Annotated in this window: 40 protein-coding genes (1 of these 40 only partly in view); 19 read left to right on the forward strand and 21 right to left on the reverse strand. The window is 72.8% G+C overall.

The features are described from left to right. Positions 1 to 124, reverse strand: the 5' portion of a protein-coding gene (locus D9599_RS11740) for an SDR family NAD(P)-dependent oxidoreductase (RefSeq protein ID WP_198381420.1). Its footprint begins 683 nt before the window's first position; only the first 124 of its 807 coding nucleotides appear in the window; the start codon lies at positions 122 to 124; its stop codon lies beyond the left edge, outside the window. 92 nt (positions 125 to 216) lie between these two features. Here D9599_RS11740 and D9599_RS11745 point away from each other — a divergent pair, with 92 nt between their 5' ends. After that, a complete protein-coding gene (locus tag D9599_RS11745) occupies positions 217 to 1,389 on the forward strand; it encodes a thiolase domain-containing protein (RefSeq protein WP_198381421.1) in 1,173 nt (390 codons plus the stop codon). A gap of 5 nt (positions 1,390 to 1,394) precedes the next feature. Further along, positions 1,395 to 1,781 carry a Zn-ribbon domain-containing OB-fold protein gene (locus D9599_RS11750; RefSeq protein WP_198381422.1) on the forward strand — a complete coding sequence of 129 codons (387 nt, stop codon included), beginning with the start codon at positions 1,395 to 1,397 and terminating at the stop codon, positions 1,779 to 1,781. 288 nt (positions 1,782 to 2,069) lie between these two features. Here the strand turns inward: D9599_RS11750 and radC are convergent, their stop codons facing one another. After that, positions 2,070 to 3,065, reverse strand: coding sequence for a RadC family protein (gene radC, locus D9599_RS31325; protein ID WP_232480393.1), 996 nt, complete (start codon positions 3,063 to 3,065; stop codon positions 2,070 to 2,072). Positions 3,066 to 3,304: 239 nt separating this feature from the next. On the opposite strand from radC, the gene lysA reads away from it, so the two are divergent. Further along, positions 3,305 to 4,666 carry a diaminopimelate decarboxylase gene (lysA, locus tag D9599_RS11760; protein WP_198381423.1) on the forward strand — a complete coding sequence of 454 codons (1,362 nt, stop codon included), beginning with the start codon at positions 3,305 to 3,307 and terminating at the stop codon, positions 4,664 to 4,666. Next, complete coding sequence (locus tag D9599_RS11765) at positions 4,663 to 7,437, forward strand: DUF4175 domain-containing protein (RefSeq protein ID WP_198381424.1); 2,775 nt, start codon at positions 4,663 to 4,665, stop codon at positions 7,435 to 7,437. Before lysA ends, D9599_RS11765 begins: the two co-directional genes overlap by 4 nt. A gap of 262 nt (positions 7,438 to 7,699) precedes the next feature. On the opposite strand, the gene D9599_RS11770 is transcribed toward D9599_RS11765, so the two are convergent. The 3 genes from D9599_RS11770 to D9599_RS11780 all read right to left on the reverse strand — a co-directional run bounded on the left by D9599_RS11770 (position 7,700) and on the right by D9599_RS11780 (position 11,864). Then, a complete protein-coding gene (locus tag D9599_RS11770) occupies positions 7,700 to 8,596 on the reverse strand; it encodes a peptidoglycan-binding protein (RefSeq protein WP_198381425.1) in 897 nt (298 codons plus the stop codon). A gap of 77 nt (positions 8,597 to 8,673) precedes the next feature. Continuing rightward, a complete protein-coding gene (locus D9599_RS11775) occupies positions 8,674 to 10,425 on the reverse strand; it encodes a PAS-domain containing protein (RefSeq protein ID WP_198381426.1) in 1,752 nt (583 codons plus the stop codon). Positions 10,426 to 10,787: 362 nt separating this feature from the next. Next, positions 10,788 to 11,864 (reverse strand): AI-2E family transporter, encoded by a 1,077-nt coding sequence (locus tag D9599_RS11780; RefSeq protein WP_198381427.1) that lies wholly within the window; start codon positions 11,862 to 11,864, stop codon positions 10,788 to 10,790. 129 nt (positions 11,865 to 11,993) lie between these two features. On the opposite strand from D9599_RS11780, the gene D9599_RS11785 reads away from it, so the two are divergent. After that, on the forward strand, positions 11,994 to 13,562 hold the full coding sequence (locus tag D9599_RS11785; RefSeq protein WP_198381428.1) for a hypothetical protein: 1,569 nt from the start codon (positions 11,994 to 11,996) through the stop codon (positions 13,560 to 13,562). Between the two features lie 191 nt (positions 13,563 to 13,753). Here D9599_RS11785 and D9599_RS11790 read toward each other — a convergent pair whose 3' ends face one another. Both D9599_RS11790 and D9599_RS11795 read right to left on the reverse strand, forming a co-directional pair. After that, positions 13,754 to 14,419, reverse strand: coding sequence for a glutathione S-transferase family protein (locus D9599_RS11790; protein ID WP_198381429.1), 666 nt, complete (start codon positions 14,417 to 14,419; stop codon positions 13,754 to 13,756). Between the two features lie 17 nt (positions 14,420 to 14,436). Continuing rightward, a complete protein-coding gene (locus tag D9599_RS11795) occupies positions 14,437 to 15,627 on the reverse strand; it encodes an ABC transporter substrate-binding protein (RefSeq protein WP_198381430.1) in 1,191 nt (396 codons plus the stop codon). Positions 15,628 to 15,693: 66 nt separating this feature from the next. Here D9599_RS11795 and D9599_RS11800 point away from each other — a divergent pair, with 66 nt between their 5' ends. Next, the gene (locus D9599_RS11800; RefSeq protein ID WP_198381431.1) at positions 15,694 to 16,617 is read left to right on the forward strand and encodes an MBL fold metallo-hydrolase; all 924 of its coding nucleotides are present in this window, start codon (positions 15,694 to 15,696) and stop codon (positions 16,615 to 16,617) included. Between the two features lie 241 nt (positions 16,618 to 16,858). Here the strand turns inward: D9599_RS11800 and D9599_RS11805 are convergent, their stop codons facing one another. From D9599_RS11805 to D9599_RS11845, 9 genes are all read right to left on the reverse strand, one after another. After that, entirely contained in the window at positions 16,859 to 17,095 is a 237-nt protein-coding gene (locus tag D9599_RS11805) for a CsbD family protein (protein ID WP_198381432.1), read from the reverse strand. 130 nt (positions 17,096 to 17,225) lie between these two features. Further along, entirely contained in the window at positions 17,226 to 18,626 is a 1,401-nt protein-coding gene (locus tag D9599_RS11810; protein ID WP_198381433.1) for an amidase family protein, read from the reverse strand. A gap of 136 nt (positions 18,627 to 18,762) precedes the next feature. Further along, the gene (locus D9599_RS11815; RefSeq protein WP_232480414.1) at positions 18,763 to 19,557 is read right to left on the reverse strand and encodes an enoyl-CoA hydratase/isomerase family protein; all 795 of its coding nucleotides are present in this window, start codon (positions 19,555 to 19,557) and stop codon (positions 18,763 to 18,765) included. 2 nt (positions 19,558 to 19,559) lie between these two features. Beyond that, the gene (locus D9599_RS11820) at positions 19,560 to 20,213 is read right to left on the reverse strand and encodes a 3-oxoacid CoA-transferase subunit B (RefSeq protein WP_198381434.1); all 654 of its coding nucleotides are present in this window, start codon (positions 20,211 to 20,213) and stop codon (positions 19,560 to 19,562) included. A 14-nt stretch (positions 20,214 to 20,227) separates the two neighbouring features. After that, positions 20,228 to 20,908 carry a 3-oxoacid CoA-transferase subunit A gene (locus tag D9599_RS11825; RefSeq protein WP_198381435.1) on the reverse strand — a complete coding sequence of 227 codons (681 nt, stop codon included), beginning with the start codon at positions 20,906 to 20,908 and terminating at the stop codon, positions 20,228 to 20,230. Further along, positions 20,905 to 21,738, reverse strand: a complete 834-nt coding sequence (locus D9599_RS11830; protein ID WP_309228610.1) for an isocitrate lyase/phosphoenolpyruvate mutase family protein — start codon at positions 21,736 to 21,738, stop codon at positions 20,905 to 20,907. The genes D9599_RS11825 and D9599_RS11830 overlap by 4 nt, the downstream gene beginning before the upstream one ends. Beyond that, positions 21,735 to 22,325 (reverse strand): 3'-5' exonuclease, encoded by a 591-nt coding sequence (locus D9599_RS11835; RefSeq protein WP_198381436.1) that lies wholly within the window; start codon positions 22,323 to 22,325, stop codon positions 21,735 to 21,737. The genes D9599_RS11830 and D9599_RS11835 overlap by 4 nt, the downstream gene beginning before the upstream one ends. Before the next feature lie 108 nt (positions 22,326 to 22,433). Next, positions 22,434 to 24,581, reverse strand: coding sequence for an acetate--CoA ligase family protein (locus tag D9599_RS11840; protein WP_198381437.1), 2,148 nt, complete (start codon positions 24,579 to 24,581; stop codon positions 22,434 to 22,436). An 81-nt stretch (positions 24,582 to 24,662) separates the two neighbouring features. Further along, on the reverse strand, positions 24,663 to 24,887 hold the full coding sequence (locus D9599_RS11845; RefSeq protein WP_198381438.1) for a hypothetical protein: 225 nt from the start codon (positions 24,885 to 24,887) through the stop codon (positions 24,663 to 24,665). Between the two features lie 305 nt (positions 24,888 to 25,192). Here D9599_RS11845 and D9599_RS11850 point away from each other — a divergent pair, with 305 nt between their 5' ends. The 3 genes from D9599_RS11850 to D9599_RS32135 are packed head-to-tail and all read left to right on the forward strand — an operon-like array spanning position 25,193 to position 27,398. Next, entirely contained in the window at positions 25,193 to 25,921 is a 729-nt protein-coding gene (locus D9599_RS11850) for a MotA/TolQ/ExbB proton channel family protein (RefSeq protein WP_198381439.1), read from the forward strand. Between the two features lie 6 nt (positions 25,922 to 25,927). Next, positions 25,928 to 26,380, forward strand: coding sequence for a biopolymer transporter ExbD (locus D9599_RS11855; RefSeq protein WP_198381440.1), 453 nt, complete (start codon positions 25,928 to 25,930; stop codon positions 26,378 to 26,380). Positions 26,381 to 26,393: 13 nt separating this feature from the next. Then, positions 26,394 to 27,398 (forward strand): energy transducer TonB, encoded by a 1,005-nt coding sequence (locus D9599_RS32135; protein WP_198381441.1) that lies wholly within the window; start codon positions 26,394 to 26,396, stop codon positions 27,396 to 27,398. Positions 27,399 to 27,630: 232 nt separating this feature from the next. Here the strand turns inward: D9599_RS32135 and D9599_RS11865 are convergent, their stop codons facing one another. After that, positions 27,631 to 28,209 carry a TlpA disulfide reductase family protein gene (locus tag D9599_RS11865; protein ID WP_309228611.1) on the reverse strand — a complete coding sequence of 193 codons (579 nt, stop codon included), beginning with the start codon at positions 28,207 to 28,209 and terminating at the stop codon, positions 27,631 to 27,633. A 109-nt stretch (positions 28,210 to 28,318) separates the two neighbouring features. Here D9599_RS11865 and argH point away from each other — a divergent pair, with 109 nt between their 5' ends. The 3 genes from argH to D9599_RS11880 are packed head-to-tail and all read left to right on the forward strand — an operon-like array spanning position 28,319 to position 30,036. Continuing rightward, positions 28,319 to 29,647 (forward strand): argininosuccinate lyase, encoded by a 1,329-nt coding sequence (argH, locus tag D9599_RS11870; RefSeq protein WP_232480418.1) that lies wholly within the window; start codon positions 28,319 to 28,321, stop codon positions 29,645 to 29,647. Further along, a complete protein-coding gene (locus D9599_RS11875; protein ID WP_198381467.1) occupies positions 29,644 to 29,877 on the forward strand; it encodes a hypothetical protein in 234 nt (77 codons plus the stop codon). The genes argH and D9599_RS11875 overlap by 4 nt, the downstream gene beginning before the upstream one ends. 3 nt (positions 29,878 to 29,880) lie before the next feature. Beyond that, the gene (locus tag D9599_RS11880) at positions 29,881 to 30,036 is read left to right on the forward strand and encodes a hypothetical protein (RefSeq protein ID WP_198381443.1); all 156 of its coding nucleotides are present in this window, start codon (positions 29,881 to 29,883) and stop codon (positions 30,034 to 30,036) included. 271 nt (positions 30,037 to 30,307) lie between these two features. Here the strand turns inward: D9599_RS11880 and phaR are convergent, their stop codons facing one another. After that, positions 30,308 to 30,919, reverse strand: coding sequence for a polyhydroxyalkanoate synthesis repressor PhaR (gene phaR / locus D9599_RS11885; RefSeq protein WP_198381444.1), 612 nt, complete (start codon positions 30,917 to 30,919; stop codon positions 30,308 to 30,310). 474 nt (positions 30,920 to 31,393) lie between these two features. On the opposite strand from phaR, the gene D9599_RS31945 reads away from it, so the two are divergent. The 4 genes from D9599_RS31945 to hemA all read left to right on the forward strand — a co-directional run bounded on the left by D9599_RS31945 (position 31,394) and on the right by hemA (position 35,470). Then, positions 31,394 to 31,525, forward strand: coding sequence for a hypothetical protein (locus D9599_RS31945; protein ID WP_255531569.1), 132 nt, complete (start codon positions 31,394 to 31,396; stop codon positions 31,523 to 31,525). Then, complete coding sequence (locus D9599_RS11890) at positions 31,522 to 32,787, forward strand: alpha/beta fold hydrolase (RefSeq protein ID WP_198381445.1); 1,266 nt, start codon at positions 31,522 to 31,524, stop codon at positions 32,785 to 32,787. Before D9599_RS31945 ends, D9599_RS11890 begins: the two co-directional genes overlap by 4 nt. Before the next feature lie 108 nt (positions 32,788 to 32,895). Continuing rightward, positions 32,896 to 34,071 (forward strand): acetyl-CoA C-acetyltransferase, encoded by a 1,176-nt coding sequence (locus D9599_RS11895; protein ID WP_198381446.1) that lies wholly within the window; start codon positions 32,896 to 32,898, stop codon positions 34,069 to 34,071. A gap of 178 nt (positions 34,072 to 34,249) precedes the next feature. Next, entirely contained in the window at positions 34,250 to 35,470 is a 1,221-nt protein-coding gene (gene hemA, locus D9599_RS11900) for a 5-aminolevulinate synthase (RefSeq protein WP_232480394.1), read from the forward strand. A gap of 314 nt (positions 35,471 to 35,784) precedes the next feature. Here the strand turns inward: hemA and D9599_RS11905 are convergent, their stop codons facing one another. Further along, positions 35,785 to 35,973 carry a hypothetical protein gene (locus tag D9599_RS11905; protein ID WP_043832660.1) on the reverse strand — a complete coding sequence of 63 codons (189 nt, stop codon included), beginning with the start codon at positions 35,971 to 35,973 and terminating at the stop codon, positions 35,785 to 35,787. A gap of 243 nt (positions 35,974 to 36,216) precedes the next feature. Here D9599_RS11905 and phbB point away from each other — a divergent pair, with 243 nt between their 5' ends. Beyond that, on the forward strand, positions 36,217 to 36,939 hold the full coding sequence (gene phbB / locus D9599_RS11910; RefSeq protein WP_043832658.1) for an acetoacetyl-CoA reductase: 723 nt from the start codon (positions 36,217 to 36,219) through the stop codon (positions 36,937 to 36,939). Between the two features lie 69 nt (positions 36,940 to 37,008). Then, positions 37,009 to 37,248, forward strand: coding sequence for a hypothetical protein (locus D9599_RS11915; protein ID WP_198381447.1), 240 nt, complete (start codon positions 37,009 to 37,011; stop codon positions 37,246 to 37,248). A 115-nt stretch (positions 37,249 to 37,363) separates the two neighbouring features. Here the strand turns inward: D9599_RS11915 and D9599_RS11920 are convergent, their stop codons facing one another. Both D9599_RS11920 and hemW read right to left on the reverse strand, forming a co-directional pair. Further along, entirely contained in the window at positions 37,364 to 38,596 is a 1,233-nt protein-coding gene (locus tag D9599_RS11920) for an MFS transporter (protein ID WP_309228612.1), read from the reverse strand. Positions 38,597 to 38,693: 97 nt separating this feature from the next. Next, the gene (hemW, locus tag D9599_RS11925; protein WP_198381465.1) at positions 38,694 to 39,848 is read right to left on the reverse strand and encodes a radical SAM family heme chaperone HemW; all 1,155 of its coding nucleotides are present in this window, start codon (positions 39,846 to 39,848) and stop codon (positions 38,694 to 38,696) included. 159 nt (positions 39,849 to 40,007) lie between these two features. Between hemW and D9599_RS11930 the strand changes: the two genes are divergently transcribed. Beyond that, positions 40,008 to 41,417: an MFS transporter gene (locus D9599_RS11930; RefSeq protein WP_309228613.1), complete on the forward strand. Its 1,410-nt coding sequence runs from the start codon at positions 40,008 to 40,010 to the stop codon at positions 41,415 to 41,417. The last annotated feature ends 10 nt before the right edge of the window (positions 41,418 to 41,427 follow it).

Raw genomic sequence — 41,427 nt, forward strand, 5'->3', positions numbered from 1 at the left:
GCGCCCCATGCTGGGCCATGCGAAGCGCGATCGCCCGCCCGATCCCGCGCGAGCCGCCGGTCACAAGCGCCACCTGTCCCGTGAGGTCGAAGAGGCTGGCCTCTACCGGATCGCCAAAACCCATCGCTTCCCTTCCCCTGATCCGCGCCGCGGGCTTGTGCCGCCAGCCGTGCCGCGGCCAGTCTGCCTCGCGAACGCCAAGGAGGAGAAGCGCGCTTGAGCCTGAGAGGAGTGGCCTGCATCGCGGGCGCCTACGAGCACCCGACGCGAAAGGCCGAGGACAAGAGCACCGCCCAGTTGCACGCGGAGGTCGCAATCGGCGCCCTGCGTGACGCCGGCCTCACCCGCGCCGACGTGGACGGCTATTTCTGCGCCGGCGACGCCCCCGGCATGGGCCCGCTGAGCATGGCCGACTACCTCGGCCTCAACCGCCTGCGCCACCTGGACAGCACCGACATCGGCGGCAGCTCCTACCTCCTGCACGTCGCCCATGCCGCGGAAGCCATCGCGCTGGGCCGCTGCAACATCGCCCTCATCACCCTCGCGGGCCGACCGCGCTCGGAAGGCGTGGCCACCGGCACCACGCCGCGCGCCGGCAGCCCGGCGCAGCCGGACGTGCAGTTCGAGTACCCCTATGGCATCACCGTCGCGAACCTCTACGCCCTCTGCGCCCAGCGCCACATGCACGAGTACGGAACAACCTCCGAGCAGCTCGCCTGGATCAAGGTCGCCGCCTCCCACCACGCCCAGCACAACGAGCACGCCATGCTCCGCAAGGTCGTGACCGTGGAGGAGGTGGTGAACTCCCCCCTCGTGGCCGACCCGCTGCACCGGCTGGACTGCTGCGTCATCAGCGACGGCGGCGGCGCCCTCGTCGTCACGCGGCCGGAGATCGCGCGCTCCCTCGCCCGCCCCGTCGTCACCCTCCGCGGCGCGGGGGAGGCGGTGAAGCACCAGATGGGCGGCCAGCTCGACCTCACCTACACCGGCGCCCGCTTCTCCGGCCCCCGCGCCTTCGAGGAAGCCGGCGTGACACCAGCCGATATCCAGTACGCCAGCATCTACGACAGCTTCACCATCACCGTGCTCCTCCAACTGGAAGACCTCGGCTTCTGCGAGAAGGGGCAGGGCGGCCGCTTCGTCGCCGACGGCAACCTCATCTCCGGCGTCGGCAGGCTGCCCTTCAATACGGATGGCGGCGGCCTCTGCAACAACCACCCCGCCAACCGCGGCGGCATGACGAAGGTGATCGAGGCCGTCCGCCAACTTCGCGGGGAGGCGCACCCCGCCGTGCAGGTGCCCAACTGCGCCCTGGCCCTCGCCCACGGCACCGGCGGCACCATCGGCACCCGCCACGGCAGCGCCACCCTCATCCTGGAACGGGAGTGAACCCCATGAGCGAGGCCCGCATTCCGCCCAGCCCCACGCCCGACCCCTCCACTCGCGCCTTCTGGGAAGGGGCGCGGAACGGCCAGCTCCTGATCGGCCGTAACACGCAGACCGGCCGGGTCCACTACCCGCCCCGTCCTGTCTGCCCCTTCGACGACGAGGGCACGGTCGAACTCGTTCCCGCCAGCGGCCGCGCCACGCTCTACACCTTCAGCATCACGCGCGCGAAAACCCCTTACGTCGTCGCCTACGCCGAACTCGAGGAAGGACCGCGCGTCCTCACTAACATCGTGGACTGCGACTTCGCGGCGCTCCGCATTGGGCAAGCCTTGCGGCTGACCTTCATCGAAACCGAAGGCGGACAGCCGCTTCCTGTGTTCACCCCTGCCTGAAGCGGTGATTCCGGGGAGAGGAAGAAGGAATTCTTCCTCTCCCCGCCCCCCTCACCATCATCTTTTTCTTCGAGTTGGGAATGCCTTACGGCCGGTGCACCTCGGGTCGCTGACCCGAGGCGAAAGCACGCTTAGGAAGGGCACCAAGAGGGAACCGGCTCTCGATCACCGCATCCGCGAAGCCAGATGGGGATCCAAGGGTCTCAGGCCCTTGGCGAGGTCCGAGGCACTGCCTCGGACGTCTGAAGAGGGCAGAGCCCTCTCTGGCTGCCGCTGCGCGGAACCCGCCTAAAGCAGCCCTTCGCGCCGGAAGGAGAGATGGCGGCCCTTGCCGATAATGAGGTGGTCGTGGACCACGACGGAGAAGACCTCGCCGGCGGTGCGGATTTCCTTCGTCATGTCGATGTCGGCGCGGCTCGGCGTCGGGTCGCCGCTGGGATGGTTGTGCACGAGGATGAGGGCGGTCGCGTGCAGTTCGAGCGCGCGGCGGATGACCTCGCGCGGGTAGACGGGCGTGTGGTTCACCGTGCCCTTCGCCTGCGCCTCGTCCGCGATGAGGCGGTTCTTGCTGTCGAGGAAGAGGATGCGGAACTGCTCGATCTTCTCGCGCGAGAGGGCGGCGTTGAGATAGGTGATCAGCCGGTCCCAGTTGTTCAGGACAGGCATCTCCATCACCTCGGCTTTTGCGAGGCGCAGCGCGGAGGCCTGGACGAGCTTGAGGGCGGCAACGCTGTGCTCGCCGAGGCCGCGCGTGGCCATCAGCTCCGCCTGCGGGGCGGCGAGGACGGCGGCGAAGCTGCCGTAGTGATTGATGAGGGACTTCGCGAGCGGCTTCGTGTCGCCGGTCTTGAAGGCGAAGAAGAGAAGCATCTCCAGCAGTTCGTAGTCGGCCAGGGCGTCCGGCCCGCGCTCAAGGAGCTTCACGCGCATCCGGCCGCGATGGCCCTGGGGGCCGGTGCTGGGGAAAGGGGTGCCCGGGATGGGCGTGCCGGGGAAGGGTGCGGTGCCCTCGGGCACGATGGCGGGCGGGCCGGCGTCCCGCTCGCGGCGGGGCCTGCCGCGAGGCCGGGGGGCCTCGGCCGGGATGGCCGCCCCCGGGGCGGCGTCGCCGCGGAAAGGGAAGCGTGGGGCGGGGCCGAACTCGTCGACGGGATCATGGCCGAAGGCGCGGCCGGAGAGGTTTTCGGCGAAGCCCCGGCGGTGGGAGGGGACCTGCGCCTCGGCATAGGCGGCGGGAGGGGCGGCCCGCCTGGCCTTGCCACCGAAGATCCTTCCGAGCCACATGGCGCTGGTCCCGTCCTGGTCGTCCCACCACCTTCTTAGTAGCGGTTTCGTATCATTTCTCTACCGAAAGTTATGTTCAAGACCGTATCGATTGCGTTCACCGATCGTTCGGGCAGAAGGGCGCAACCGGTTGCGGGCAGCCCACAGCCACGGCTAGGCGGCGGGAGCCGGCCTGGGGCACGGAAAAGGCCCGGCAAGTAACGCTTCCCGAGTCGCCCTGCCGTCCCCAAAATAGAGGGATGGCTTCCCCACTCGCTTCCCCGCACGACACGCCCGATCCCGACTTCGCCGACCTGCTCGCCCAACGGCCGCATCTGCGCGCCCATGTGCTGGACGGGTTGGTGATGGACGACGTGCCGCTCGTGAACATCGCCCGAGAGGTCGGCACGCCGACCTGGGTCTATTCCGCCGCCACCCTCCGCCGCCGCCACGCGGCCCTGCGGGACGCGCTGCGGGACGCGGGGCTCACGGCCTCCATCCATTTCGCGGCGAAGGCGAATGACAGCCTCGCCGTGCTGCGCGTCCTCGGTGACGAGGGCGCAGGAGCCGACGTGGTGAGCGAGGGCGAGTTGCGCGCGGCCCGCGCCGCCGGCATCCCGGCCTCGCGCATCGTCTTCTCCGGCGTCGGCAAGACGCACCGGGAGATCGCCCTCGCGCTGGAGGAGGGCATCCTCCAGATCAATGCCGAGAGTGCGGAGGAGGTGGAGCGCATCGCCGAGGTGGCCTCCGCGACGGGGCGCGAGGCGCCGGTTTCCCTCCGCATCAACCCCGACGTGGACGCCCGCACCCACGCGAAGATCTCGACAGGACTGGCCGAGAACAAGTTCGGCATCGCCTATGGGGATGCGGCCGCCCTTTATGCCCGTATGGCCGCGATGCCAGGGATCCGCCCCACCGGCCTCGCCGTGCATATCGGCAGCCAGATCACCGAGGGGATGGCAGCCTATCGTGCCGCCTATGCGCGCGTCGCCGATCTCGCGCGGGCGCTCCTCGCGCGCGGGCTGCCGATCGAGCGGCTGGATTGCGGCGGCGGCCTCGGCATTCCCTATCGCGACGAGATCGCGCCGCCCCCCGCCGCCTTGGCGGGCGCGATCGGGACGACGCTCGGGCCGCTCGGCCTGCCTGTGATGCTGGAGCCGGGGCGCTGGATCGCGGGCCCGGCCGGGGTGCTGCTGGCCTCCGTCGTGCTGCAGAAACGCGGGCAGAACCGGCGCTTCGTGGTGCTGGACGCCGCGATGAACGACCTTGTCCGCCCGGCCATGTACGAGGCTTGGCACGGCATCCTGCCACTGGCGCCGAATGCCCTGCACGCGCCGCTCTCCCCGGCCGACGTGGTGGGGCCGGTCTGCGAGACCGGTGACACCTTCGCGCGCGGCCGCCCCTTGCCGGACCTGCCGCCCGGCGCCCTGGTCGCCTTCCTCGATGCCGGGGCCTACGGGGCCACCATGTCCTCCACCTACAACGCGCGCCCGCTGGCGGCGGAGGTGATGGTGGACGGGCACCGCTGGGCGGTGACGCGGCCGCGGCAGTCGCACGAGGCGCTGCTGGCCGGGCAGGTGGTGCCGGACTGGCTCGGGGCCCCGCTCGAGGCCGCCGCGTGACGGGTCCCGGGCCCGGCGCGGCGGCACGCGGGCCGGCGCTGCGCCGGCTCGGCCGGCTGCGCGCCAGGGCCCGGGCGGCGCTGTTCTGGGAAGCCCTTTGGCCACGGCTCTGGCCGGTGCTGGGGGTGCTTGGGGTCTTTCTCGTCCTCGCCCTCTCGGGCGTGTTCCTGCTTCTGCACCCGCTGCCGCACCTCCTGCTGCTGGGAGTGCTCACCGGGGCGCTGGTGGTGGCGGTGCTGCACGGACTGCGCGGCCTCTCCCTTCCGGACGAGCCCGCGGCGGACCGGCGGCTGGAGCGCGCCTCCGGCCTGCCGCACCGGCCGCTCGCCGCGCTGCACGACCGGCCAGCGGGGGGCGATGCCACCTCGCTCGCGCTGTGGCGCCTGCACCAGGCGCGGGAGGCAGCGCGGATCCGCGCGCTGCGGGCCGGGGTGCCGCGGCCGGGGCTGCCGGCGCGCGATCCGCGCGCGCTGCGGGCGGGGCTCGCGGTCGCGCTGGTGGCCTCCCTCGTCGCCGCGGGGGCGGAGGCGCCGGAGCGGCTGCGTCGTGCCCTCTGGCCGGCGGCGGCACCGGCCGTGCCGGGTCTGTCCGCGCAGCTTGAAGCCTGGGTGACGCCGCCGGCCTATACGGGCGCGGCGCCGGTCTTCCTCGATCCTGCGGGCGGGAGCGTGACGGCGCCGGCGGGCAGCCGGCTGCGGGTGGCGCTCTCGGGCGGCAGCGGCGCGCCGGAGCTGCTGCGGGACGGCTCGCCCGCGGCCGCCTTCCAGGCGCTCGGCCCCGGGAGCCACAGCGCGGAGATGGTGCTCGATGCCGGGGGGCAGCTCGCCGTGCGGCAGGGCGGGCGAGACGTGGCCGCCTGGTCGCTCGCCGTGCAGGCCGACGCCCCGCCGCGCATCGCTTTCGCCGAGCCGCCGGCCCAGGCCGTGCGGGGGCTTGGCACGCGCCTGCCCTGGCGCGCCGAGGATGACTGGGGCGTTGCGAGCGCGGCGGCCGAACTCCGCCTCGCCGCGCGTCCCGACGCGCCGCCGCTGGTCATCGACCTGCCGCTGCCGCCGGGCCAGCCCAAGGCGCCGCGCGGGGTGGCGCAGCCCGACCTTTCCGCCCATCCCTGGGCAGGGCTGCCGGTGCGCGTGTCCCTGCTGGCGCGGGACGGCGCGGGGCAGGAGGGTCGTTCCGATGAGGCAGCGCTGACCCTGCCGGAGCGGACCTTCAACCACCCGATCGCGCGCGGGCTGATCCTGCTGCGCAAGGGCCTCTCGCTCGATCCCAGCCAGCGGCGGCCGGCGATGGAGGGGCTGGAGCGGCTGGCGGGCCAGCCCGATGCCTTCGAAAACGACACCGCGACCGCCCTCGCGCTCCGCTCCGCCCGCACGCGGCTGGAGAGCGATACGCGCCCGGAGGCGGTGGGCGAGGTGCAGCAGACGATGTGGGAGACCGCCCTCGCCCTCGAGGAGGGCCGCGCCGACCGCACCGCCCGAGCCCTGGCCGAAACGCGGGAGCGCCTGCGCGAGGCCCTGCGCGAGCGCCAGCAGCAGGAGCGCGAGCGCGCCGAGGAGCGACAGCGCGAGGCGGACCGCCAGGAGGCCGAGCAGCGCCGCGAGCAAGAGGCCCGTCAGAACGGGGAGCCGCCGCCGCGCGAGGCCGATCAGGCCCAGCCTCCCGGCGAGAACAACCAGACTGCCGCCAACCAGGAGCAGCAGCAGCGCGAAGCCCAGCGCGACGCCGCCCGGACGGAGACGGACCGCCGCATCCAGGAGCTGCGCGACGCCGTGCGGCGGCACCTCGACGCCCTGGCGGAGCGGATCCAGCGCGACAGCGGCGAAACGCCGCCCGAGGCCCCCCCGCCCCAGGCGCGCCCGCAGGAGCGCCGCGAGGCCGAGCGCCGCACCGACCGCATGCGAGAGCAGAACCGCGAGGACCGCCCCGAGGACGCCGAGCGCGAGCTGGCCGAACTCGAGAAGATGCTGGAGGACCTCGAGAACGGCCAGATGGCCGAGAACCGGCGCGAGGAGCGCCGACAGCGGCGCGAGCGCGGGCAGCAGCAGATGGGCGTGATCCAGGACATGGTGCGCCGCGAGTCCGGCCTGCTCGATGGCGCCCACCGCCGCAGCGAGGCCGAGTCCGCACGGCGCGAGCGGGAGCGCCGCCAGTCCTATCCCTGGAACCGCGGCCTGCCACCCGAGCCCCAGGCGCAGCCAACGCCGCCCGAGACGACGGCGGATGCCCGGGTGCAGCGGGCGCTCCGCCGCGCGCTCGGCGAGCTGATGCAGCAGCAGGGCGACCTGACCGGGGAAGTGCCTGCCCCCCTTGGCCGCGCCGACCAGGCGATGCGCGACAGCGCCGAGGCCCTGGGCAGCGGCGCCGACCCGCGCCCGCACCAGGAACGGGCGATCCGCGAGCTCTCCGAGGGCGGGCGGCAGATGGCGCAGCGCATGCAACGTCAGTTCGGCCGCCCCGACCGCCCCCAGCCCGGCGAGGAAGAAGGCGAGGGCGAAGGAGAAGGCCAGGGCGACGCCATGGCGGACGGCTCCGAGCGCGGCGGCGAGGGCCAGGACCAGATGGCCCAGAACGGCGAAGGACGCGACCCGCTGGGCCGGCGCCTGCGGGAAGGAACCGGAACCTCAGAGGAGGGCGGCGATACCCGTGTGCCGGAAGAGGCGGAAATGCTCCGCACCCGGCGGCTGCAGGAGGAACTGCGGCGGCGCCACGCGGAACGGGAACGGCCGACGGCTGAGCTGGATTATATCGACCGGCTGCTGCGGTTGTTCTGATCTGACGGCGCGGGCTACTTCAGGGGAGAGAAAGGATTCTCTCCCCCGAGCCCCCCACTCATCTTTTTCTACCTGTGTGAAATGCTTTGCGGCCGGTGCGCCTCGGGTCCTAGACCCGAGGCGACTGCACGCCCAGGAAGGGCACAGGGAAAGAACCGCTCCAATCATCGCATCCGCGGCAGCCAAGCGGGGATCCAAGGGCCTCAGGCCCTTGGCGGGTGAGGTCTGGAGAGGGCGGAGCCCTCTCCAGAGGGGCCGTGCCTCACCCCAAAACTTCGTCTGCCCCCAGGACCGACGTCGTGAAAACATGGGCGTTGTTGACTATCCAGCGCGGGTCCGCGCGCAAGGCGGCCATGAAGGCGCGGTGCCCGTCCTGTTCGCGACCAACAAGGCAACCGGCGCCGGCGCCGCCCACTTCGTCCTGCGGCGCGCCGAGGCCGCCGTGCTGGTCGATAATGAGCAACTCCTCGCCCTCCGGGTCGTCCGCGCGGTGGAAGTCGCGGTTGGCGTCGCGGGTCACGGGCAGGGGTGTCAGTTGCACCAGGGCTTCCTGTTCCTGGGGCGTCCCGATGGCGGTGCGGCCGACGACCCAGGCGCGATGCTGGCCGTGGCGCAGCCGCGGGGCCCCGGCGGGTTCGGCGGGTTCCTCGACGGCGGGGCGGCCGGGGGCGGTGGTGGCGGTCCAGGCGCCGGCGATCTCCGGGCGGCCGCCGGGGGCGACGCGCAGCAGCAGGCGCAGGTCGTCGAAGTGGTCAGGGCGGCGCGGGGTGCGGCGGCCCTGCGTGTCGAGCCCTTCGACGTAGATGATATTAGTGCAGTCCGGGTGGCGGCAGATCCAGTCGCCGCGGCGGAGAAGGGCGGCGGCGATCCGGCCAGCGAGGTCGGGGCCGGGATGCAGCGGCAGGACCTCGGGCGCGGCGAGGAGGGCGCGCGCCGCGTCGGGCGAGAGCGCGCCCTCGTAGTCGAGGCCCGAGAGGCGGCAGAATTCCATCAGCGCCCACTGGGTGGCCGGTCCGAGGAAGCCGTCCTCCGGCGGGTCGAGCAGGCCTGCGGCCGAGAGACGCGCCTGGAGTTCCGAGACCAGGGTGTTGTCCTTGATGAGGAGGGCCGAGGTCAGCGGCTCCTTCCCTTCGCGCGCGAAGGCGTCCAGTCGCTCCATCGTTCCTCCCGGGCGCCGAGCTCGGCACGGGGGACGAACGGGCGCGAGGCGTGGCCGTTGCCCGCGGGCGCGGCCGGTCAGGTGCCAGGGGCGGCGGGCGTGTCCGGCCGGTCCGCGCCTGGCACGGCCAGGCGCGCGTCCAGGATGGCGCGGATTGCCTCGGCGAGTCTCGGCACGACGTAGGGTTTCTCGATGAGGGCGAGTTCGCGCGAGGGCGCGCCCTCCTCCGGGCTCAGGGCGGCCGGTCCGCCGGAGGTCGCAAGGATAGGCAGGCTTGGCCAGCGGCGGGCCACCTCCTCCGTCAGCTGGTGGCCCGAGATGCCCGCGAGGCCCGTATCCGTGAACAGCAGCGCCACGCCGGGATTGTTCTCGAGCGCGGTAAGCGCGCCGGAGGCGTCCTTCGCCCCGATGACGTGGTAGCCGAGCGACTGGAGCCCCTCGGCCGTGCAGGCGAGGATTTCCGGTTGGTCCTCCACCACCAGGACCGTCTCGCCGTGGCCGATGCAGGGGTCCGAGACCTGCACCACGGACGTGCCGGCCTTTTCGCTGACCTGGAGGCGGGGAAGGATGATCGTGACGGCGGTGCCGGTGCCGGGATGGCTGTCGATCGCCACATGGCCGCCGGCATGGGTTGCGAACTCGATCACCTGATAGAGGCCGAGGCCCGTTCCCTTGCCCGCGGGCTTGGTGGTGAAGAAGGGCTCGAAGGCGCGGGCTACCACCTCGGGCGACATGCCGCTGCCGGTGTCGCGCACCGTGATCCGCATGAACTCCTGCCCGGCGATCGGCAGCGGGTCCGGCACGCCGGGATCGCCGCGCGTCGCCCGCGCGGTCTCGATCCGGACGGAGCCGCCCTCGGCCATGGCGTCGCGCGCGTTGATCACGAGGTTGAGCAGCGCGATCTCGAACTGGTTGGGATCGGCGAGCACGATCCAGGGGCAGTCGACGAGGGCGAAGTCCACGCCAAGGGCGCTGGCGGAGGACTGGCGGATGAGGTCGGCCATGCCGAGGACGATGGCGTTCGGGTCCACCGGCCGCGGCTCGCGCAGCTGTTGGCGGGAGAAGGCGAGGAGGCGCTGGGTGAGGAGGGCGGCGCGCTTGGCCCCGCTGCGCGCCTGCTCGATGCTGCGCCCGGCGCGGTCGAGGTCGAGCTCCTTGATGGAGCGCTCCGCCCGGTCGAGGTTGCCGAGGATGACCATCAGCAGGTTGTTGAAGTCGTGCGCCACGCCGCCCGTGAGGTGGCCGACCGCCTCCATCTTCTGCGTCTGGTGGAGCTGGTCCTCGGCCTGCCGGCGCGCGGTGATGTCGGTGTAGAGCGTGACGTAGCCGCCATCCGGCAGGCGGTTGCGCCGGAGCTCCAGCACCTGCCCGTTGGGCCGCCGCCGCTCGATGGTGCCGAGGCTGAGGCCGCGGCGGATCTGCTCCAGCCGGCGGGCGACCTCGGCTTCGATGTCCACCTCGCCGAACTCGCCGGCTTTGGCCTGGGCGCGCAGGATCTCCTCCAGCGACATGCCGACATGCAACTGCTCCGGCGGGACGCCCGTGCAGTCGGGGAAGCGCGCGTTCCACTCCAGCAGGTGGAGATCGGCATCCATCATCATGACGCCGTCCGTCATGCCGGAGAGCAGCGCGGCGAAGCGGTCGGCCCGAGTGCTGTCCGAAACGGTGGGTGCGGCCGGTACCGTGGAGGCCGCCGCGACCGGCGCGACAACGACGGCCGGAACGGCATCGGCGCCGTTGCCATTGCCGGGCGGGCGGCGCCCCCCGTGCCGCAGGCGCCGGCCGGCCGCGGAGAGTAGATCGATGCCTGCTCGCCTCCATCCAGGCACAGCTTTTTCCTTATCTGGGCTGGGCGTTTCACCAATGTTTCACTCAGCCTCCAGGGGAAGCTAGGAACGGGATGCGGAACAACAACGACATAGGATAAGTTTTGTTATCAGCACGATTCGTTGAGAATCCAGTCGGTTTTTCTCCGCGGCGCAGCAAAATCTCCTCTTTCGAGACACGAACCTCCTGATAATCGAACCCGCATGTTCCGGAAATACATCCTCCACGGTGCTCCGAAGATCCGGGCGTAAACGGCTGACCTTGCCCGCGGTTGGCCGGTCCGGTTCCACCATCGTTGAACAGCTTCGGGCGGTCGCCCCACGCGGAACCCGCCGGCTGTGCCCTGGCAGGTCGCGAAAAAATTTCAGGCGGGCGGGGACTCCGTGCCGGCGGCGTCCCGCCAGAGCATGACCAGCACAGCCATGACGGCCGGGCCGAGGAAGAGGCCGAGGAGCCCGAGGCTCTCCACCCCGCCAAGGATGCCGAGCAGGACCCAGAGGAAGGGCAGTCGAGTCGCACCGCCGATGAGCGCCGGGCGCACCAGGTGGTCGGCCAGGAACAGCACGACCATGCCGAAGACGAAGACGCTGACCGCCGCCGCCAGGGCGCCCGCGGAAAGGAGGACCAGCGCCGCCGCGCCGAAGACGAGGGGGGCGGCAAAGGGCACCATGGCCGCGACCGCCGTCAGCGCCGCGAACATCACGGGATGGGGGACGCCCGCCACGCCATAGGCAATGCCGAGCAGCACGCCCTCCGCCAGGCCCACCAGCACGAGGCCGCTGACCGTGCCGCGGATCGAGGCCACCGCCTGCCGCCCGAGCCGCTCGCAGCCTGGGCCCAGCAGGCGGTCCGCCACGCGCTGCACCTGGGCCGCCAGGGCCTCGCCGTCGCGGAAGAGGAAGAAGAGGGCGAGGAGGGTGAAGCCGAAGAGCACGGCGCGGTGGGCCAGCGCCCCCCCGAAGCTGCGGCCGAGGCCGATCAGTTCCCCCTGGCTCAGCCGGTGGAGAAAACCTGCCGCAGCCCCCGGCGCCGAAAGCGCCTGCGTCCACCATTCCGCGGCTTGCGGCCCGATAAGGGGAAGGGTGGGAACCCAGGCGGGCAGGGTGGCGCCGTGCGCCCGCGCCGCCGCCAGCCAGTGCAGGGCGGCGCGCGCTTCCTCTCCCAACTCCACCGCGACGAGGCCGAGGGGCAGGAGGAAGACGAGGGCCAGCGCCGCTGTCGCGAGGGCCGGGATCAGCACGCCGGAGGGCGCCGCCCCTCGCGCCTGCAGGCGCTGAACGAGTGGCCAAGTGGCGATCGCGAGGACCACCGCCCAGCCAAGCGCGGGAAGGAAGCCCCGGATGATCCAGCCGCCGAGCAGCACCAGCCCGAGGAGGAGAGCCACTCGCGCCGCGCGCTGGAGCCGGGCGGAGGGGGCTGAAGGCAGAGCGGGGCGTTCCATGGAACGCACCATGCCGCACCCGCCCAGCGGGGACCAAGCGCGCGGGAAGCGGGGCGGCTGGGCATGGGGCGGGAGGGCGGCTAGGGGGAGGCGGCGCCCTGTGCAACCCTGCCCGCCCGGAGCCCCTGCATGCTGTCCCCCTCCCCCTTGTGGCAACGGGCGGCCGCGCTGCTCCTGGCCATCGCCTTCCTCGGTGCGGCCCCCTTCCGTGCTGCCCTGGCCGCGCCGCCTGATGCCGCGCGCTGCGAGGCCGCCCTCGCGGGCCCGGCGGCCGAGACCCGCCCCATTGAGCTGTCGATCTCCGGGCTGCTGCCCTTCGCGCGCGACATCCTCTCCCACCATGCCCTTCGCGGCGGGCTGCGGGACCACGAGCTGCGGCTCGGGCTGCGGCTCGGCGAGGTGCGGAACCTGCGCCTGCCCGAGGGCAATCCGGCCACGATCTATCCCCCCGGACGCAGCGCCGCGGAGGTGCTGGAGGACCCCCGCTCCCGCATCCACCCGCTCTGGCGGCTGGACGAGGCGACGGTGCTGGCGGCCGACATCGCCTACGACATCCGCCTGCCGGCGGACGGACGGCCGGTGCTGGACGCCTCAAGCGCGGCGCAGCTTCGCGCCTACCGCCTCCTGCGCCTCTACGGCGACGAATTCAGCGGCTTCGCGGCGGCGGTCTTCGAGGCGCGGCCGGAGAGCGGCCTGGCCCCGCACCGCATCCTGGCCATCGCCGGCACCCATGTCTTCGAGCACCGGGACTTCCGGAGCTGGGGATCGGGCCTCACCTTCGGGCGGGCACAGTTCACCTCCACCGCCGCGCTGCGGATGATCGCCGATGCCGCCGCCTATGCCCGCGACCCAGCGGGCGGCGAGGTGGTGCTGACCGGCCAGAGCCAGGGCGGTCTGGTGGCGCAGGGCGTGGGCTACCTCCTCCAGGCGCTGCTCGACGCAGCGCCAGGGCCGCACCGCCTCGCTCATGTCGTCTCCTGGGGTGCGGCGGGGGTGGAGGAGGTGATCGGGCGCGTGATCGCCCAGGCGCGGGAGGATGGCGGCCGGGGCCTGCCGGCCGATCTCGAGCGCCACTGGGCTGCCTCCGACGCCGACTACCCGGCCGCCGCCACCACCTGGGCCGCGCTGCTGCGGGGCTGGGCGGCCATCCCGCCCCGCAGGGAGGCGGCAAGCATCCGCGCGACCATGGCCCGCATGCGCGTGCTCGGCTACTTCTTCGAGATCGACCTCTTCGCCCGCGCCGGTACCTTCCCCGGCACGACCCTGGCCTTCCCCACCGACCTCATCCTGCCCTCGGGCTGCGACATGACGGTCGTGGAGGCGCTGATCGGGACCCGCACCGGAATGGGAGCCGGCGCGCTCGGCGTGCGCCTTGAATCCCACTTCCTGAAAGGCTATCGCCGCGCCGTCTCGCGCGGGGCCATCGCGGTGGCACGTCCCGCCCTGCCCGCGAAATGGCCCTGGGTGACGGAAGCCCTGCCGCTGGCCGAGGCGCTCGGCCTCGCCTGGCTCGAAACCCTCTACCTCGAAGGACCGGCCGCGAGCGCCGCCAATTGGCGCGACTGCCTCGCCTCGGCGCGATGGCAAACCCAGGGAAACCGCTCCTGCCGGGAGGGCTTCTGGGAGGGGTGCGCGCCCGGTGAGGGAGCCGGCGGGTGGTGCCTCATCCGCGAGTCCGGTGGCGGTTTGCCGGGGTGAGGCGCGACTGTCCTGGGGAGGGCTCCGCCCTCTCTGGACCACTGGGCGAAGGCGCAGGGTTCGTCCCGCGCCCGCCACAGGCCTGAAGCCCTTGGGCCCCCGTCTGGCTTGCGCAGCTCTTTCCGAAGGGGCAGTCGCCTCGATTCCACGACACGAGGCGCACCGGCCGGAACCGACCGGAACAAAGCTTCTCAGGCGTAGGCGTAGGGCCCACCCCGCTCCAGCGCCCGCTGATAGGCGGGCCGCGCGTGGATGCGCGCCAGGAAGGCACCCGGGTTAGGCTGCCCCTCCCCGAACGGCGAGCGCGAGGACGCCGCCTCCAGCGGGAAGCTCATCATGATGTCCGCGGCCGTCATCTCCGGCCCGGCGAACCAGCCCGTCGGCGCCAACGCCTCGTTCCAGTAAGCTTTCAGCCGCTCCAGGTTCGGCCCGACGAAGCCTTTCTGCACGCCTTCCATCATCCCTCGCGCCATCGACTGCGCGGCCGGCGGCATCCCATCCGGTAGGCGGCCCAGCACCAGCGTCATCACCAGCGGCGGCATGGCCGATCCCTCCGCGTGGTGCATCCAGTGGCGGAATCGCCACCACTCCGCCCCGCCCCGCTCTGGCTCAAGCCGGCCGGTGCCGTGGCGTTCGAGAATGTACTCGACGATGGCCCCGGTCTCCGCCACCACGAGGTCGCCTTCGGTCACCACCGGCGCCTTGCCCAGCGGATGCACCGCCCGCAGCGCCTCGGGCGCCAGCAGCGTCGCGGCATCCCGCTCGTAGCGCCGGACCTCGTAGGGAAGCCCCAGCTCCTCCAACAACCAGAGCACGCGCTGGGAGCGGGAGTTGTTCAGGTGATGGACGGTGAGCACGGGCTTCTCCGGAGGGATTAGAGCTTGCAGCGGTCGGCGAAGGCGTCACCCAAAGGGTCGAGGATGCGCCGCTGCGTCACCAGCGTCGGCTTGCCGTCCGCCCCCGGCGCCACCTTCAGCCCCCACCAGGCCTGCACCGGGTGCTGATTCGGCCCGAAGCGGAACTCCCCGCGCACGGAGGCGAAGTCGGCCTTCAGCATCGCCGCCCGGAAGGCCGCCGGATCGGCCACTGAGCCGCCGGTCGCCCGCAGCGCCGCGCCGATCGCGTTCGCGGTGTCGAAGCCCTGCGCCGCGTACATGGTAGGCATCCGCCCGTGCTTCGCCGCATAGGCGGCCACGAAGCGGCGGTTGGCCTCGTTCGGGAAGTCCGCGTTCCAGTGCCCGGACACGTCGATTCCCAGCGCCGCATCGCCCAGCGCCGCCACGATCCGGTGGTCCATCGAGGGCTCGGAGACCACCATCGGCACCGCGCCCAGCAGCCCCGCCCCCTGGTACTGCCGCAGGAAGGCGATGCCCGTGCCGCCCGGGTGGAACTGATAGACGGCGTCCGGCCGCTCGGACCGGATGATCGCCATCTCCGCCGAGAAGTCCACCTGATCCGGCCGCGTGTAGATCTCCCGCACCACCTCGCCTTTGAATAGCCGGCGAAAGCCCGCGATCGCCTCGCGCCCCGTGATAAAGTTCGGCGCCAGCACCATGACGCGGCGATAGCCGAGGTCGCTCGCCAGCGCCCCCGCGCTCGCCTGCATCGAATCCGTCAGCCAGGAGACGACGAAGTAGTTCCGGTGGCACTCGCGCCCCGCGAAATCCGCCGGGCCCGCATTCGCGCTGACAAAGATCCCGCCGGCATCGAGCACCGCTGGCACCACCGTCCCCGCCACGTTGCTGAAGACAAGACCAGAGAAGAGCCGCGCGCGCTCCGCCCCCATCATCCGCTCCGCCGCCTGCTGGCCCTGGCCGGGGCGGGCCGCGTCGTCCTCCACCAGCAGGCGCACCCTGGTCCCGCCCAGCGCGTCGCCGCCCTCGGCGATGCCGAGCTCGAAACCCGCCCGCACCTCCTCGCCGAGATAGCCGGCCGGGCCGGAAAGCGTGGTGACGAAGCCGATCGGCAGCACCGTCCCTGCTGCCCCCTGGGCGCTCAGCAGGGCCGGGCGCGCCAGCACCGCGCCCGCCACCGCCATCCCCAGCCCGCGCCGGTCGATTGCCATCGCCAGATCCCCTCCACCTCGGGCGGGCAGGCTGGCGCCCGGCCGCGCGCCGCGCAAGGATGACCCATGGCCGGCTCCCTGCTGCATACCGAGACACTCCGCCTGGGCGCTGCCGAGATCACCCGCATCGCCGATGGCGAATCCGTCACCTGGCCGCTCCCCGCCCTCTTCGCCGGCGCGGACAGCACCCTACTGGCCGAGGCCGCGCCCCTGCTGCCGCCGGGTCACCTGGACCCCGCCGCGGGCACGATCGGCCTCTCCTTCAATCTTTGCCTTATCCGCACGCCGGATTTCACGGCGCTGATCGACGCCGGGATCGGCGCCGGCAAGGAGCGCCCCTCCCGCCCCGCCTGGCACCGGCGGGAATCGCCCCTTCTCGAAACCCTCGCCGCCCTCGGCGTGGCGCCCGACGGGGTGGACATCGTCGTGAACACCCATCTCCACGCCGATCATGTCGGCTGGAACACGCGCCGCGAGAACGGGCGATGGGTGCCGAGCTTCCCGCGCGCGCGCTACGTCATCCCGCGCGTTGAACTCGACCACCTCGCCGCCCGGCAGGCCGCCGATCCCGCGACGCCGGCCCTGCATGGCGCCTATGCCGACAGCATCCTCCCGGTCATCGAGGCAGGCCTGGTGGAGCCCGCCAATCCGCCCTGCACCATCGCGCCCGGTCTTCTCCTCCACCCCGCCCCCGGCCACTCGCCGGGACAGGCGATAGCGCGGCTGGAAACGGCAGCAGGCGTCTTCGTGGTGCTTGCGGATGCGGTGCACGTCACGTTGCAACTCGCGCGGCCGGAACTGACCTCCAACTTCTGCGCCAACCCCGCCCAGGCCGTCGCCACCCGCCGCGCCCTGCTGGAAGGGCTCTCGGCAGAGGGCGCACTCGTGATGGCCTACCACTTCCCGCCACCCTCCTTCGGGCAGGTCGAGCGCCACGGCGAAGGGTGGAGGCTGCGGCCGGTTGTTGCCGAGCGGCGGGAAGGTTCCTGAACGGGTGCGCCGGGGAGAGGAAGAAGGAATTCTTCCTCTCCCCGGACCCCTCACCATCATCTTCTTTTATCTGATCAAAATTACTGGGTGGCCGGTGCGCCTCGGCTCGCGGACCCGAGGCGACGACACGTTCAGGAAGGCTCCGCGACAGCGGGATGGGGCTCCAAGGGCCTCAGGCCCTTGGCGGATGAGGTCTGGAGAGGGCAGAGCCCTCTCCACCGGCCCCCCGGCGAAACGCTGATCAGATGATGCGCAGGCGCCCCAGCAGCCAGCCGAAGCCCACGGCGATGGCGGCAGCGGTCAGCGGCTGGTCGCGGATGTAGTCCTCCAGCTGGCCGATCTGGTTCTGCACTTCGCCCTTCACCTGGTTCTGCTTGCCCTGCGCCTGGGTGCGGCTGTCGCCGATGAGGCTACCGATGCCTTCCTGCACGTCGCCCGCAGCAGACTTGCCGGCGCCGATGATGCGATCGCTGTCCATGCTCTCTCTCCTCGTTTGATCCATGGGGCCGCGGCGCCCTGCGGCCCGCGGGGGTGCAAACGTGGCGAAGGGGCGTGGGTTGAGGGACGCCGTGATTCACAGCCCGCGGGACGGCCGAAGTCTGGCCGCGTCAGCCGCCGGCCGGATCCGCCACCGTGATCGCCGGCCCCGCCGCCTCGATGATCGCGCCGGCCTCCAGCAGGATGTCCTCCCGGTAGCGCCCACCGACGAGCTGCACGCCGAGCGGCGCCGGGCCCGAGAGGTCCGTCGTCACCGTCAGCCCCGGCAGGCTCATCAGCGGCAGCCCGACCTGGGTCAGCAGCGCCTCGATCACCCGGTCGAAGGCCTCGGGCGATTCGAGGTCCAGCAGGTCCGGGAAAGGTGGCTCGGCCGAGACGGGCATGATCGCGACGGGATAGCGCTCGAGGAACAGGTTCCACTGCCGGCAGAACCCGGCCCGAGCCTGCAGGGCGTCCTGGAAGGCGTCGAAGTCGGGCGCGGGGCAGAGCCGCTCCATCTGCGCGAAAACGAAATTCGCGTCCGGGTCGTCCTCCCGCAGCAGCGCCTGCTTCATCCCCCGCCGACTCTCGGCCAGCCAGAGCATGGCCTGCATCCGCCCGGGCTCGCGCAGCGGCGGCACCGGCGTCTCGGCCACCGTCCAGCCCGCGTCCTGCAGCCGCCGCCCGGCATCGCGCAGCGCGGCCTCCACCTCGGGCGTCGTCGCCATCCCCTCTGGCCGCACGCAGAGCGCGGCGCGCTTGGGAAAGGCCGGTCCCTCCAGCGGCGCCGGCACCCACCAGGGGTCGCGCGCGTCCGGCGCCGCCATGGCGCGCAGCGAGAGGCGGATATCGGCGATGCTGCGCGCGATCGGCCCGGAAACCGCCATCAGCTGCGCCCCGATCGCGCGCTCCACGCCGGCTGGGTTCCAGGCCGGCACGCGCCCGATGGTGGGCCGCAGCCCGTGCACGCCGCAGGCATAGGCCGGATAGCGCACGGAGCCGCCGATATCCGTCCCCTGCCCGATCGCCCCGATCCCCGCCGCAACCGCTGCCGCAGCCCCGCCGGAGGAGCCGCCCGGCGTCAGCGCGGGGTTGCGCGGGTTGCGCGTGTGCCCGTGCAGGGAATTGCGCGTGAACCAGTGCAGCGAGAAGGCCGGCGTGTTGGTCCGCCCGACGAAGACCGCCCCCGCGCGCCGCAGGTTGGCCACCACCGGGTTGTCGTCGGGGGCGATCAGATCCTTCTGGATGCGCAGCCCGTTGGTGGTGGCGAAGCCCTTCTGGTCCACGTTCACCTTGGTGGTGACGGGCACGCCGGCCAGCGGACCCGGGTCCTCCCCGCGGGCGATCGCGGCATCCACCGCGCGGGCGGAAGCGAGCGCCTCCTCCGGCATGAACTGCACGACGGCGTTGATGGCGGGGTTGGCGGCCTCAATCCGCGCCAGCGCGTCGCGCGCCACCTCCTCCGCCGAAACCTCGCGCGCGCGAACCCGCGCCGCGATCTCGCTCGCCGTCAGGCGCCAGTGCTCGGTCATGCTCTCTCCGCGGAAGGGTGGCGCAGTTCAGCGCGGAGACGTGGGGTTGTGCAATGCGGGCTGCCGATTGCGCCGGTGGCCCCAGGAGGAGGCGCCGCCTCCCTGGGATGACCAGCGCCGCCGCCAAAAACGCGGATCACCCCCCGCCGAACCGCGGCGGCCGCTTCTCCAAAAACGCCGCCCGTCCCTCGCGGTGATCGGCCGAGAGGAACAGCGTCGTCTGGTAGTGCCGCTCCACCTCCAGCGCCGCGTCCAGCCCGGCCGAGAGCATCGCCTTGGTCAGCGCCATCGGCGCCGGCGCCTGCTCGGCCAGGAAGCGCGCCCGCTCCATCGCGACGGGCAGGGCCTGGGCGCGGTGCACCACGTCGTCCACGAGGCCGATCCGCTCGGCCTCGGCCGCCGTCATCTGCTCGTGCAGCATCAGGATGCGCCGCGCGCGCCCCGCGCCCACACGCGCCGGCAGGGTGAAGGGCAGGCCGAGATCGGCCATCAGCCCCACCTTGCCGAAGCCCGCCATGAAGCGCGCGTCCTCCGCCGCGACGATGAGATCGCAGGCGCAGGCGAGCGAGAGGCCAGCGCCGACGCACCAGCCCTCCACCGCCGCCACCACGGGCTTGCTGCCCGCCGCCAGCAGCCGGATGGCCCGGTGCGCCCGCCGCAGCCGCTCCCTCCCGCCCAGCGCGTCCGCCACATCCATGGAGGAGAGGTCGCCGCCCGAGCAGAAGACACCGGCCGCCCCCGTCACGACGATGGAGCGGACGGAGGCATCGCCCTCCGCCACCTCCAGCACGTCCGCCATGCGGTCGCGCAGGGGCGTTGCCAGCGCGTTGCGCCGCGCGGGGTAGTCGAGCGTGAGGACGAGCACCCCGCCCTCCCGCATCTCGTGCAGCGCCATGCCCACGGGCAACGAGGCGGGCAGCGCGGCCGCCATGCTCACGCCACTGCCTCGCGCGCGTCCGTCAGCGGCGCGGCCGTGACGGAGCGCAGGTGCTCCATCGTCACCTCCGGCGCCAGGTCGCGCACGGCGAAGCCCGCCTCGGTCACGTCCAGCACGGCGAGGTTGGTATAGACGCGCGTCACCGCCCGCATCGCCGTCAGCGGATAGGAGCACCGCTCGACGAGCTTCGGCCGCCCGTCCTTCGTCGTGTGCTCCATCATCACCCAGACGCGCTTGGCGCCCGCCGCCAAGTCCATCGCGCCGCCGACGGCCGGCGCGCTGTCGTTCTCGCTCGTCGCCCAGTTCGCGATGTCGCCGTTGGAGGCCACCTCGAAGGCGCCGAGCACGCAAAGGTCGATATGCCCGCCGCGGATCATCGCGAAGCTGTCGGCATGGTGGAAATACGATCCGCCCGGATGCAGCGTCACCGGCTGCTTGCCCGCGTTGATCAGCCAGGCATCCTCCTGCCCCTTCTCCGGCGCCGGGCCCATGCCGAGGATGCCGTTCTCGGAGTGCAGCACCACCTCGCGGCCTTGCGGGATGTAGTCGGCGATCAGGGTCGGCATGCCGATCCCGAGGTTGCAGTACCAGCCCTCAGGGATATCGACCGCCACGCGGCCTGCCATCTGGGTGCGGGACCAGGGTTGCATGGGTGTGCTCCTCTTCAGGCCCAGGGCGCGCCGCGGCGCACGTTGACGACACGGTTGACGAAGATGCCCGGCGTCACCACGCGCTCGCCCTCGATCTCGCCGAGCTCGACGATGTTCTGCGCCTGCACGATGGTCAGCTTCGCCGCCATCGCCATCACCGGGTTGAAGTTCCGCCCGCTGCGGCGATAGGTAAGGTTACCCCAGCGATCCGCCTCCCAGGCCTCCACCAGCGCGACATCGCCTGGCAGCGCCAGCTCCATCACATGCGGGCGGCCGTTGAACTCGCGCGTCTCTTTGCCGTGCGCGAGCTTCGTGCCGGCGGCCGTTGGCGTGAAGAAGGCCGGAACCCCCGCGCCCGCCGCCCGCATCCGCTCGGCCAGCGTGCCCTGCGGCACGATCTCCAGCTCCAGCCTGCCCGCCTTGTACAGCTCCTCGAAGACGACCGATCCCGCGCTGCGCGGGAAGGAGCAGATGATCTTTCGCACCCGCCCGAGTTCCATCAGCCGCGCGAGGCCGGTGCGGCCCGAGCCCGCGTTGTTGGCCACGACCGTCAGGTCCTTCGCGCCCTGCTCGATCAGCCCGTCGATGAGGTCGTCGGGCTGCCCCGCGGCGCCGAAGCCGCCGATCAGCACCGTGCTGCCGTCGCGCACGCCCTCCATCGCGGCCGCCATGTCGCGGACGATCTTATCGATCACGTCTGTCCCTCTCCCGAACGCATATAGGGGGCGATCTGCCCGTAAGGCGTCAGCGCCGCAATAACCCCCATCTCGCCGCGCGCCAGCGCGCGCCCGGCCTCCAGCGCGGCGCCATAGGCCGCGCGCGCGATGGCCCCGCCGACACTCACCCGCCGCACGCCGAGCGCCGCCAGGCGGGCCAGCGGCACCGCCCCGCCGCGCGGCCCGATGAGCACGTTCACCGGCCTCGGCGCCACTGCCCGCACCACGGCGCGGATCGCCGCCTCGTCCGGAAGTCCCGGCGCGTAGAGGCAATCGGCTCCCGCCTCCGCGAAGGCCGCCAGCCGCCGGATCGTGTCGTCCAGGTCCGGCCGCCCGTGCAGGAAGTTCTCCGCCCGCGCCGTCAGCACGAAGGGGTGCGGCGCCGCGCGCGCCGCCCGCACGCCCGCCGCCACCCGCGCCACCGCCGCCTCGAAGCCGTGGATGGGCGAGGCCGGATCCGCCGTCGTGTCCTCGATCGTGCAGCCGCAGAGCCCGGCCTCGATCGCCGCCGTTACCGTCGCCGCCACATCCTCCGGCGAGGGTCCGAACCCGTCCTCCAGATCCGCCGAGACCGGCAGGTCCACCGCCCCGACCAGCGTCCGCGCATTCTCCAGCGCCTCCGCGCGCGACACCGCCGCCTCGCCGTCCCGCCGCCCCAGCATGAAGGCGAGCCCCGCCGAGGTCGTCGCCACCGCCTGAAAGCCCAGCCCCGCCATGATCTGCGCGCTTCCCGCGTCCCAGGCATTCGGCAGCGCGAAGCAGCCCTCCGCGTGCAGCGCCCGGAACCGCTCGGCGCGCTCGCCGATCACGCCGCCATCTCCCCCGTGCGGTCGTTTGTAAAGCCGTGCAGCCGCATCGGCGCCGGCGCCATCCCGTGCAGCGCGCGCAGCAGGTTCGCCGCCAGCCAGGCATCCTCCAGTGCACCGTGCAGCGCCGTTTCGCGCGACAGCCCACAGGCGGCCGAGGCATGTGCCAGCCCTGAGCGCTCCCCCGGCCGGTGCCGGCGCCAGGCGAGCATGGTGCAGAACTCCCCGCTCCAGGGCCGCGCCATCTCCAGCCGGTCGAACTCGCCGCCGAGCATCCGCCGGTCGAAGGCGAGGTTGTGCGCGCAGCCCACCGCGCCGCCGAAGAACGCCGCGACCTCCTCCGCATGCGCCGCGAAGGACGCCTGCCGCGCGAGATAGGCGTCGGACAGCCCGTGCACCCGGTAGGCGCCGAAGTGGCAGCGCATCCCCGGCGCGAAAACGAGGTGCAGCGTCGCCTCCGGCTCCAGCCCCGCATCCAGCCGCACGGCGCCCAGCGAGACCACCCGGTCCTCCCGCGTGCAGCCGGTGGTCTCGGTGTCGAAGACAATAACGGGGCGGCCGGGGATCACGCGGCGGGGGGGCTCCTGCATGGCGGCGAAGGTGCTCCCGGGGAGGGGTGAGGGCAAGGTTTGCCCATTTTGCGCCGGCGGCTCCAGGAGGAGGCGGAGCCTCACCCGGGGCCACCAGCACCGTCACCCTCACCCCAGCTCGATCACCGCATCTGCCGCGAAGGCGCCCTGCCCCTCCGGCAGCACCAGCACCGGGTTCACGTCCACCGAAACGAGCCGATCCCCCGCCGCCACGGCAAAGCCCGACAGCGCCGAAAGCGCCCGCGCCAGCGCCGGCACATCCGCCCGCGGCCGCCCCCGTGCGCCGTCCAGCAGCGGGAAGCCGCGCAGCGAGCGGATCATCGCCTCCGCCTCCGCCAGGTCCACCGGGCAGCGCCGCAGGGCCACGTCGCGCAGCACCTCGATGAAGACACCGCCCAGGCCCACCATGACGACGGGGCCGAAGACCGGGTCGCGCGCGATGCCCAGCGCCACCTCCACCGCGCCATTCACTTGCCGCGCGACGAGGATGCCCGTCACCCGCGCGCCCGGCGCGCGCTCAGCGGCGTTCGCCATCAGCGTGGCGTATCCGGCCCGCACCGCCGCCTCGTCCGCCACGCCCAGCAGCACGCCGCCGATCTCGGACTTGTGGAGGATGTCCGGCGAAAGGATCTTCATCACCACGGGGAAGCCGATGCGACGCGCAGCCTCCACGGCCGCCTCCGCGCTCTCGACCGCCACCTCCGGCACCGCGGGCACCCCGCCCGCCTCGAGCAGCCGCTTCGCCTCGGCCTCGTCAGGCGCGCCGTCCGGCAGCGACACGGCGGGCAGCGGCACCGGGGCGTGCGGCGGGCGGGCGAAGGCCGCCCCAAACCGTCCCTGCGCCGCCAGCGCCACCACCGCGCGGGAGGGGTCCTCGAAGACGAGATACCCGTCCGCCTCGTATTCCCGCACCCGCTCCGGCGGCGCCAGCACGCTCAGCACCCAGAGCCGGTCCGGGTGATTGGCCTTCACGGCATTTAGTTCCGCCCGCAGCTTTGTCGCCAGCGAGGGCGAGGCCCCGACCTGTGTGAAGAAGGCGATGAGGCTCGTGTAGCCGCCGTCCTCCACCATCCCCCGCGCGAAGGCGCCGATGAGGGACATGTCGTTGAAGACCTGCGCCGTGCAGTCCACGGGGTTGGCGGGGTTGCAGAAGGGGATCAGCGCCCGCAGCCGCGCCTGGGCCTCCTCGGGCATCGAGGGCATGGCCAGGCCCTGCTCCTCCGCCACGTCGGAGATCATCACCCCCGCCCCGCCCGAGATGGACACCACGCCGAGCGTGTTCGCCACGGGGTAGATGCGCGGCGTCGCGGCATAGGCGACGTCCAGCAGCTCCTCCGTGTTGCGGGCGCGATGAACCCCGAACTCCTCCAGCACCACCCCCGTCACCGCATCATCGCCGGCGATGCTCGCCGTGTGGGAGCGCGCGGCATGGGCGCCGAGGGCGGAGCGCCCCACCTTCATCATGACCACCGGCTTCTTCGCCCTTCGCGCCGCCTCCAGCGCCGCCAGGAAGCGCGGCCCCTCCCGCACGCCTTCCGAGTAGGCGGCGATCACCTCGATCCCGTCGTCCTCGGCCATCCAGCCGATCACGTCGCCCAGCGTCACCTCGGCCTCGTTGCCGGTGGTCACCAGCACGGGCGTCGCGATGCCCCGGTTGCGGGCGGCGCCGAACAGGTGCGTGCCATAGGCGCCGGACTGGCTGGCGATACCGACCCGCCCGCGCCCGGCCAGCGGCTCCGCCGGCCAGCCATTCTCGAAGGAGGAGGTGAAGATCGGGAAATAGCCGAGCGGCGCGTTGAACAGCCCGAGGCAGTTCGGCCCCAGCAGCCGCATGCCGTGCCCGCGCGCAATGGAGACCAGCCGCGCCTGCGCCTCCCGCCCGGCCTCGTCCACCTCGGCGTAGCCGGCGGTGAAGACGATGGCCGCCGGGCAGCCGCGCCGCCCCAACGCATCCACCGCCGCCTCGGCCAGCGCGCCCGGCACGGCCACGATCGCCGCGTCCGGCACCCCCGGCAGGGCGTCCACGTCCGGGAAGGCCGGCAGGCCCTGCACACGCTCCCGCTTCGGGTTCACCGGCCAGACCGGCCCCGCGAAGCCGCGCGCGATCATGTAGGAGAGAGGTCGTCCGCCGATCCGCGTCGGCTCGTCCGAGGCGCCGATGACCGCCACGCTCCGCGGCGCCATCATCGGGGCCAGGGAGGAAAAGCCGGGGGAAAGATCCCGCACCGCACCCGCACCCGTCCCGCCATTCACCATCCGGCGCCCCTCCCGTTTCCAGCCCTTATCCGGGGGGGAAGCTGCCCCCGGCGCGGGGGCGCGGCAAGCCTCGGCCGGGGCTCAGCCCTCGGGCGGCGACTCCGTCCCTCCCTCGTCGTCCTCCTCGTCGCCGTAGTCGATCTCCGCGCCGCCCACGACCGCCAGACAATCGGCATAGGTCGAGAGGATCCAGTCGCGGTCGTGGCTCTCCTTGTCCTTCGTCGCGTCCATGATGATCTGCAGCAGGGCGAGGGCCACGGCGGGCTCGCTGCCTCCATCGATCTCTATCTTCGGCATATCGGCCATGGCGGGCTCCCTTCGCGCGGCGTCGCGAGACCGTCATTCCAGGTCCCGGCCCTTCTACGCACCGGAGCGCTGCCGGATGCGGGCGGGTGGCACGCATCACGGGGAGTTGGGGGACCAAGAAGATGCAAGTTGTTCTCAACTGCATTGCGACGGCGCGGCAGCTGGGCTAAGAGGCGCCGCCGGCCGCGGGTTAACGCCCGCCCGGCCCGGGCCTTATCCTGCCCGGCGACGCGCCGGCCCGCGGGCCGCAGTCCCCTCCCGGACGACGGCCCGGGCACGGGGCGAGAAACGAGGGACCACCGCCCATGAACCCCGCCAGCGCCGGCCACGACCTCTCGCCGCTCGCCCTCTTCCTGCAGGCTGACCCGGTGGTGAAGGGGGTGATGCTCCTCCTCCTGCTGGCCTCCATCGCCTGCTGGGGGATCATCATCGAGAAGATGGCCGCCACCCGCCGCCTGCGCGCCGAGGCACGCCGCCTCGCCGAGGCCGCATCTGGCGGCGCCGCGCCCGACTCCGGCCTCGCCGCCGAGGCGATCCGCGCCGGCACCCGCGAGTGGGAGGAGGGACGCGATCCCGCCGAGAGCCGCGGCGAGTACCGCCAGCGCATCGAGGCCGCCCTGCGCGCCCCCTTTGCCGCCGCCCTGCGAGCCGCCGAGCCGGGCCTGCCGCTGCTCGCCACCATCGGCGCCGTCGGCCCCTTCGTCGGCCTCTTCGGCACGGTCTGGGGCATCATGAACTCCTTCTCCGGCATCGCGGCCAGCGGCGACACGAGCCTCGCCGTGGTGGCGCCGGGCATCGCCGAGGCCCTCTTCGCCACCGCGATCGGCCTCGTCACCGCCATCCCGGCGGTCATGGCCTACAACCGCTTCACCGTGTCCCTCGCCCGCATCCGCCAGGCAGGCAACGCGGCCAGCGCTACCCTCGCCTCCGCCATGGCGCGCCACCCGGCCGCGCCTGCCTCCCGGGAGATGCTGCGGGAGGTTCCGCGCGAGCCGACGCCGCTCAGGGCCGGCGCTGCCCAGGCCGCGGAGTAGCGCCCGATGGCCATGTCCCTCGGCGGCGGCCGCGACGACGACGACGACGAGGACGCCCTGCCCATGGCTGACATGAACGTCACGCCACTGGTGGACGTCATGCTCGTCCTGCTCATCGTCTTCATGGTGGCGGCGCCGCTCATGACTGTCGGCGTGCCCGTGAACCTGCCCCGCAGCGCGGCCGCCCGTGCCGCGTCCTCCACGCCACCGCTGGTGCTGACGGTCGCCCCCGGCAACCGCCTCTTCCTCGGTGAGGAGCCCGTCACCGAGGAGGAGTTGACCGCCCGCCTCCAGGTGCGGCGCGAGGCCGACCCGGAGGCGCCCGTCCACGTCCGCGGCGACCGCAGCGTGCCCTATGGCGACGTGCTCCGCGTCATGGGCCGCGTCTCGCGCGCCGGCATCGCCCGCGTGTCCCTTATCGCCGAGGCCGAACCCGCCTCCCCCGCCCCGGGCCGCTGAGCGCCGCCGCCGCATGGACAGCCTCCTCGCCGAGCGCCCGCGCGCGGCCACGCCGGCCGCGTCCCCACCGCCCCTGCCCGCCGGCCCGGAGGCCGCCCCGCCCGCTCCCGGCGCGCGCCGCCTCCTGCGGCCCCTGGCCTGGGGCGTTTCGGCGCTGTTGCATCTCGGCGCCCTCGTTCTCGTCCTCTCCTACGAGCCCCCGCCGGCCGCCACGCTGATCGAGGTGGAGATGGCGCCGGAGGAGTCGGCCGAACCGGCCTCCGAAGCCCCGCCACCCGAACCAACCCCCGAACCCGCCGCCGCCGAGCCGACGCCGCCCGCACCGGCCGCCGAGCCGGTAGCGCCTGAGCCACCGCCGCCGGAGACGCCGCCAGAACCCGCGCCCCCGCCCGAGCCACCTCCGCCCAACCCCCCTCCGCCCGAACCCGCTCCGCCGGAACCGGCAGTGGTCCCGCCGCCGCCCGTTCAGGAAGCCCCGCCCCCGGTCGAGCCGCCGCCCGCTGAGCCGCCCGTGGAAGCCCCCATGGAGGCTGCGGACCTGCCGCCGCCCCTGCCCGCGCCGCCGCCTCCGCCGCCCCCTGCGCAGCCGCCGCCGCGCCCGCGTCCGGCCGCGCCCCCGCGCCCGGTCCAGGCCGCGGCCCCGCAGCCGCCTCGCGCCGAGGCCGTGCCGCAGGCCTCCTCAGCCCCGCCCCAGGCAGCGCCCGCCGCCCCGGCGCCGGCCCGCGCCAGCATCTCGCCCAGCTATGCCGGCCTCATCCAGCAGGCCCTGGCCCGCGTGCAGCGCTACCCGGCCAGCGCCCGGTCACGCCGGTCTGAAGGCGTGGCCACGGTGCGCTTCACGATCCGCCGCGACGGCTCGGTGGCCGCGGCGCGCCTCGCCCGCACCTCCGGCGACCCCGACCTGGACACCGAAGCCGAGGCCATGCCCACCCGCGTGAGCAGCTTCCCTCCGCTGCCCGCCGATTGGCCGGAAGCCACGATGGAACTGACCGTGCCTATCCGCTTCAGCCTACGCTGAGGCACTCTACGCCCTCTGGAGAGGGCGCTGCCCTCTCCAGACCTCGCCCGCCAAGGGCCTGAGGCCCTTGGATCCCCCCTGGCTGTCGCGGAACCTTCCCCAACGTACCGTCGCCTCGGACCATCGGCCCGAGGCGCACCAACCACGCGGTATCCCCAACAAGCAGAAAAGGATGAGCGGGGTCGGAAGGAGAGAATTCATTCTCTCCCCCGGAGCCGTCAGCGCCACCCCCTCAGCTCGGCTCCGTCGCCGCCCGCCCATCCCCGCAGAGCCGCCGCACATCTGCCAGCAGCGCCGCGCCGTCCCAGGCGGCCGCGCCCTCCAGCCGTGCGCGCTCACGGCCCAGCCGGTCGATCAGCACGGTCGTCGGCAGCCCCCGCGCGCCCAGCGCCCGCGTCGCGGCCGAGTTGGGGTCGAGCCAGACGCCGAGGTTCCGCACCCCGGCCTTGGCATAGAATCCCTCCACCACCGGCCGCCCCCCGCGATCGGAGGAGGCGGGGATCACCAGGATGTCCTCCGCGGCCAGCGCGGCCGCGAGCCGGTCCAGCGCCGGCATCTCCTCCACGCAGGGCGGGCACCAGGTGGCCCAGAGGTTCAGCACCAGCCCCTTGCCCGCGAAGGAGGGCACCTCCCGCCGCACCCCGTCGGGGTCGGTCAGCGCGAAGGCCGGCAACGGCTTCGGCCCGTCCTCGCGCAGCGTGCCCGCCGGCTGCGCCCGTGCTGGACGCGGCAGGAGGCCCGCGCCTAGTGTCCCGCCCGCCAGGAAGCCCGCCGCGAGGGCCATTTGGCCCCGACGCCCATACGTCTTCACCCGAGAGACCTCCTCACCCGTGCCCGACGATCACGCCCAGCCTGACAACAAACCGAACACTGCCAACGCCGCATGGGGCGGCCGCTACGCCGCCGGCCCCTCGGCCATCATGCAGGCGATCAACGCCTCCATCGGCTTCGACCGCAAGATGTGGCGCCAGGACATCCGCGGAAGCCTCGCCCACGCCGCCATGCTCGCACATGTGGGCATCATCTCCACCGAGGACGAGGCCGCGATCCGCGACGGCCTCTCCGCCATCGGCGCCGAGATCGAGGCGGGCAGCTTCCCCTTCAGCGAGGCGCTGGAGGACATCCACATGAACATTGAGGCCCGCCTGACCGAGCGCATCGGTGAGGCCGGCAAGCGCCTGCACACCGCGCGCAGCCGCAACGACCAGGTGGCGCTCGATGTCCGCCTCTGGACCCGCGACGCCATCGACGGCCTCGACGCCCAGATCGCCGACGTGATGCGGGCACTCGCCGAGCGCGCGGCCGAGCACGCCGGTACGGTGATGCCTGGCTTCACCCACCTCCAGCCCGCCCAGCCCACCACCTTTGGCCACCACCTGCTCGCCTACGTGGAAATGCTCTCCCGCGACCGCGGCCGCCTCGCCGACTGCCGCGCTCGCCTGAACGAGAGCCCCCTCGGCGCCGCCGCCCTCTGCGGCACGGGCTTCCCGATCGACCGCCACATGACCGCCGAGGCACTGGGCTTCGACCGCCCAACGCGCAACAGCCTCGACTCCGTCGCCTCCCGCGACTTCGCGCTCGAGTTCCTCTCGGCCGCCGCCATCTGCGCCACCCACCTCTCGCGCTTCGCGGAGGAGGTGGTGATCTGGACCAACCCCTACTTCAACTTCATCAAGCTCTCGGACGCCTTCACCACCGGCTCCTCCATCATGCCGCAGAAGCGCAACCCGGACGCCGCCGAGCTGGTCCGCGCAAAGCCCGGCCGCATCAACGGCGCGCTGATCGGCCTGCTGACGGTGATGAAGGGCCTGCCGCTGACCTACGGAAAGGATATGCAGGAGGACAAGGAGGGCATCTTCGACGCCGCCGAGAACCTTGCCCTGGCGCTGGCCGCTACCGCCGGCATGGTGCGGGACATGCAGCCCGTCGTCGGCCGCCTGCACGATGCCGCCGGCGCCGGCTTCTCCACCGCCACCGACCTCGCGGACTGGCTGGTGCGCGAACTGAAGCTTCCCTTCCGCGACGCCCACCACGTCACCGGCCGCCTCGTCGCGAAGGCCGAGAGCATGGGCGTGGACCTCGCGGGCCTGACCATCACCGAGATGCAGGCCGTCGAGCCCCGCATCACCGAAGGCGTCTTTGGCGTTCTCTCCGTCGCCGCCTCCGTTCGCTCCCGCACCTCCCACGGCGGCACGGCACCGGGTAATGTTGCGGCCATGGCGAAGGAATGGTTGGAGCGCCTCGCATGACCTCCACGATCGCGGCCCGCGCCCTGGTCGCCCTCGCGGCCCTCCTCGCCCTGCCCGCCTGCGGCCGCGTCGGCCCCGTTCGCGCCAAGGGGCCGCAGAGCGAGATCGTCTATCCCCGCGCCTACCCCTATACCCCACCCGCCCGCGCGGTGGCCCCCGAGGCCCCGCCCGCCGGCGCACCCGCCAGCACCGGCGAGCTGCCGCTGGAACGGCCGGGGCTGACGCGCTAGCCCGTGCGCTTCCTCGGCATTGCCCTGATGGCCGCGGGCGCCCTCGGCGTCGTCGCCACCTTCGTCCTCGCGGCCTCGGGGGATACGACCGGCGCAGGCCGCACCGCGGGCGCGGCCTCCTCGGCCTTCATCCTCGGGCTGGTGCTCTACCGCCGCTGACGGCGCTCGCGGATGCTGGGGAGAGGAAGTAAAGAATTCTTCCTCTCCCCAGCCCCCTCGCCATCGTCTTTTTCTTACAGTTGGAAATGCCTTACGGCCGGTGCGCCTCGGGTCGCTGTCCCGAGGCGACTGCACGCGCAGGAAGGACACCAAGAGAGAACCGGCTCTCGATCACCGCATCTGCGAAGCCAGATGGGGATCCAAGGGCCTCAGGCCCTTGGCGGGTGAGGTTTGGAGAGGGCAGCGCCCTCTCCAGCAGCCACCGGAGCGATCAGCCCCCGCCGCCCTTGAGCGCCGCCAGTTCCTGCCGCAGCCGCGCCACTTCGTCGCGCAGCGCCTCCAACTCGTCTCCTGGCGTTGCCGCGCCGGAGGTGCCGTTCGCGCGCGGGAAGGGCGTGAAGAGGCTCATCGCGCGTTCCAGCATCGCCAAGTTCTGCTTCCCCATCTCCTCGAAGGAGGAGAAGGCGTTGAACCCGCCCATGGCGGAGCCCACGGCGTCCTGGGCCGCGCGGCGCATGCCTTCCTGCTGTCGCGCGAAGGTGCCCATGGTCGCTTCGAGGTAGCGCGGCACGACTGATTGCAGGCTGTCGCCGTAGAGGCCGATGAGCTGGCGCAGGAAGGGGATCGGCAGCAGGTTCTGCCCCTTGCTCTCCTCCTCCACGATGATCTGCGTGAGCACGGAGCGGGTGATGTCCTCCCCCGTCTTCGCGTCGCTGACCGTGAAGTCCCGCTTCTGCCGCACCATCCCCGCGAGGTCCTCCAGCGTGACGTAGGAGGAGGTCTCGGTGTTGTAGAGGCGCCGGTTGGCGTATTTCTTTACCACCACGGGCTGGCGCGGCGGTGTCTCGGATGCCGCGTCCTGCGGAGCGGCGGGTTGGGCCATGGTCCGGTCTTCCTCACCCGGGTGGCGCCGGGTCGCTCCTGTACCCGGGATCGGCGTGCCGCCTTGCCCCCGGGCCGGGAATCGCGATGCTAGACCGGCCGCGCCGCATTGCAAAAGCCGCCTTTCCCGGGGGGTGCCCAGGGCATTGCGGCCAGCCCTTGGCGGAAAGGGCACGGGCCGCACCGGGAGCGGGCAGGATGCCGGCCGCGGGATGCAGGTTGGGGAATGGCCGAGCGGGGGAGTGATGGAAGGGTCGGAAGAGGGGGCCCGGCACGGTGCGGAAGCGGGGGGCGCGGACGCGGCCGGCGCACCGGACCTCGCGCGCCTCGCCGCGGACTGGGTAGTCCTCTGGCAGGGCGAGATGGCGGCCATGGCGGCCGATCCGGCCCTCCTCGCGGCCTGCGCGTCCGCGGCGGCGGCCTGGGCACGCGCGCTCGCCGCCCCGCCTTTCCCGCCGAACCCCTGGGGAACGGCTTGGCCGGTCCCCTCCTGGCCCCTCGCGGGCCCGCTGCCCGCCTGGCCGCCGACGCCCTGGCCGGCCGAGGCCCGGCCGTCCGTCCCCGCCTGGCCCTGGCCGCCACCCTCTCCGCCGGAGCCGCCGCATGACGCCCCGCCGCGGGCCGCGCCCCCTGCCGGCCCACCTGACGCTGGCCCTGGGCCGGGCTTGGCTGGCCACGGCCTCGATCCCGCAGCCCCTCCCGACACCCCCGCTCTCGAGTCCCGGATCGAGGCCCTGGAGCGCGAGCTGGCCGGGCTTCGCGCCGCGCTCGCCGGAGGGGCGGGCGGAGCACCGGCGGATTCTCTCCGCCCTCGGCGCCGCTGACGGGGAGGGCTTCCGCGCCGCCGTCCTCCGCCACCTCCAGCACGAGGACGCCGCCTTTCTCCGCGGCATCCTCGCCTATCGCGACCACCCCTGGCGCCGCGACCTGCCCGCGCCCCCCAGCCTGTGGTCCGAAGGCCCCGCCCGCCTGCTCGACTACGGCGGGGAGGGACCGGCGACCCTCTTCGTCCCCTCCCTCGTCAACCGCGCGACCGTGCTCGACCTCATGCCCGGCCACTCCATGCTCCGCTGGCTGGCGGCGGCAGGTCTGCGCCCCCTCCTGCTGGACTGGGGCGAGCCCGGCTCGGCCGAGCACGGCTTCACCCTGACGGATTGGATCGCCGGCCGGCTGGAACGCGCCCTCGCTGTTGCCGCGCGCGCCGCGGGCGGCCCGATCGTCCTCGCCGGCTACTGCATGGGCGGGCTGCTGACCCTGGCCGCGGCCCTGCGCCGCCCCGAGCTGGTCCGCGCCCTCGTCCTCCTCGCCACGCCCTGGGACTTCCACGCGGGCGGCGTGGCCGACCGAGCCCGCGCCGCCGCCAACCTCCTGCCCCTGCTCGAGCCGGTGATGGCCGCGACCGGTGGCCTGCCGGTGGATGCCCTGCAACTCCTCTTCGCCGGGCTCGACCCCTTCGGCATTGCCCGGAAGTTCCGCGCCTTCGGCCGGCTCGACCCCGCCTCCCCCCGCGCCGCGCATTTCGTCGCGCTGGAGGACTGGCTGAACGACGGCGTGCCCCTTCCCGCCCCTGTCGCCCGCGAGTGCCTGGCCGGCTGGTACGGCCAGAACACCCCCATGGCCGGCACCTGGCGGGTGGCCGGCCGCCCGGTGGACCCCGCGGGCTGGGCCGGGCCGGCCTTTCTCGCCATCCCCCGTGGCGACCGCATCGTGCCCCCGGAAAGCGCGCGCGCCCTCGCCCATCGCCTCCCCGACCCCACCGTGCTCAGCATTCCCGCCGGCCATATCGGCATGGCCGCCGGCCTGCGCGCCGGAACCGCCCTCTGGCGCCCGCTGCGCGACTGGATCACGGCGCTTCCGCGCCCCACCTGAGAACCCGCCGGGCGGCGCCGGACCGCCCCGGGATTGCGCGCCCGCCCGGCCGCGCGCAGCATCGCGGCCAACCAGAACACCCCGCCAGGGACAGAAGAGGACCGCCACATGGACGACATCGTCATCGCCTCCGCCGCCCGCACGCCCGTCGGCAGCTTCAACGGCGCCTTCGCCAGCCTGCCTGCCCACCAGCTCGGCGCCATCGCGATCAAGGCCGCGATGGACCGCGCGAAGGTCTCCGCCGAGGAGGTGGAGGAGGTGATCCTCGGCCAGGTCCTCGGCGCCGCCGCCGGCCAGAATCCCGCCCGCCAGGCCGCCATCCTCGCGGGCATTCCGGTCGAGCGCACCGCCTTCGGGATCAACCAGCTCTGCGGCTCGGGCCTGCGCACGGTCGCGCTCGCCGCCCAGCAGATCGCGACCGGCGACGCGAAGGTCGTCATGGCCGGCGGCATGGAGAGCATGACCCAGGCGCCCCACGCCGCCCAGCTCCGCGCCGGGCAGAAGATGGGAGACCTCGCCATGGTCGACACCATGATCAAGGACGGCCTCTGGGACGCCTTCCACGGCTACCACATGGGCACGACTGCCGAGAACGTGGCCCAGAAGTTCCAGATCACGCGCGAGCAGCAGGACGAGTTCGCCGCCGCCTCCCAGCGCAAGGCGGGCGAGGCGATGAAGGCCGGCCGCTTCCGCGACGAGATCGCGCCCGTTACCGTGAAGGGCCGCAAGGGCGACACCGTCTTCGAGAACGACGAGTACCCGAAGCCCGAGACGACCCTCGAAGTGCTGCAGAAGCTCCGCCCCGCCTTCTCGAAGGAGGGCTCCGTTACCGCCGGCAACGCCTCCGGCATCAATGACGGCGCGGCCGCCATCCTGGTGATGAGCGGCGCCGAGGCCTCCCGCCGCGGCGTGACGCCCATGGCCCGCATCGTCTCCTGGGCCACCGCGGGCGTCGATCCCTCCATCATGGGCACCGGTCCCATCCCCGCCTCCCGCAAAGCTCTGGAAAAGGCCGGCTGGTCGATCAACGACCTCGATCTCATCGAGGCGAACGAGGCCTTCGCCGCCCAGGCCTGCGCGGTGAACAAGGACCTCGGCTGGGATCCGGCCAAGGTGAACGTCAACGGCGGCGCCATCGCGCTCGGCCACCCCATCGGCGCCTCGGGCGCGCGCGTCCTCACCACCCTGTTGTTCCAGATGGGGCGCCAGGGCGCGAAGAAGGGGCTGGCCACCCTCTGCATCGGCGGCGGCATGGGCGTGGCCATGTGCGTCGAGGCGGCCTGACCGAGGGGAGGGGTGCCCTGGGGGAGACCCGCTCTCCCCCTAGGCCTCCACTTTAAGCGCCCCAGGGGCGCGTTCCGCGTCGAGGGGCTGAAAAACTGCTGGAAATGGGGGCGGGAGGGGTGAATACCCTCCCCCTGATCCCGTCAAACACCCTGATCAGGCACGGCCACACCCCCATATGCCCGCCACCATGCCGAACTATGACGCTCTCCTCGGTGCCCATCTCGACGCTCTCCGCGCCGAGGGGCGTTACCGGCACTTCCTGACGCTGCACCGCCAGCCCGGCGCCTTCCCCGCCGCTCTCCGCGCGGACGGCTCGCCCGTCACCGTCTGGTGCAGCAACGACTACCTCGGCATGGGCCAGCACCCCGCCGTGCGCGAGGCGATGATCGCCGCCATCCGCGAGGACGGCGCCGGGGCCGGCGGCACCCGCAACATCTCCGGCACCGGCCGCCACCACGTGGCCCTGGAAGCCGAGTTGGCCGCCCTCCACGGCAAGGAAGCCGCCCTCGTCTTCACCTCCGGCTACGCCGCGAACGAGGCCGCGCTCTCCACCCTCGCCCGCCTGCTGCCGGGCTGCACCATCCTGTCGGACGCCGACAACCACGCCTCCATGATCGCGGGCATCCGCCACGGCGGCGGACCCAAGCGCATCTTCCGCCACAACGACCTCGCCCACCTGGCCGAGCTCCTGGCGGAACTGCCGCCCGAGGCACCGAAGATCGTCGCCTTCGAATCCGTCTACTCCATGGACGGCGACATCGCGCCCATCCGCGCCATCGCCGAGCTCGCCCGCGCCCACAACGCGCTCACCTATATCGACGAGGTCCATGCGGTCGGCCTCTACGGCCCCGGTGGAGCCGGCGTCGCGGCGTGGGACGGCGTGCAAATCGACGTGGTCGAGGGCACCCTCGGCAAGGCCTACGGCGTCGGCGGCGGCTACATCGCTGGCAGCGCGACGCTCGTGGACGCCATCCGCTCCTTCGCGCCGGGCTTCATCTTCTCCACCACCCTGGCCCCCGCCATCGCGGCCGGGGCGCTGGCCAGCGTCCGCCACCTCCGCGCCTCCGACGCCGAGCGCATGGCCCACCAGGAACGCGCCCGCGCCACCCGCACCGCCCTCCTCGCCCAGGGCCTGCCGGTGATGGAGAACCCGAGCCACATCGTGCCCGTCATGGTCGGCGAAGCCACCCTCTGCCGCGCCGCCAGCGACCTGCTCCTGGCCGAGCACGGCATCTACATCCAGCCGATCAACCACCCCACCGTACCCCGCGGCACCGAGCGCCTGCGCATCACGCCGACGCCGCTGCACGACGACGACGCCATCGCACACCTCGCGGGAGCCCTGGTCACGGTCTGGGACCGGCTCGGCCTCGCTCGGCGCAAGCTCGCGGCCTGATCAGGCCGGCGCGGATGACTCCGGGGAGAGAAAGACCTCTCTCCCCCGTACCCCCACTCATCTTTTTCTATCTGTTTGAAGGGTTGCGGGGCCGGTGCGCCTCGGGTCGTGGACCCGAGGCGACTGCGTGTTCAGGAAGTGCACCCAAAAAGAACCTGCTCCCATCATCGCATCCGCGACAGCCGGATGGGGGTCCAGGGGCCTCAAGCCCTTGGCAGGAGAGGTCTGGAGAGGGCAGAGCCCTCCCCAGAAATGCAAAGGGCCGGGGAACACCTTCCCCGGCCCTTTCGATTCGCTGGGCTGGTAACGCGCCCTCAGGCCGCCATGCGGCGCTGGGCGCGATCCTGAGCGAGGCAGGCGGCCGCTTCCGCCAGGTGTCCGGCCGCCTCTTCGGCGCCCAGTTCCAGGCAGCACCGCTCGAGGTGCTGCATCAAGCGGGTCAGCGCGGCCATGTCGCGGCCAGCCTCTTCCGGCCAGAGCACGGCGGCGATCGGGGTATCCATGGAGGAGCGGTCCTTGAGAGCCTGCGGCGCGGCGGAGGCTGCGGCGCCGTCGCACGAACGGCGGGCGTCCTACACCGTCCCGGGGTTGCAACGCCAGCGTCATCGCATGTGGGGCACCTATTGGGGCCGTAGCGGAAGAAATCGGGGTTGTGCAGTGCGATCTTTCCGGCCCTGCCCTTGAACCCCCCCGGTCACAGGCCCCAGCCTTGGAAGTGGGAGCCACACGTCCAGAAAGGTCCATACATGGCACGAATTGCACTCGTCACCGGGGGACAGCGCGGCATTGGTGCCGCGATCAGCGAGCATCTGCAGAAGGTCGGCCGCAAGGTCGTCGCCTCATACGCCGGCAACGAGGAGGCCGCCCGCGCCTTCACCGAGCGCACGGGCATCCCGACCTACAAGTTCGACGTCTCCGATTGGGACCAGTGCGCCGACGCCCTCAAGCGCATCGAGTCGGAGGTCGGCCCGGTCGAGGTGCTCGTGAACAACGCCGGCATCACGCGCGACAACACGATGAAGCGCATGGACCGTAAGATGTGGGACGACGTGATCGACACGAATCTCGGCTCCTGCTTCAACCTTTGCAAGCTCGTCTGGGACGGCATGACGGCGCGCAAGTTCGGCCGCATCGTCAACATCGGCTCGATCAACGGCCAGGCCGGCCAGTACGGCCAGGTGAACTACGCCGCCGCCAAATCGGGTATCCACGGCTTCACGAAGGCTCTTGCGCAGGAAGGTGCCCGCGTCGGTATCACGGTGAACGCCGTCGCCCCCGGCTACGTGGATACCGAGATGGTGCGCGCCGTGCCGGCCGACGTGCTCGAGAAGATCATCGCCCGCATCCCGCGCGGCCGCCTCGGCACGGCCGACGACATCGCCCGCGGCGTTGCCTTCCTCACCGCCGACGACGCCGACTTCATCACCGGCTCCACTCTCTCGATCAACGGCGGCCAGCACATGTACTGAGCCGGGACGGGGAAGCCCGGCGGCGTGCCATCCGTTACCTCCGTTCCAACGAAGGGAACGGAGGCACGCATGACGTCATCGAAGCACCCCCATGGCGGCCCAAACGAGGAAGGGCTGGGCGACGGCATCCCGCGCCCACCCTCGGACGACGAGCGAAACCCGGGCATTGGCTCCTCCAAGGGCGTCTACGGCCGCGGCACCGACCCGGCGGTCCTCCAGGCCGACAACACCGACGAGGGCGACATCGCCAACGACACCACGCCTGAGGGCGGGGTGGACCCGGACAATCGGGGCCGCACGAACAAGTAGCCGCGCGCGGCCGGGCGGGAGACACCCGCCCGGCCTGCCATGCCAGTTGCCGGCACGGGACCGCGCCAGGGGCCGAGGGGACCTCGACGGAGCGCGGTGACCCAGGAAGCGGCCGTCAGGCCTGGGCCGCCTCCGGCTGCCGGGCGAGATGGCGGATCGGCGACCCGAACAGCACCAGGAACTGAACAAGGAACCCGGCCGCAGACACCCAGAGAGGCGCCGCCACGCCCCAATGGGCGGCCAGCAGCGCGCCGATCGCCGCGCCGACCGGGCGCGCGCCGAAGCTTGCCGTCATCACGACCGCGGAGACCCGGCCCAGCATCCCGCCCGGCGTCACCGCCTGCCGCAGCGTCGTGGTGGTGATGGTCCAGAGGATCGGTCCCGCCCCGAAGAGGAAGAACGACACCCCCGCGAGGGTGCCCGAGCGAAGGCCGAGCGTGGCGAGCATGAGCAGGGAAGCCAGCAGCCCCGCCGCCGGCCCGATCGCGATCATGGCGCCGAAGGAGAGACGCTCCCCCAGCCAGCCGGCAAGCAGCGCGCCCGCCACCATGCCCGCGCCATAGGCGCCCAGCGTGGCGCCGACGCCCGCGGGGCTGAGGCCGAGCGAGGCCATGGCATAGGCCACGTATACCGCCTGCAGGACGAACCAGGCCGTGTTGAAGAAAACCGCCGTGACGAGCACCGGGCGCAGCAGGGGATGCGTCAGGACGAAGGCCGCCCCCTCCTTCATCTCCTGCAGCACGGCCCGCCGGGCCCCTCGGTTCGCGGAGGGTTCCGGCAGGCCGGCGAGAAGCGCGACGGCCAGCAGCGACAGCACCGTCGCCACCGCATAGGCCAAGGGTGCCCCCGTCCCGCCGACGATGAGGCCCCCGAGGGCGGGTCCGCCCGCGAAGGCGAGGCTGCGGGCCAGTTCCAGCCAGCGGTTGGCCGGGCCGAGGCCCGCGCGCGGGACCAGGGCCGGCACCAGAGCGGGCGCCGCGACGCTGTAGGCCACCGTGCCCACCGCGCCCAGGAAGCCGAGGCCGGCGAGAAGCGGCAGGTTCAGCACGCCCTCCACCAGCAGGACCAGCACCGCGGCTAGGGAGACGGCCCGCACGGCCTCCGCGGCCACCATCAGCCGCCGCCTTGAGGTCCGGTCCGCCAGGACGCCCGCGATCATCGAGAAGAGAAGGAAAGGCAGCGTCTGCGCTGTCTGGAGATAGCCCGTCTCGGCCGGCCCCGCGCCCAGCAGGAGAACGGCCGCGAGCGGCGCGGCCGCCAGCGCGAGTTGCTCGGAGAGCTGCGCCGAGAGGTTGGAGAAGGCCAGGCGACGGAAGGCGGGCGACAGGCGGTTCGCGATCGAGGGCACGGGCGGATCCCGGGATTGATCCCCGCAGCCTAGCCGCCGCCCGATCGGGCGCACTCCGCTTGTTGCCCCCGAATGTGAAGCCGGGTGGGGGGATGCGCTAGCGCAGCAGCACCGGCAGCAGCGCGTCCAGCCTCAGCCGCCCCTCGATCGTCGCGGCCAGCCGTCCGTCGGGCAGCCAGATGAGGTATCCCTCCTCCCGCAGCGCCTCGAGCATCGACGGATCCACCACCCTTTCGAAAGGCAGCCCGCTCCGCGCCGCGATCCGCGCGGGATCCACGCCCTCCGAGAGCCGCAGCCCCATCAGCATCGCCTCCCGTCCGCGATCGACGGCCGAGAGCGCCTCCTCCTCCACGCGGCCGTGCCCGTCGCGCTCCACGCGCTCGAGCCAAGCCTCCGGGCCCCGGTGCCGGCGCGCGGCCAGGATGTCGCCGCCTCGGGAGAGGCGCTGGTGCGCCCCGGCCCCGATGCCGAGGTAGTCGCCGTAGCGCCAGTAGGCGAGGTTGTGCCGGCTCTCCGCCCCCGGCTTGGCGTAGTTGCTGACCTCGTACGCGGCGAGCCCAAAACGCCCCGCCTCCTCCGCCGTCGCGGCGTAGAGCGCGGCCGCCTCGTCTCCCTCCGGCAGGTGGAAGGCCCCGCGCGCGTGCTCCGTCGCGAAGCGCGTCCCCGGCTCCACCGTCAGCTGGTAGAGCGAGAGGTGATCCGCCGCCAGCGCCAGCGCCCGGCGCAGCTCCGCTCGCCACTCGGCTTCGCCCTGCCCGGGGCGCGCGTAAATAAGGTCGAAGGAGAGCCGCGGGAAGGTCGCCCGCGCGTGCTCCAGCGCCGCCACCGCCTCCACCGCCGAGTGGTTGCGGCCGAGAAAGCCGAGAGAGGCCGCGTCCAGCGCCTGCACCCCCAGGGAGAGCCGGTTCACCCCCGCCGCACGGAACTCCCGCAACCGCCCGGCCTCCACGCTCGTTGGGTTCGCCTCCAGCGTCACCTCGAGGTCAGGGTCCGCCTCGAACAGCGCCCGTGCCCGCCCGATCAGCGCCGAGACGGCCTCGGGCGGCATGAGGGAGGGCGTGCCGCCCCCGAAGAAGATCGACCCCAGCCGCCTCCGCCCCGCCCGCTCTGCCTCGTGCTCCAGTTCCGCCAGCAGCGCCCGCCCGTGCCGCGCCGCGTCCACCGAGGGCCGCACATGGGAGTTGAAGTCGCAATAGGGGCATTTGGCCGCGCAGAAGGGCCAGTGGATGTAGAGCGCGAGCGGCTCCTCCACCGGATGAACCGGCGGGGCCGAGGCGATAAGGGGAGCGTCCTGCACGCCCCGGATATGGTCACGCAGGCCCGCCCGGGGAAAGATGCGCTGCCTGCAGGGCCACCCCGCCCGCCAGGATGGGAGTAGCCAAGCCCCCGCGCCGGGCGCAGAGAGGGGAACGTGCCGGACCAGCCCCTCCCCGCCTCCCGCAAGCAGGACCTCCCGGACGGGGACATCCCCGACGGCCTGCCGCCGGCCCGCCGCCGCGCCGCCTCCACCGCGGTCGCCATGGCCATCACCCTGTCGGTCATCGACGGCACCATCGCCAGCGCCGCCCTGCCCACCATCGCCCGCAGCTTCGGCGTCTCGGCCGCCGACGCGATCTGGGCCACCAACGCCTACCAGCTCGCCGTCACCATCTCACTCCTGCCCCTCGCGGCGCTCGGCGAGATCGTGGGCTACCGCCGCATCTATCTCAGCGGCCTCGTGGTCTTCACCATTGCCTCCCTCGCCTGCGCCCTCTCGGGCAGCTTCGAGGCGCTCGTCGCCTCCCGCGCCATCCAGGGCTTCGGCGCGGCGGGGCTGATGAGCGTGAACTCCGCCCTCGTGCGCTTCATCCAGCCGCGCGCGCTGCTCGGCCGCGGCCTCGGCTTCAACGCCATGGTCGTCTCCACCGCGGCCGCCGCCGGCCCGACCGCGGCGGGCCTCATCCTCAGCGTTGCCACCTGGCCCTGGATCTTCGCGATCAACCTGCCCTTCGGCCTGCTCACCCTGGTGATCGCCTGGCGCTCCCTGCCCGAGAGCCCGCGCGGGAAGCACCGCTTCGACGCCCTCTCGGCCGTTCTCTCCGCCGCCACCTTCGGCCTCCTCATCCTCGGCCTCGACGCCCTCGCCCATGGCGGCTCTGCCGCCTCCGCCCTGCCCCAGATCGCGGTGGGCCTCCTTGCCGGCGCCTGGCTCGTCCGCCGCCAGACGGGGAACCCGCGCCCCCTCCTGCCGCTCGACCTCCTGCGCATCCCGATCTTCTCACTCTCGATCGGCACCTCCCTCCTCTCCTTCATGGCGCAGATGCTCGCCTTCGCCTCCCTGCCCTTCCTCCTGCAGACCGGCTTCGGCTTCAGCGTCTTCGTGGCAGGGCTCCTCACCACGCCCTGGTTCATCTCCACCGCCGTCGCTGCTCCCCTCTCCAGCCGCCTGATGGAACGCGTGCCCGCTGGCCTTCTCGGCGGCATCGGCCTTGCCATGCTCTCGGGCGGCCTTGGCGCCATGGCCGTCCTGCCCGAGGCACCCCACCCCGCCGACATCGTCTGGCGCATGGCCCTCTGCGGCTTCGGCTTCGGCCTATTTCAGACGCCCAACAACCGAACCCTCGTCGGTGCCGCCCCGCCCGAACGCGCGGGCGGCGCCAGCGGCATGCTCGCCACCGCGCGCCTCGTCGGCCAGACCTCGGGCGCGGCCATGGTCGGCCTCGTCCTCGGCTGGATGCCCGGCATGCCTATCGGAGGGCCGAAGACAGCACTGGCGATCGGCTGCGGGCTGGCCATCCTCGGGGCGGCCGTCAGCCTGCTGCGTCTTCGGGCCCGGGGTTAGCTCTGGCAGC

Origin of the sequence: Roseomonas sp. KE2513 (genome assembly GCF_016107305.1) — a bacterium.
Lineage (GTDB): Bacteria > Pseudomonadota > Alphaproteobacteria > Acetobacterales > Acetobacteraceae > Roseomonas.

Excerpts from the sequence above, each read along its gene's own strand:
- D9599_RS11750 (WP_198381422.1), top strand. The coding sequence starts at position 1,395 with ATGAGCGAGGCCCGCATTCCGCCCAGCCCCACGCCCGACCCCTCCACT.
- radC (WP_232480393.1), bottom strand. The coding sequence starts at position 3,065 with ATGTGGCTCGGAAGGATCTTCGGTGGCAAGGCCAGGCGGGCCGCCCCT.
- lysA (WP_198381423.1), top strand. The coding sequence starts at position 3,305 with ATGGCTTCCCCACTCGCTTCCCCGCACGACACGCCCGATCCCGACTTC.
- D9599_RS11770 (WP_198381425.1), bottom strand. The coding sequence starts at position 8,596 with ATGGAGCGACTGGACGCCTTCGCGCGCGAAGGGAAGGAGCCGCTGACC.
- D9599_RS11780 (WP_198381427.1), bottom strand. The coding sequence starts at position 11,864 with ATGGAACGCCCCGCTCTGCCTTCAGCCCCCTCCGCCCGGCTCCAGCGC.
- D9599_RS11785 (WP_198381428.1), top strand. The coding sequence starts at position 11,994 with ATGCTGTCCCCCTCCCCCTTGTGGCAACGGGCGGCCGCGCTGCTCCTG.
- D9599_RS11795 (WP_198381430.1), bottom strand. The coding sequence starts at position 15,627 with ATGGCAATCGACCGGCGCGGGCTGGGGATGGCGGTGGCGGGCGCGGTG.
- D9599_RS11800 (WP_198381431.1), top strand. The coding sequence starts at position 15,694 with ATGGCCGGCTCCCTGCTGCATACCGAGACACTCCGCCTGGGCGCTGCC.
- D9599_RS11805 (WP_198381432.1), bottom strand. The coding sequence starts at position 17,095 with ATGGACAGCGATCGCATCATCGGCGCCGGCAAGTCTGCTGCGGGCGAC.
- D9599_RS11810 (WP_198381433.1), bottom strand. The coding sequence starts at position 18,626 with ATGACCGAGCACTGGCGCCTGACGGCGAGCGAGATCGCGGCGCGGGTT.
- D9599_RS11815 (WP_232480414.1), bottom strand. The coding sequence starts at position 19,557 with ATGGCGGCCGCGCTGCCCGCCTCGTTGCCCGTGGGCATGGCGCTGCAC.
- D9599_RS11820 (WP_198381434.1), bottom strand. The coding sequence starts at position 20,213 with ATGCAACCCTGGTCCCGCACCCAGATGGCAGGCCGCGTGGCGGTCGAT.
- D9599_RS11835 (WP_198381436.1), bottom strand. The coding sequence starts at position 22,325 with ATGCAGGAGCCCCCCCGCCGCGTGATCCCCGGCCGCCCCGTTATTGTC.
- D9599_RS11840 (WP_198381437.1), bottom strand. The coding sequence starts at position 24,581 with ATGGTGAATGGCGGGACGGGTGCGGGTGCGGTGCGGGATCTTTCCCCC.
- D9599_RS11845 (WP_198381438.1), bottom strand. The coding sequence starts at position 24,887 with ATGGCCGATATGCCGAAGATAGAGATCGATGGAGGCAGCGAGCCCGCC.
- D9599_RS11850 (WP_198381439.1), top strand. The coding sequence starts at position 25,193 with ATGAACCCCGCCAGCGCCGGCCACGACCTCTCGCCGCTCGCCCTCTTC.
- D9599_RS11855 (WP_198381440.1), top strand. The coding sequence starts at position 25,928 with ATGGCCATGTCCCTCGGCGGCGGCCGCGACGACGACGACGACGAGGAC.
- D9599_RS32135 (WP_198381441.1), top strand. The coding sequence starts at position 26,394 with ATGGACAGCCTCCTCGCCGAGCGCCCGCGCGCGGCCACGCCGGCCGCG.
- argH (WP_232480418.1), top strand. The coding sequence starts at position 28,319 with ATGCAGGCGATCAACGCCTCCATCGGCTTCGACCGCAAGATGTGGCGC.
- D9599_RS11875 (WP_198381467.1), top strand. The coding sequence starts at position 29,644 with ATGACCTCCACGATCGCGGCCCGCGCCCTGGTCGCCCTCGCGGCCCTC.
- phaR (WP_198381444.1), bottom strand. The coding sequence starts at position 30,919 with ATGGCCCAACCCGCCGCTCCGCAGGACGCGGCATCCGAGACACCGCCG.
- D9599_RS11890 (WP_198381445.1), top strand. The coding sequence starts at position 31,522 with ATGACGCCCCGCCGCGGGCCGCGCCCCCTGCCGGCCCACCTGACGCTG.
- D9599_RS11895 (WP_198381446.1), top strand. The coding sequence starts at position 32,896 with ATGGACGACATCGTCATCGCCTCCGCCGCCCGCACGCCCGTCGGCAGC.
- hemA (WP_232480394.1), top strand. The coding sequence starts at position 34,250 with ATGCCCGCCACCATGCCGAACTATGACGCTCTCCTCGGTGCCCATCTC.
- D9599_RS11905 (WP_043832660.1), bottom strand. The coding sequence starts at position 35,973 with ATGGATACCCCGATCGCCGCCGTGCTCTGGCCGGAAGAGGCTGGCCGC.
- phbB (WP_043832658.1), top strand. The coding sequence starts at position 36,217 with ATGGCACGAATTGCACTCGTCACCGGGGGACAGCGCGGCATTGGTGCC.
- D9599_RS11915 (WP_198381447.1), top strand. The coding sequence starts at position 37,009 with ATGACGTCATCGAAGCACCCCCATGGCGGCCCAAACGAGGAAGGGCTG.